This is a genomic window from Rossellomorea sp. H136 (assembly GCF_056838065.1).
Genome location: NZ_CM166371.1, coordinates 1,749,014 through 1,806,684 on the forward strand (window position 1 = coordinate 1,749,014; position 57,671 = coordinate 1,806,684).

Below are 57,671 nucleotides of genomic sequence, written 5' to 3' on the forward strand. Positions count from 1 at the left end.
CCAACATGTTAAACAAGGGGAAGAAATAAAAGGTATAAATAAATGAAGGAGAATGGACATAAAGATGCGTGCCAACACGTATTTTATGTTAATTCTCCTATTTATTTTTTGAATAGGGTGTAAGGTAGTCAGACAATTATCCCGGCATGATACATATTTCAGCAGAATTTGAACAGACCATGTATTCGATAAATCCTAGATAAAGTTTAATGTTCAACCCAATATGGGTAACTAATACCAAGGAGGTAATGAAAATGGGATACATTGCTCCAATTCCTCACCATCAGTATAAACAGTATCAGGAACGAGAATTAAAAGTCGAAAAACATCCGTTTACCTTTCTCCCCGTCCAACCTGTAAAGCCCATGAAAAATAAAACTCAAGCATATAATGAAGAAACAGAATCATCTTATCATGTTCTTCAATCAAATCAACGACAGACTTCATACCAGGCACTCACTAAACAATCCATTCCAACAACTTTATTAGCCCATTTAACAGGAAAAGGAAAGCACTTTAACGAATATGTATAAAGAAGTTTGAGGGACTTTTTATGCACTTTGAAAAATCCCAAAGGAGCGAACCTTATGGGATTTTTTAATTAACTGCTGGTATCTGGCCCGGGACATATTTGGAGGTAATAACTTGAAACTACAAAACCTTGCCGAGCATTGTTATGCATTTACAGGTAGCGTTACCGTCGGCTACTGCATTAAAGAAGGAAAGGGGCTTCTTATTGACAGCGGTTTGGATGATTCTTCCATGAAGAAAGTGATGAAAATCTTATCCAATGAAGGGCTGCCGTTACATTATTGTGTCATCACCCATGCCCACGCCGATCATTTTGGAGGAGCTCACTACTTGAAGAAAAGACAAGGGACTCCATTGTATGCTCCAAAACTTGAAAAAGCGATTATGGAGAATTCGATCCTTGAACCGATTTATCTATTCAATGGAGCTAATCCAATAAATGACCTGAGAAATAAGTTTCTTGAAGGACAATCAGTGGTCATTGATGATGAGTTGAAAATTGGTGAAAATAGCATTGGACCATTTACATTTGAAGTAATTGACTTACCGGGTCATTCTTATGGTCAGGTAGGTATGCTTGTTGATGATGTTTTATATGCAGCGGACAGTTATTTTGGTGGGGATGCATTGGAGAAACATGTCATTCCGTTTATCATTGATGCGGACCAAACGCTGGATTCATTGGAAAAACTCCTTCACATATCATGCAAAGGAGCGATTCCAGGTCACGGGCACTATGAAGAAAACTTTGTTAAAACAGTTCAGGAAAATATTGATCTTCATATAGAAAGAATGAATGCTCTCCTGACACTAGTTAATGAAAAAGCAAGTGGCTTTTCATTTGGAAAACTCATGAAAGAGTATTTGGATCTACATAAAATAGTTGTATCAAATGTGGGGCAATGGCTTTTGTTCAGAACATCGGTTACAGCTTATCTTACCAGTCTTGAACGAAAGAAACTCCTATCGTTCACCATTAGAAATAATGAACTCATCATTAAGCCTCATTAATAACCTTGTACTAAAAGGCTTTCTCCTTCTTCCCATTCAGCATACATAACGTCCTTGGAGGAGAGGAAGCCTTGTTTTTTTATTTCACTTAAAAGCCAATCCTCCCTTTGTTCGGCCAGCTTTAAATTATCGTATACGATTTCTCCATCCACAATTAAAGAAAGAGGGAGGGAAGCATTTTTTGCCGGTATATTAAGGTCTTGACGCTGTACGATTTCATAAAGCGGTTTTCTAATCACACTCAGCGTACCGTCAGACTCTAATAGGGCAAATTCACATTCCCTTACTGAGAATATATCTTTTGCACGAAGCAGATGCTGCAGTTGATTCAGATCTAAGTGATTTTTCTTCAGCTCATCGAAGTTGATCTTCCCTTTATTAATGATTAAGGCAGGCGTACCTTCCAATATATGACGAAATCGACGGGATTTCTGGGTGAAATACTCTGTAAAAAAGATCAAACTCCCCCAGATAAAAATGGCAGCAAGGATCGGAATCACAGTGATCTTCCCATCATACAGGGAGTTCCCTACAAGTTCACCAAGAATTAATGCTGAAATGAAATCAAAGGCAGATATTTGAGTGATTTGAGTTTTACCAAGTACTTTCGTAAGAATCAATAAGGCAAAATACCCTACGATTAATTCGATGGCAATCGATGTGATTCCCATAAGGATCCCCCTTCCCATACACTTTCCCATTATCGACGAGTTGATATTGTAATATACTTCTTAAAATGAATTGCCTGAAGCAAAAAAAAAGGAACAAGTAATTAAGCGGTTCTGCTTAATTACTTGTTCCTTTTAAATATCCTTTTTCATTGTTTTATGAGGGATTCCTGCGTCCAGAAATTCATCAGATGTAACTTTGTATCCTAAGCCTTCATAAAAAGGGATTGCATATGTCTGTGCATTTAATTTTAATTGAGATAAGGGCTGTTGCTTCGCATGCTCTTCAATCGCAAGCATGATTTCACGACCTGCTCCTTTACCCCTGACGGATTCTAAAACACATATTCTTTCAACTTTGCCAATTCCATCAAGAATACGGAAACGGCCTGCACCTACAGCGACTGTTTGGTCATAAAGGACAAAATGAGTGGACTCGTTTTCGAACTCATCAATCTCTTCTTCAAGTGGAACCTTTTGCTCTTCCACAAACACTGTCTTTCTAATATTGAATACCTCTTGGATCTGATTTTCTGTTTTTGCAACTTCGACCTTCAACTCTTACTCTTCCTTTCCTAAACGGAAGGTTTCATAAACTGTCCAAGAGCCGTTTTCTAATTGATACAACAAGTGGAATCGGTCAATGGTTTCTTCATGATCGATTCCAAGCATACGCAGTGATCCGAAAATATCCGAGTGTTCATCATTCGAAAGCTTTTGGGCGACAGTGATGTGAGGAACGAAAGCGAATTCCGGCTCGTCACCCATGAAGTTTTGACTATGCATGTCATCGTGTAACCCTTGCAGTTCAGGAGTGGAGTTCACCTTGAAATAGATTACATTGTTCACAGGCTGAAAAGAACTTACTTTGTACACTTTTAAATTGAAGGGATCGTATTTCTTTGAAATAACATTTAATTTATTAGCTATATCTTTGATTTGATCATCATCTGCACTAAAGACATTCTTTAATGTCAAATGTGGTGGAACCAATGCATAATGAGGATCATAACGTTTCCTATAAGAGTTTGCGATATCTTGCAGTTTTTTCGATGGGAAAATGACTATACCATAATTCATTTTCTTCAATCCTCCTCTATTTAACTATCTTTGTATTATGTATAGTATAGCAAATTTTTCAAAAATTTAATATAGGGCGAACGGATAGGATCTTCTTTTATCAAAGTGATGCCAGCAACTCCCTGCATTCATTTAAAGAGAGGCAAGGGTGGTCCCTTGCCTAGTCGTGGGTTTAGTTAAACATTATCTTCAAAGCACGTCTCAAATCCGGTTGCCAATGCTTCCACGTATGATCTCCGTCGAACTCATCGTAAAAGGAAGAGAATCCTTTTTGATCGAATGTCTCGTGAAGCTTACGGTTTGGCTTTAAAAAGTCTTTTACTTTGCCGTCCGTCGTTTTCACCTCTGTTTCCTGTTTCCCAATGATATGGTAAATGCTTAACAATGGAGGTTGTGAGAAGTTTTCTACGGCTTCCAACACTTTCTCGTTAACGAAAGGTGACTGCAGGAGAACTTTGCCAAATGTATTTGGGTATTTTAATGCAGTCATCAATGAGACTGTCGCTCCTAATGAATCACCAATCAGGGCACGTCCCATTCCCATATGATAAGTTGGGTAATGCTCGTCCAGATACGGGACCAATTCATGTGCTAAAAAGCGAATGTATGCATCGTTTTCTTCACCATGTGGATGGTATTTTCTTCTCCGGTCCTCAACATCTTTATATGGGACTCCCACGATAATCATGTTTTCTATTTCCCTATTTTCGAGAAGTTCATCTGCCAGGCGAGGTATTCTTCCCAGCTGGAAATAGTCCTTACCATCCTGGGTGATCAGCAGAGAATATTTATAGAGGGGAGAAAAAGTAGCTGGCAGGTATACGAGCATCTTAATCTCTTCATTCAGTTCTTTACTAAAGAGGTTTAATTCGGTTACAGTTCCTCTTGCGGTTGTCATGACGATAGCCTCCTATAATCAGTGTTAACGTTTACAGAAAGATTGTATCATATTCTCCTCGATAATTCCCTAAAGCGGATTGAATACGAAAATTCAAAAGAATGGTATAATTCATGTAAGTTTAGGAACTGTCCAGAAAGGGGTATCTCAATGAATAAACCTGTACATTCAAGAGATGTAACGAAAGCTGCATTACAGAGGCTGAAAGAGAGAGGCGTATCAATAGAAGATATCGCTGAAATCGTCTATGAAATGCAGTATCCATATAATCATGAGTTAAATATGGAGGATTGTATCGAGAGTGTGAAGAAAGTGTTGTTAAAAAGAGAGATTCAGCATGCGATTCTTGTAGGGGTAGAACTGGATCAACTTGCTGAGGAGAAGAAGCTTTCCGAACCACTTCAATCAATTGTTGAATCAGATGAAGGGTTGTTTGGAGTAGATGAGACCATTGCTTTAGGTGCAGCATTAGGATATGGAAGCATCGCTGTTACCACTTTTGGCCATCTTGACAAAAATAAAATTGGTATCATCCGTGACCTCGATACGAAGAATGGGAAGGGTGTCCATACCTTTTTAGATGATATCGTGGCAAGTATTGCGGCAAATGCTTCTTCGAGAATTGCACATAGCCTACGGGACCGTGAAGAAAATATTTCAGAAGAAGATAAGATGAAATTTGAGGATGAGGAATTGATAGGCTAAATCATTGCCTGATATATAACAGATGGACTGAAGAGGAATAGTTCCTCTTCAGTCTTTTTACTGTGGACAAACATGCACAGGGGAGGAAAATTGACCGGAGAATTGTAACCGCTTTATACATTATGTATACATTTGTAAAATAATTGGCCTTACAAGAACAAGCCGTACAACAGATTTCAGTCAGAGTGAAATGGATGTAAAATAGGTTTTTTATAAAAATTGTTAAAATTTTATGTATTTGATTTGACAAGATTGTTACAGGCTGTGTTACAATTATTTCGGTAAAGTAGAAATTTAATAGGGGGGAATTAGAATATGAAAAAACGCAGTTTTTATCTAAGCACTGCACTACTTCTAGTTCTATCTGTCATTCTTGCTGCATGTGGCGGAGGATCAGGCGGAGGATCATCTGAGGGTGAAGATAACAAAGAGGTTGACTTCATTGGGATTGCTACAGGTGGAACCGGGGGTACATATTACCCGTTAGGCGGAACATTCGCTAAGATCATTGAAGATGAAACAGGAATCAAATCCTCGGCTTCTACTTCAGGGGCATCGGCTGAAAATATGGCTGCCATTAAAGACAGTAAAACTGAAATCGCTTTTACACAAACCGATATCGCATCTTATGCATCGGAAGGAACTGAAATGTTCAGCGATAATAAAGTAGAAAATGCAAGAGGAATTGCCACTCTATATCCTGAAACGATTCAAATCGTTACAACAAAGGATTCAGGTATCAAGTCCGTTGAAGATCTGAAAGGTAAAGTTGTTTCTGTCGGTGAAGCCGGCTCTGGAACATTACTGAACGCGAAACAAATCCTTGAGGTTCACGGAATTGCGTTAGAAGATTTAGAAGCTCGCAATCTATCATTTGATGATTCAACTACTGGTATCCAGGATGGTACAATCGATGCGGCGTTCATTACTTCAGGTACTCCAACCGGAGCGGTTGAAGGTTTGGCCGCAACGGAAGATATTACAATCGTACCTGTTGAATCCGGTAAAATCAGTGAGCTGATCGAGAAATATCCATACTACTCTGAGGATGAAATTCCTTCAGGGACGTACAGTAAAGTCGATGAGGCAGTTACAACCGTTGCGGTTCGTGCAATGTTAGTAACAAATGCTGATATTTCCGAAGATGTAATCTATGATGTGACAAAAGCCATTTTTGAAAATACAAATGCAATCACTCATGCCAAAGGTGAGTTAATCAAGGCTGAAGATGGACTAAAGGGTATGGGGATTGAATTACATCCTGGTGCGAAGAAATACTTTGATGAAAAAGGCGTTTCAATGGAATAGATCCACACCAGCAGAGGGACGAAGGGATAGGCCGCGTAAAACGGTCTATTCTTTTGTTTTGGTATAGGCTAAAAAATGTTAAGTACAGCAGTAATAAATGGAATGGTGGGGACTTTGTTATGAAGAAAATTTCATTCATAGGAACAATTCTCATTATTCTTGTTCTTTTATTCATCATCTTTATTCCCTTTCAAACATACCTGGTAATCGAACCGAGAAGTACTGAAGGTGATCCTGTCCTTTTCAGACTTCCTGATGATCATACATTTTCGGTTCGTTACACTCATTCTATTCATCTCTCAGAAGTAGAAGAGTTTTATCGCCAATCTACTAACCACATTCAACAAACAAAGCTGCTTTATGAGGATACTGCAATTGGTATGCCTGCGAACGCAGAAGGAAATGAAACCTTCGAGAGGACAGAAGAAGGCAAATACTTAATTTCAAATATGAATAAGGTGTTTCCGTACATTGATATTCGTATTGGACAAGTGGCAGCCAATCATCGCCTAGTATTGGATGGGAAAGTCTATCCTTTGGCGGACTATTTCGATAAAGGGTCTGTCGTCAGAATGCAATTGAAGAAACAAACACTATATGATCAGTGGAAAGGAGTGACCGTTGTTGGAAAAAGATAAAGAATTCGAATCATTAACATCCGAACAACAACAAGAATTATTAGAAAAATATGATCCTGAATCATCAACGAGAAAGCTACACCATGGACTGTTTAAATGGGTGATTTTCTATGGTCTATTAGCATTTTCATTATTTCAATTAGTCGCATCGATCTTTCAATTTATCCCAAGACAATTATTATTATCCATTCATTTAGGGTTTGCTTTGTCACTTGTCTTTCTTCTGTTTCCTGCCAGGAAACAGAACCTGCGAAAAGATAAAGTGGCGTGGTATGACGTCGTTCTCTCTGTCATATCTGTAGGAATTGGTGCATACTGGCCGATTATGCAAGATGACATTGTCAGCAGAGTAGGCATAATGACATCACTTGATTTTTATGTTGGTTTTGCTGCGATGATCTTAGTATTGGAGGCAACCCGTCGTGCAGTCGGTTTACCCATCACGATTATCGCATCTACTTTCATTCTCTATATGTATTATGGACGGTTGATGCCTGGATTCCTTGCGCATAGGGGATATGATTGGGACGATATCGTTAAAACGATGTTCTTTACAAGTGAAGGGATTCTTGGTACGCCATTATATGTTTCAGCAACCTTCATCTTCCTATTCTTATTATTCGGGGCCTTCCTCGTTAAAACAGGCGTAGGGCAATATTTCAATGATTTAGCTGTGGCTATTGCCGGTAAACGCACTGGTGGTCCTGCTAAGGTTGCAATCTTCTCGAGTGCCCTGCAAGGAACGATCAGTGGGAGTTCCGTTGCGAACGTTGTAACATCTGGTTCCTTTACGATTCCAATGATGAAAAAGCTAGGCTATCGTAAAGAGTTTGCAGGTGGAGTAGAGGCAGCAGCTTCAACGGGTGGTCAGTTAATGCCGCCAATCATGGGAGCTGCAGCATTTTTAATGGTTGAATTCATCGGTGGAATTTCATACTGGGATATCGCAAAGGCTGCCACTATCCCTGCTCTTTTGTATTTTACAGGGATTTGGATTATGACTCATTTTGAAGCGAAGCGAATCGGTCTTCGTGGTCTTTCAGACGAAGAAATGCCTAATCGTAAAGAAGTTTTAAAGAAAATTTACTTATTAATGCCGATTCTTACGGTCATTATTTTATTAGTCAGCGGTATGAGTGTTATGCGTGCAGCACTTTGGTCAATTGTTGCTACGGTCGTCATTAGCGCGATTCGAAAAGAGACAAGGATTGGCTTTAAAGATGCAGTCGACGCACTCGTAGACGGTGCACGTACTGCGCTTTCCGTAGCTGTTGCAACTGCGGCTGCAGGGATGATTGTCGGCGTAGTGACAAAAACGGGATTAGGGCTGACACTTGCGAATGGTTTAGTTGATCTTGCTGCTGATCTAACAAATTCATCAGAAGGTAAATTAATCCTGACCCTAGTATTTACGATGATTGCATCGATTGTATTAGGTATGGGATCACCGACAACGGCCAACTACGTAATCACGTCCACAATCGCGGCACCTGCGATCATCCTGTTAGGTGCACCTGAGTTAGCGGCTCACTTATTTGTCTTTTACTTTGGTATCATTGCAGATATCACGCCACCAGTGGCTCTTGCAGCATTTGCCGCCGCCGGGGTGTCAGGAGGAGAGCCGATACGGACCGGGGTCAATTCTGCTAAATTAGCGATTGCCGCCTTTATTATTCCGTATATGTTCGTCCTGTCACCTGAGTTGCTGATGATTGATACAACGATCCCGAGATTATTATGGGTTGTCTTTACGGCGATCACAGGAATGATGGCCATAGGGGCAGGGATGATCGGGTATTGGTACAGAAGAGTGTATGTGATTGAACGTTTCCTTTGTGTAGCAGCCGGTTTAATGCTGATCTATCCAGAGGGAAGCACTGACATTATTGGTTTAGTATTATTTGCTGTCATGCTCTCGTTACAATTCTTCATTAAAAGAGAAGACAAAACACCAAAAAAAGCAACAGCATAAACAAATACGTGAGGCTGACCCATTATTAGGTCAGCCTCACGTATTTTAGTTTCCAACTAGGATATGGTACGTTTCTTATAAGGGAGAAGGGGATAAGCGGCCAAAATATCTTGTAGTCTGAATCTGCGGAACTCTTGTCGTAATAAGCAATAGGCCAGGATAATATCCCCATCGACTTTTTTTACGATGATTTTTCTTTTCGTACAAATGGACTCAGGAGTCATATATATGATTTCAATGGGACGTTGGTCCATGAATGATCGCTGTAATACCGTATTCATTTGTGAGCTCCTCTCCTGGAATGGTACTCACAGTATATGCGAACGAATGTTCTTTCATACATGAATTCCCAGAAGAAAAATGTATAGAACAAAAAATGATTGACATTTTTCTCATCATGACTATAATTTAATATATACCTTTCATTTCGACTTGTTAGCTCAGTGGGAGAGCACTTCCTTGACAGGGAAGGGGTCGTGGGTTCGAATCCCTCACAGGTCATACAAAAAGAAAGCCTGCATCTTATTTAAAAGATGCAGGCTTTCTTTTTTCATATGTAGACATATCTTTATGAAGGACTATCAGTGTCAAAAGGCAAACATAGGCTTGCCTTTAAATTAATGTAAAAAGGACTCTGTTGGAATTCACGTAAGAGTCCTTGCCAAAATCATATTAAGATATGATCACTTCTTTTAGTTAACTTCTAATTCTTCCTCAAAGTAAAACGTGCCAGGATGTTCTTTTACGATATATGAGTATCGCTTCATATTTTTAACGTATTGCCATTTCAATATTGTCACTGTTTCGCCAGTTTCCTTTATCGTAACCATTGCGCCATTACTAAACCGATTTTTTGTGGATTTCATTGGGCACTCCCTTTCATATTCTCTCATTATACCACAGTTTACCCTTCATTTTAGAGTCCCATTAGTGATAAATCTTGATAAACATAATGGTAGCGCTTTAACAGGTATGAAGGTAGTAATTTAGTCATATCAACAGATTATTTGATGGGGGTAATATTGTGTAAGAGGTCTGACTTTCGAAACTTCTCCTTGAAGAACTTGCTTATTTGTTTCATTACTGTTATTCTATAGAAGAATTATTTTTGTCCGGTATACGAGGGAAGAACAAGATTTGGTTTTCACCTGATATCGCAAGAATAGTAATACATTGTGTGTAACGCACTTTAGGAGGCAACAAACATGGAAAATGGTAAAGTAAAATGGTTTAACGCAGAAAAAGGTTTCGGATTCATCGAAGTTGAAGGTGGAGACGACGTATTCGTACACTTCTCAGCGATCCAAGGTGAAGGTTTCAAATCTCTTGACGAAGGTCAAGAAGTATCTTTCGACGTTGAACAAGGTGCTCGTGGACCACAAGCAGCTAACGTACGTAAAGCATAATCTAACTTTACAAATCCAAAAACAGACTCATTCGTGAGTCTGTTTTTTTATGGGGATATTTAAGTAACCGGGAAAATTGAGAATAGATGGGCGTCTTTCCAATATGTCCGAAATTAAACGGCCGTTATAAGCTTCATATTTCTATGATTTATTTCCTAAATCTTTCTTCGTCAATTCACTGCGAATATTGAGTTCTTTCGAGAATTCATTATCGCTTTTTTTGTTGTTTGGGTATTTGTTTTTTCGTTCACGATTGTCATTTTTATTAGTCATCGTTGTCTCCTCCTAAACCGTAAATGGTTGTTACATTCTTATTCTTAACAAGTGATACATCGATATCCTTGGTAAGTAAGGGAAAGGCGATTGGAGAATTTCAGAATACCCATACAAGATGGTGGAAATGGCGACGGATATTGAAATGGGCAGGGTCCTCGATGGTTTGATCGCCGTATATATGGATGGGAAAGATGTCGTGACGAAGGTTCCAGGTCCAAAATCGATTGAATGACTGGAAGTTTAAGGATAATAAAGTTGCTCATCCCTGTCCCAATCCTTTTGCCACCCGTGTTATAGTAAAGAAGTGGTAAAAGATCATAGGCAAATGGGAGAGAGAAGATGAAACAACTGTGTGAAAAAGTCATTGAATTCAGGAATGAACGAAATTGGGATGCCAATCATAATGAAAAGGATCTTGCCATTTCCATTTCATTAGAGGCAAATGAACTCCTGGAAAATTTCCAATGGAAAACAAGCCGGGAAGCAGTGGAAGCGACACGTCAAAATATAAAAGAAGAAATGGCTGATGTCCTGATTTATTTAGTCCAGCTGGCTGATAAAATGGATATCGATTTAGAAGAAGAAGTATATGAGAAGTTGGAAAAGAATGCTCTGAAGTATCCGAAGTAATGATTAGGGACGGACCTACCGAAAAGGTCCGTCCCTTTACTTGTTCATAATCGTCAGGAAACCCTGAACGCCTGATGTCCTTTACCATACAATAATGACTATATTTTCTTAATGGAAATCGCGTCACGCATTTTTTGCAGGGAAGATTTGGATAGATCTTTTCTTTTCATCATGGTGTTAACGTAGAGGGCATCGACAATACTAAGTTGACTAATTCTTGAAGCAAGTGCTTCAGATCGATATTCGGTTTCTTGAGATACCGTAAATAGAGGAATGTCGACCCCGTTGCTTAGAGGGGATTTGGCAAAGTGAGTAATGGCAATGGTCGTTACCCGATTTTTCTTCGCTACGTCCAATACTTCCAATAAATCTTTGTTCGATCCTGAATGAGAGATAAAGACGATCACATCAGCATCGGTCAATTGTGAAGCGGAGATCAGCTGCATATGGGGATCATTGTACGCTGTAGTGGTCATGCCTGTTCTGAGGAACTTATGATGAGCGTCCATGGCAACAAACCCCGATCCACCCGTACCATAAAATTCTATTCTTCTGGCACCTATCATCCCTCGAATAGCTTTCGTAAACATTTCCTCGTTCAGCATGCTTAGAGAATCCTCTAATGTTCTGATATTGGACCTGAACACTTTTTGGGCAATAACGCCTTCAGAGTCCTCTTCATTGATTGTTTCATGAATATCTTTGATAGGGGTCACCAGGTCGGATGCAAGAGAAATCTTCATGGCCTGGTAGCCTTTAAAGCCCAAGCGTTTACAGAATCGGAAGACTGTAGCATCTGCAACGTTCAGTTCTTCCGCTACACCACTGATGGTGGAGTGGATAATTTTTTCTGGATTAGCAATAATAAATTCTGCAATCATCTTTTCTTTTTCACTGAATTGAGAGTAATGAGAACGGATACGAGGTAAACAATGCTGTACTTTTTCCTCTTTCATGCAGGGGAAACCTCCTCTAAGCGAATTCTTCATGAAAATAATTTTAACCTACTTCATGAAATAAAAAAATATTATTTCATAAAAATCCACCACGGAAAATTATTTCGTATTATAATATATACGGTGAAAATATAATTACTCGAAGTGAAAGGAATGATAAATATATGAAAAAACAACAAATAGGGGTTGCTGGTGTCGGAGTGATGGGGAAGAGTCTGGCTTTGAATTTCGAAAGCAGAGGCTATTCCGTTTCCATCTATGATGTGTCTAGTGAGAAGGTAAGAGAAGTACTTGAAGAGCATCCAGAGAAGAACATGGTCGGTACTCATGATGTAAAAGAGTTCGTACAGTCATTAGAAACACCACGAAAAATATTGATTATGGTTCCAGCCGGTAATATTACAGATAAAGCGATTGAATCATTGCTTCCTCATTTAGATCAGGGGGATATTCTGATTGATGGAGGAAACACATACTTTGAAGATACGATTCGCCGCAATAAGGAACTTGGTGAAGAAGGAATCAACTTCATCGGTGCAGGTGTCTCAGGCGGAGAAGAAGGCGCTTTATACGGTCCTGCTATCATGCCGAGCGGTCAAAAGGAAGCATACGATTTAGTCGAGCCTTTCCTGACAGCAATTGCGGCCAAGGTAAAAGGCGATGCGTGCAGTACATATATCGGTCCAGATGGATCAGGCCATTATGTAAAAATGGTCCACAATGGAATTGAGTACAGTGATATGCAGCTTATCTGTGAAGCGTATTATCTTATGAAACATGTATTGGGTTTAAGCGCACCTGATCTGCATGAGATATTCAAAGAATGGAACGCGGGGGAGCTCGACAGCTACCTGATTGAAATCACGGCAGATATTTTCACAAAGGTGGATGAAGAAACAGGAAAACCCCTTGTTGACGTAATCCTGGATACAGCAGGCCAGAAAGGAACAGGGAAATGGACGAGTATTTCTGCACTGGAATTAGGTGTACCATTATCGATCATTACTGAATCTGTATTTGCCCGTTTCATCTCTGCCATGAAGAAAGAAAGAGTGAAGGCAAGTAAAATCTTAAGAGGACCAAGAAATATGGAGTTCTCCGGTAACAAAGAAGAGTTTATCGAAATGATTCGTAAAGCGTTGTATTTAAGTAAAATTTGTTCATATGCACAGGGTTTCGCCCAGCTTCAATCTGCTTCTGAAGAGTATAGTTGGAACCTGAAGCCCGGCGAGATTTCCATGATTTTCAGAGGTGGTTGCATCATTCGTGCAGGCTTCCTGGAAGAAATCAAGAAAGCGTATGATCGTGAACCGGGATTAACGAATTTGCTGCTCGATCCGTATTTCAAGGAAATCGTTGAAAACTATCAGGAGGAAGCGAGAGAAGTGGTGGCTACAGCCATTAAATTAGGTATCCCTGTACCGGGTCTTGCGAGTGCTTTAGCATATTATGACAGCTATCGCTCTGAGTCATTGCCAGCCAATCTCCTTCAAGCTCAACGTGATTATTTTGGAGCTCATACGTATCAGCGTGTGGATAAAGAAGGGACATTCCATACAGATTGGTTATCTAAATAAGAAGAAAGCCCTGTGGGAATCCCACAGGGCTTTTGGTTAACGTTTCATTCTTTGCTTGATGAGTCATTTTTCGTATGATGCTTATTTTTCTCGTCCCACTGCTCTTTTTTTAAGTCATCGAGGGGAATTGGGTCTACATTTTGCTCACTTTCATGCTGATCGAGAATGCCGTCATGATCTTTATTGATTTGTTCAGGATTGTCATTTGCCCTTTTCGTCATAATCTTTCATCCTCCCTTAATGAGTCGTTGTTGTACCATACCCTTCTTGAGCAGGTGAAAACATCGGGAGAATAGAACATAAGAAAGCCACCTAACCGTGTAGGTGGCTTCTTTGGTAGAGCTTTAGATTTTTACATCAACTTTAGCATTTTTCTTTAAATCTTCTACATGCTTAACAAGTTTTTCTTGTTTTTTCTGTTGTTCTAACTGAGTCTTGATTTGAGGTTTAACTTCTTCAAATTTTGGTGCATCCTTTGATTCACTCTGAGCTTGCTGACTTGCGTACTGATCGTAAAATTTCTTCATTTCATCTTCAGAGACTTCTTCTACTTTGATTTCTTTTTCAACGTAGTTTGTGTATTTGATGTTTTCAGCGATTTGAGTTTTTAATTCGTCCATCGTGAATCCTGCTTTTTTCATTGCGTCTTCAAACTTCTTTTCATCACCGTACTGCTTTTTAACTTCTTCCAGTTGTTTATTGATTTCATCTTCTGATGCCTTATATCCTTTTTCATTGGCTTGCTGCATAAGGAGTGTTTGTCCAACCAGGCTATCAATTGTTTGTTCCTTGATTTTCTTTGCTGCATCTTTACTTGTTGGGTCTTGCCCCATTTGTTGATATTGCATTTGTGATTGAGTCAATACGTTATTGAAATCTTCACCTTTAATTTTTTCGTCGTTTACAATGGCAACGATCTTATCTTTTTCAATCTTTTGCTCATCCATTTTCTTCTGCATTTCTTCCATTTGCTTTGCTTGCTCTTCCTGAGCCTGTCCATCGCTTTTTTCTTCTGTTTTCGCTTTATCGTCAGCTTGTTTTTGGCTCTCCTCGTTCGAACCGCAAGCGGCTAGTCCAATCGATAATAAAGCTAATAGTAAAGTCGTTAATAATTTTTTCATAATAGACTCCTTTCAGAAGTAAGGTGTGATTTCAAAAAAAATCACTTAATGCGCATTTTAAAGGAAAAGCCCGTAAAAAGAAAGTATTTAAGCCAAAAAGTATAGAATGTAATGAGGTTGAAATACAGTGCATTACTAATATGGTCCCTATTCACTATAGTGTATGCGGTTACATTCGACTATCAACTGCCGGACAGTAATGATAATGTAAGAAGACTTTCACCTGGTTTCTAAAAAAGAGGCTGTTTAAATCGAGAACTTTTCCTCCATTTAAACAGCCTATAAAAAATATTGGGGACCAAAGAATACTGTCAAACAACCTTCTATTTGAATTATATAGAGTGGCTACATTTTCTTCAACTAACATTTAGGAAGGTGTCGGCTGACTAGTATCCTTTAGTAGGCAGTATTCAATCTTCTTCTATTCTTTTCATGGAAAATAATAATTATAAGCATATTTTAAAGGAAGGGTTTTCCTTCCTTTCCTTCAACATGTTACATCTCTTGACTTTAAGAGGGTAATAGAGTGATACTATTAAAAGATTTCAACTTCTATACAAAATGAATAGTTTCACTTGTAAATTCATTTTTAATCGTTTATGATGGTACAGAACACAACATTTTGTGTTCTGTTTAATTATTTTAACTATATATTGATTATAACCTGTGAATAGGGTGTCTGAATGGACTTAAAAGGGAATCCGGTGTGAATCCGGAACTGTCCCCGCAACTGTAAGTGCTGACGAAATAAGGAACTGCCACTGTCATATACGATGGGAAGGCCTTAGAGTAGGGTGAAGCACAAGTCAGGAGACCTGCCTTGTTTATCACGTGTTATCTTCTTCGGGAATTGGGAGGATAAAGCGAGGATTGGAATAGGACCAATAGTCTGTTCACATATCTTTCGTACATAAAACCCATCCGTTTAGAAGGATGGGCTTTTTTTGTATCCTTCCCACACTGTATAAATTGGGAGGAATTATGATGTCAATCGTATCACAGGAACAGCCGATAACTATGGAAGTAAATGCAATTCTTACAAATCTCCACAATCGCTTTCCACAACTTCATTTTAAAGAGTTCGACGAAAAGACTTATAAGTATGCAGACGGTCAATCTGAATTGAGTAAAGATAAACTTTATCATTTCATGATCCTCACGGCAGTAGAACGGATCTCTGCCCATGAACCTGATTGGACGTATGTGGCTGCAGAATTATATTTAATGAAACTTTATCGTACCATCGCTTATTCAAGGAGAGTGGAAGAAAGCGAGTTGTACAGTTCCTTTTATGAATTAATTCAAGGCTTGACTGATAGGAAACTATATACACCCGCACTATTGGAAGCATATAGCAAAGAAGAAATTGACGCTTTGGGGAAGATCATGGATTCATCTAAAGACCATCTGTTTACGTACATAGGGATTGTCACATTAACAGAGCGGTATTTAACTAAGTCCCATGATGGTGAAATCCTTGAATTACCTCAGGAGAGATTGCTGATCATCGCCATGACACTATTTAAGAACGAACCCAGTGATAAGCGGCTGGCGCTTATTGAAGAAGCTTACTGGGCCTTGTCTAATTTGTATATGACGGTTGCAACTCCTACGTTTGCCAACGCCGGCAAAAGCCATGGTCAGTTATCTAGTTGTTTTATTGATACGGTAGCAGATGATTTAAGAAGTATTTATGACAGTAATACAGATGTTTCCACATTAAGTAAAAATGGTGGAGGTCTCGGTATTTATATGGGGAAGGTCCGTAGCAGAGGAAGTAATATCAAAGGCTTCAAGGGAGTAAGTTCTGGTGTTATTCCATGGATGAAGCAATTAAATAACACAGCCGTATCCGTTGATCAATTAGGACAACGTCAAGGAGCGATCGCTGTTTATTTAGATGTATGGCATAAGGATATATTTCCTTTTCTTGATACACGATTAAATAATGGAGACGAAAGGCAGCGTACTCATGATCTTTTCACTGGAGTAAGCTTACCGGATTTATTTATGGAACAAGTGGAAAATAGAGGGGATTGGTATTTATTTGATCCTCATGAAGTGAAAATGGTAATGGGGTATTCCCTGGAAGATTACTATGATGAGTATGAGGGAGAAGGTTCGTTCAGGGAAAAGTATTGGGAGTGTGTAGAATGTCCTGATCTTTCCAGGGAAAAGGTTCCAGCAATTGAAATTTTCAAGCGGATCATGATTTCCCAGCTCGAAACGGGAACGCCATATATGTTTTACCGTGATACAGTCAATCGGCTAAATGCCAATCAGCATAAGGGGATGATCTACTGCAGTAATTTATGTACGGAAATCGCCCAGAATATGAGTGCGACCGTCATGGAAGAAGAGGTTATCAAGGACGGGAAAATCATTACCTATAAATCTCCGGGGGATTATGTCGTCTGTAATCTGGCATCTGTTTCTTTAGCTAAGACAATCATGGATGATGAGTTGGAGAGAGTCGTGTCCATAGGAGTGAGATTACTTGATAATGTCATAGATATTAATAAACTTCCAGTCCTGCAAGCCCAACTGACAAACAGGCGCTATAGAGGGATTGGATTAGGAACCTTTGGCTGGCATCACCTCCTTGCATTAAAAGGCTTGAAATGGGAGAGCGATGAAGCAGTTGATTATTGTGATTCACTATACGAAGATGTTGCTTATTACACGATAAAAGCAAGTCATGAATTAGCGAAAGAAAAAGGTTCCTATCCATATTACAGCGGTTCCGACTGGTCGACTGGAGAGTATTTTTCGAAGAAAGGATATTCTGGACCGAGGTGGGATTCACTCAGGGATGATGTTTCTTCGAAAGGAATTCGAAACGGATATTTAATGGCCGTTGCGCCCAATTCGTCCACTTCGATCATAGCAGGCTCTACAGCAAGTATCGATCCTTTGTTCAGATTAGAGTACTCGGAAGAAAAGAAAGATTATAAGATTCCTGTTACAGCACCTGATTTATCACCTAAGACGACCTGGTATTACAAAACGGCTTATAACGTAGATCAGCACTGGAGTATTAAACAGAATGAGAAAAGACAACGTCATATAGATCAAGGAATATCGTTTAACTTGTATGTGCGGAATGATATCAAGGCGATAGAACTATTATCTCTTCATATAGATGCATGGAAGTCAGGATTGAAAACGACTTACTATGTGAGATCGACATCTGTTTCAAATTTTGAAGAATGTGAAAGCTGCCATAGCTAACTGGGAGGAAGATGATAACGTGAATGGATTAAAGCAGCGAATCTTAATAGATTCTGAGGCACCAAATAAATCTACTGGAATTGTAAATGGACAGAGTTCGAATATTTTAAACTGGGATGATGTCAGGTTCTCATGGGCCTATCCAAAGTATAAGAGAATGCTGGGGAATTTCTGGACTCCTTTTGAGATCAATATGGCAAAGGATATCAAGCAGTTCCCTACTCTTTCATCAAAGGAGCAGGAGTCCTTTTTGAAAATCATCGGTTTACTGGCTCTCCTTGATAGTGTGCAGACAGATTACGCCGGTAAAGTGGCAGACTATCTCACGGATTCCAGCCTGAATGCATTGATGATCATTTTGGCACAGCAAGAAGTTGTCCATAACCACTCGTACAGTTACGTTTTATCGAGTATCGTGTCCAAAAAGAAGCAGGATGAAGTGTTTGATTTCTGGAAGAATGATCCAATATTGAAGAAGCGGAACGAATTTATAACGAATGGCTATAAAGGATTTGTAGAATCCCCCACCATTGAGAATCTATTAAAGTCAATCATCTATGATGTCATTCTTGAAGGTTTGTTCTTTTACTCCGGTTTTGCCTTCTTCTACAATCTGGCCAGAAATCAAAAGATGGTGGCGACATCGACGATGATTAATTATATCAATCGGGATGAACAGCTTCATGTCGGCTTATTTGAAAAAATATATAAAGAAGTCCTTAACGAGAATCCGGCTTATCAAACGGAGGAGCTGCGTGACTTCGGACAAGAAGCTTTCAAACAGGCAGCTCTCCTGGAAATAGAGTGGGGAAGGGATATCATCGGATCTCACATTGAAGGGCTTTTAATGAGCGACCTTGAAGATTATATTAAATTTATGGCAAATAAAAGAGCCAAACAGCTGGGGTTTGAAGAACCATTCAAAGGATATAAGACCAATCCATTAAAATGGATCATCGCCTATCAAGAAGTGGATAGAGGGAAGACCGATTTCTTTGAACAAAAATCTAGGCAATATACGAAGACATCGGATGCTAATGGGTTTGATGAACTGTAAAAATAAGAAAAGCGAGTCATCACGACTCGCTTTTTGCCTTATTATTTCTCAATAAATCTTTATCCAATCTATTTTTCGGTACCATTTTCTTATAAACATAGTTGAGAGAGTTGGGCTGGTGACATTCCCAATAATATGAAAATACATGTTTATCTCTCCCAGTGGTGGGAATATACATACTAGATTGAATGAGAGGAGAGGTTTTACATGGCAAATCATTCTACAGAAGAAAAAATGGAGTCTAAGGTGGACAAAACATTAGATAATCTGTCCCAGGACAAAAAAGAGGATATATTATCTAACTTTGATCATTTTAAACAATACTTAGGTAATAAAGTTTCCTTGGCGGATAAGTTAGGGATGAATGAAGAGCAGCAGGCAAAGGCAGCCCAGAAGGTTGGGGATTATCTTGCGGCTCATGAGGAGCCGAAGAATAGAGAAGAAAAGTTATTATATGAATTATGGAAAGCAGGAAACAAGGAAGAGCAGCATATGCTTGCCCATATGTTAGTGAAGTTTGTTCAAGCTGAATCATAAAAAATTTGGGCATCTGAATGGATGCCCTTAACTTATGCTTTTTTTACATATGTATTTCCGGGTCTACCTTTACCGTCACATTCCCTTTGATGGCACGGGTGATCATGCAAGACTGCTCTGCTTTCATCAACAATTTCTTCGTAAGGGTTATGTCTTTTTCAGAAGTGGAGGGACCTAATGTCAGCACAGGGCGGTGAATGATTTCTTTGTATGTAATGATCCCTTTTTGAACTTCCACAATTCCTTCAGATGTCATCGATAAGACCGTTTTCTCAATATGACTTCGTTCAAGCATCGCTGCCAGAGTGATGATATAACAAGTTGCTGCTGCTCCAAGAAGCATTTCATCAGGGTTTGTCCCTATTCCAGGACCTTCCATTTCAGTTGGAATGGATATTTTCGTATGAAAATTTTCCGAGCTTAAAGTACCTGTATCATTTCGCAACCCCGGCCAATCAGTAGATATATGAAATGAGTGTCTAGCCATATAAATAAACCTCCTAATAAGCATGGTAAGGATATTGTAGCCACTATTTAATGTGATGGCAAAGAAAAAAGACCCTACAGAGTAGAGTCTTTCGAATTAGCTTGAATTATGCTTTAGTAACGTTAGCAGCTTGGTCGCCACGGTTTCCTTGAACGATTTCAAAAGAAACTTTTTGACCTTCTTCTAAAGTTTTGAATCCTTCGCCTTGAATAGCTGAGAAGTGTACGAACACGTCGTCTCCACCTTCGCGCTCGATGAATCCGAAACCTTTTTCTGCGTTAAACCATTTAACTGTACCTTCTAACATAATGTTACCTCCTCGTGTGTTCTCCACACAATTGTATTACTATTCTTGCTCACGTAACTTCAAGGCGAAAAGCTTTAAAAACTTTGTCTATCCTTCCATTCCGAACAAAAATAATTCTCTTACATAATATCAGGTAACCATTTAAAAGGCAACACTTATGAATGAAGGAATTAAAAATAGGCAGAAAAATGTGTGAATTTCACATGAATAATATGTGCCTTTCAAAAAGTACATAATGTAAAGGATTTAGAGGTTCGTTCGGACATTCCACAGCTCAGGGAAGAACCGATGGTCCAGAACCTTTTTTAGATAGCCTACGCCGCTTGATCCTCCAGTCCCCATTTTATGACCGATGATACGTTCCACGGTTTTCATATGTCTGAAACGCCATTGTTGAAGCCAATCCTCAATATCGATCAATTTTTCTGCTAATTCGTATAAATCCCAATACTGATCGGGATGCTTATAAACTTCTGTCCATGCATCCAATACAGTCTGATCTTCCGTGTAAGGATTCTTATAATCCCGAAGAAGTACATCTTCATGAATGGGTAAGCCTGCTTTTGATAGGGCAAGGATAGAAACATCATATAGGGAAGGGGCCTCGTATGCCTCTTTAAGCTGGGCTAATAACTCAGGATCCTTCTTATAAATCTCCAATACATGTTTCGTTTTGTATCCAAGGGCAAATTCGATCATTCTATATTGGTAGGATTGAAATCCTGATGCTTGCCCAAGGCTGTCCCTGAATTGAACATATTCTGATGGTGTAAGTGTGGATAGCACATCCCAGGCATGAATGATTTGTGATTGAATCTTTGAAACACGTGCCAACATTTTAAATGCAGGGGAAAGTTCACCTTTTTGAATGGAAGTGATACTAGCTTTGATTTCATGCAGAATCAATTTCATCCATAACTCACTTACTTGATGAATGATAATGAATAACATTTCATCATGGTGTCCGGATAATCGTTTCTGACTATCAAGTAATGTATCCAGACCAAGATATTCTCCATAGGTCATTTTATTAATAAAGTCGGTGTATACATCTTCATTCCCCATTGTTTCCTTGTCGTTTACCATATCGATTCTCCCTTTCCTTTCGTCTGTTTCAAACAGTGATGCAAGAAATTTTCTTTCTATATATTGATTTCTTGAATGAGGGGGAGAAATCCTTTATTAATTTCGGTATTTTCATGAATATTGATTGCTGTTTTTTGAATTACTTTGTTTATTAGTTCAATAGCGTCATCCATTCAGACAAAAGTACCTATTTTATCTAAAGAAATTATTTCTAATATAGAAAGTTATGTTAATATTAGAACAATTTAAAATGCAAGTGGGGTGAATGGTGTGAGGAATATTTACATTTCTACTCATTTATATATACGTAGGTTAAAGAAAGAAGATTGGAAGGATATTCATCTCTATGCGTCTCAAGAAAATGTGTCTCAGTATCAACTATGGGGTCCGAATTCAGAGATGGAAACATTAATATATGTGGAAGAAGCTCTGAAAGCTGAAAAGATAGTTCCACAAACAAGGTATGTTCATGCCATGGTTGATGAGAAAACCGGTCGTGTGATTGGTGCAGGAGAAATAATAATCAAAAGCTTCGTTCATCAAGCTGGAGAGATTGGGTATATTCTTCATCCTGATTACGGTATGACGTTAGAAGGAAGAATCCGTCATGACTTGAAAATGAAAAATGGGTGGAGAGACTCTCTGCTTTTTGGATTATTAAAGGATGAGTGGAGAAAAAGGGGTGGAGAATGAGGTTAGGATTGGGGACTAATCCGGATACTCTTTGTATTTCTTTACGCATATGAAATATTGACAGGGAAAATGAAGAAAGGATAAATGATAATGCAAAGCTGTTCAAAAATGATTGAATTGTGCATGAAAGGGGAAAATAAGAATATCATTTCCTATTTAGGAGTTTAAACCCATGAATATCTTACATCATTCTAAGAATGTGGCAGTTCGATTTTTTAAGGAACGTTTCTTCGATCATTCTGCACAGTTGGCGTATTATTTGTTATTATCCATCTTTCCTTTTTTAATTTTTGTCTTTTCGTTGATTAGCTATCTGCCTATTTCGGAAACCAATGTATTGCTTCTGATTAAGCCTTTTGCACCTGATAAATCGTACGCCATCATTCAAAATAATATAGATCGTATTTTGTATGACCAACGTGGAGATGTGTTGTCCATTTCCATCTTCTTTACCTTCTGGCTTTCTTCTATGGCTGTCCAATCCATGGTGAGATCATTGAATAAAGCGTATAAAATCGAGAGGAAGAAACCCTTTCTGGTTGCGTTATTATATGATCTATTATTGACAGTCGGTTTTATGTTCCTTATTTCATTTTCTCTTATCGTACCAGTGGTAGAGGAATATATCCGTCATGCAAGGTTCGCAGAAGGGAAGATTAACGGAGAATGGAGTCAAGCATGGGTTATAGGAAAATGGGGTTTAAGTTCGATCTTTATGTTCATACTATTCCTGTTTCTTTATATGGTTGTTCCAAGTAAAAGAATTTCGTTCCTTCATGTCATACCCGGTGCACTAGTCGCCACCTTTGGCTGGCAAGGGGTTTCCTGGTTATATGGTACCTATGTTAAATTGAATGACTATTCCCAGTTTTATGGTCAGCTGGGCAGTGTCATTACGTTAGTTGTATGGTTTTACATTTCCTCCACGATTTTATTGATCGGTGGATTATTGAACGGAAGTGTAGCTGAGAAGAAAGTAAAATAGGAAAGCCGCCTGGCTTGATTGCCCAGCGGCTTTTAATTTCTTTTACGTTTGATTTTCTTCTCTCATCATTAAGACAAGTTTTTTCGAAATGGCAATTAAGACGAAACCAAGGATAATGGCGGTGGCACCGATGACAGCGAAAATTTCCAAATATCCCAGTGTGGCTGTCAGGGAAGCCAATTGTCCGGCAAGAAGGCTCGCCACCCCTATGGCTGCCATCCAAACACCCATCAGCAAGGATGCGATTTTAACAGGTGCTACTTTACTGACCAGAGACAAACCGACAGGCGATAAAAAGAGTTCTCCAAGAGTGTGCAGAAGGTAAGTAAAGACGATAAACAGTAAGTTTGCCTTTATGGTGATATTCTGTTCATCAGAACCGGTTTGCATGACTGCCGGAATGAGGATCATAAATCCGAGTCCGAGGAGAATCATTCCTATTCCCATTTTTGTCGTCATGTTCAGATCCCCTCGATTTGATCTTGAAAGCTTTAACCAGACACTTGATAGAATAGGTGCCAGAATCACAATGAACAAGGGGTTAACAGATTGGAACCAGGCGACAGGTATAGTGTAGCCGAACACTTCTCGATCGATGAAATGTTTCGTGTATAGAGTGAACGAGCTTCCTGCCTGTTCAAAGCCCGCCCAGAAGAAAACGACAAAGCAAGCTAGGATTAGAATGGCTGTTGTCCGCTGCTTTTCTTTCTTTGTCAGAGGAACATTTTGGTTCTCGTTCGCTTCTTCCGCCAACGCTTTATTGGGCTTTAGTCCAACATTTCCGAGATACTTATTATTTAATGTGCTAAAGATGATTTGTCCAGTAACCATTCCGATGGAGGATGCAAGGAAAGCCCATTTAAATCCATAGTGCATCGTACCATCCGCAAGTGTTTTGAGAAATAAATCCTCTGCGAGAAACCCTGCAATAAGCGGTGCGAATAATGCTCCCAGGTTAATCCCCATATAAAAAATTGTAAAGGCTGCATCCTTTCGTTTATCATGTCGAGGATAGAGCTCACCAACCAGAGTTGAAATATTCGGCTTGAAGAAACCATTTCCGATCACTAGTAGGGCTAATCCTGCATACAGCCCAGTTTGGGAATGGGTAAGGAAGATTAAAAAATCTCCGCATGCCATTGTGATGCCCCCAATGGTAATCGCTCTTCTCAACCCTATATAGCGGTCTGTCATCCAGCCTCCGAATATTGGGGTGAAATATACACTTCCTGTATAAATTCCATAGATGGATAAAGCCTTGGCAGGGTCCACACCTAATCCTCCGCTTACAAATGCAGTTGTTAGATAGAGGACGAGAAGAGCCCTCATTCCATAGTAGCTATACCGTTCCCATAATTCTGTGAAGAATAATAGATATAACCCTTTCGGATGTTTCTTTCCTTGAGGTAAATTGTCCAGTGTTGATGAGTTCACTATATCACTCCTGTTTCTTAGATGATTTTTATGGGTAATGATTAGGGGGCTACAGTAAACTTCCTACGAATCCATTCATAGTATCCCCGTTCCCTTCATAGGCATGTACAAAAAGGGACGGTGGAAAATATGGGGTTTAATGGTTGTTTATATTGCGGTCACCCAGATTTGACGGAAAGTGAAATATTCTTGAGAGAAGAATATGATAATGGGCTTACGATTTTGCCTCATGGACAAAAGGTTAGAGGAAATATTGCCTTTTACTGCTGTGAGAACTGTGGCTATCTTCATCCGTTTCAAAAAGAGAAAAGAAAGAGCTTTGAAAGAGAAGCGATTAAAAAATCTAAGCGTATTAGATGGAATATTCGGTAAACAACATTTGTAGTAAGCTTCCAATTGACGGTATAATACGATAAGGGAGGGAGTCAATTGAATACATATCCAGATACGAAGAAAACACTTGAAATAATTAAGGAGCTTGTTGAAATTCCAAGTCCTTCAGGAAACACGAATAAGATAATGAATTTTGTTGAGGACTATCTTTCAGACCTTAATGTAGAAATGAAAAGAAACAGAAAAGGTGCACTGATCATTACGCTGCCTGGCGAAGATACAAGAAGGCATCGTATGCTGACGGCCCATGTGGACGCCCTTGGCGCCATGGTCAAGGAAATCAAGGGAGATGGACGTTTGCGTTTGTCCATGATAGGTGGATTCAGATGGAATGCAGTCGAAGGGGAGTATTGTCAGATTGAAACTTCTTCAGGCAGAACCTACAGTGGAACCATCCTCATGCATCAAACATCCGTCCATGTATACAAAAATGCGGGTGAGGCGAAAAGGGACGAAACAAATATAGAAGTCCGCATTGACGAAAAAGTCCAAAATGCAAAGGAAGTAAGGGAACTTGGCATAGAGGTTGGTGACTTTGTTTCCTTTGATCCGCGTGCTGAAATTACAGAAAGCGGGTTTATTAAGTCCCGCCACTTAGATGATAAGGCAAGTGTTGGTATGCTTCTACGCTTGATTCACCAAATCAAATCAGAGGGAATCACTCTTCCTTATACGACCCACTTCTTAATATCCAATAATGAAGAAATCGGATACGGGGGGAATTCTAATATTCCTGACGAAACCATTGAATACCTGGCGGTGGATATGGGAGCAATCGGTGATGGACAATCGACGGATGAATACACCGTTTCTATTTGTGCGAAGGACTCGAGTGGACCCTATCATTATGAATTGCGTAAACACTTAGTCTCATTAGCTGAAGAAAACGGAATCGAATATAAAGTCGATATTTATCCTTACTATGGGTCCGATGCATCAGCCGCAATCCGTGCAGGCTTTGATATCGTTCATGGACTGATCGGGGCAGGAATCGATGCTTCTCATGCATATGAGCGAACGCATGAATCCTCGATTCTCAATACGGAAAAATTACTTTGGCACTATGTTCAATCAAAGATGGTTGAGAAGTAAATGTGAAGTCTTTGGTCACCCTTACTATGGGTGTGATCAAAGACTTTTTTGTTTTAGTCATTGTGAATGGGGGTATGGTGACATTTGTGTGAGAAAAGTTTGTTTTGATTTTAGGAGGTATTTCTCTTATCAAAGCGAAGATGATAAGATAAAATAGATACAATATTAATACAAAAGAGGTAAGCAAATGATTACATATAAATTATTAGACAGCATTAAATTAAAAACCATTTACGGTGAACTGCCTTCAGAAATAAACGAAGTTCATGTCGATTCCAGAAAAGTGACAGAAGGCAGCATGTTTGTATGTACAAGAGGCTACACAGTGGATGGACATGATTATGCACAGATGGCCGTTGAAAAAGGAGCCACCCTGATCGTTTCAGAAAAACAATTAGACATTGATTTAAATAAAGCCGCATTAATCGTAGTCAAAGACTCATTTAAAGCCTTGGCTCAATTATCCAATAAGTATTATGATTATCCTTCCCGGAAGTTAACGGTTTTCGGCGTAACGGGAACCAACGGAAAGACTACTGTGAGTAACCTGATCCACTCCATCCTGAAAAAAGACGATCGGAGTTCTGCATTATCCGGTACAATCGGCTTTAATTTAAATGGAGAGTTACTTCCGAGTGAAAACACGACTTGTGACAACTTAACGAACCAGCAGATGCTACAAAGAGCGATAAATCGCGATATTCAGAATTTCACCCTTGAAGTATCTTCACACGGACTTGCATTGGGGAGGCTTTGGGGCATCGACTTTGATGTAGTGGCTTTCACCAACTTAAGTCATGATCATTTGGATTATCACGGAACGATGGAACACTATGGCTATGCCAAAGGATTATTGTTTTCTCAATTAGGTCAGGACCTTCAAAATCCAAAGTACGCTGTTCTTAATGCAGATGACGAATGGTATGAGCGCTATAGCTATATGACTCCTCATGAAGTGATTAGCTATGGACTTGAAGGGCAAGCAGACTTTAAAGCAGAAAATGTTGAATATTTTAATGATTTAACGAAGTTTACGCTTGTATCTCCCCAAGGAAGCTTTGAGGTAGAAATGAAGTTATTAGGGAAGTTCAATGTATACAATGTACTGACTGCCATGGCATGTTTGTATGCGAAAGGGATGGAAGTATCCAGACTAGTGGAAATTGTTCGCGATCTCCCACCTGTAAGCGGAAGAATGGAGAAGGTTGAAATGAAAGCACCTCTATCCGTTTACATCGATTATGCACATACGCCGGATGCAATTGAAAATGCCATTCAATCCGTCCTGCCGTTTAAAGAAAACAAAATCATTTTCCTCGTTGGTACAGGAGGGAACCGTGATAAGACAAAACGTCCGACCATGGCAGAAAAAGCATCATTAGCAGACTATGTCATCTTAACAACAGACGACCCGCGGTATGAAGAATACGATAGCATTCTAAAAGATCTTGAAAAAGGAATGCAGCATGAACAATATGCTTTGATTGGAGATCGAGCAGAAGCGGTTAAGCATGCAGTGGAAGTAAGTGAACCTGGGGATATTATCATCTTTGCCGGTAAAGGCCATGAGGATTATCAGATCATCGAAAATACGAAATATCCTCATAGTGACAAAAATATTGCGATCGAAGAGAGCAAGTTGAAGTACGGTGGAACTGAATAATCTTCTCCTGAGCAACAGACCAATATGACAGATGTTGGTCTGTTTTTTGATATGTGATAGACGAATTTCACAGTCTTTGGTAAATTTAAACTATATTAAATGATGCGAGAATGAAGTTTATGAGATTTTCGTTGTACTTGAATGATTACGAAACAGAGAAGTTGTTTTCTACTTTGAGGTGGCTGTTTTTAGTGATCGCTACACTCATATTTTACGTACCACCCTTTTCAGATAATATCACTACCAATAAAGCGGTCTTTCCCTATTTATTAGTATCCGGGTTCATCTATATGCTTGTGACTCAAATTGCACTTGTCCGTGCCCGGGATGATAAGAGAAGTCTCCAACTCATTTTAAAAGCGGGGATTATGTTCGATTTTCTGGCATTAATCTGGCTGATGTTTTTATCAGAAGGGATACATAGTCCGCTTTATCCGATTTCAATTTTGTTTGTCATGCATGCAACCATTTATTGGAGAAGCAAAGGGGCCCTCATTTCTCTTGCAGTATTTAGTCTTGCATACCTTTTGATGGGAATCGTGACAGTCAACTTAACGGAATTCCAACATTATTTCACTCTTTCTTTTAATATGTTTTTCCTTTGGATCATTGGCCTTTTCGGTGCTCTGATTATGCTGAGGGAACGAGCCCATTATGCGCAAAAGGAAGCCTATCATCATCTCGCCCATAGAGATTATTTATCTGGCTTATTCAATCAGCTATCATTTCAGGAAAAGTTTAGACGGAAATTGGATGCGAATGAATCTTTCACCGTACTCCTTGGTGACATCGATGATTTTAAGAAAGTGAATGATGAATTCGGGCATTTAACCGGGGATGATGTGATTCGAAAGGTTGGAGAAGTCTTTCGTACTCTCTCGGAGACCTATAATGGACAGGCATTTCGATATGGAGGAGAAGAATTTGTCATCTTATTGCCACATATGGATGACGATGTTATTCATCAGTTTTTAAAGGAATTATACAGCCTATTGGAGACCTTAGCACCTATATCGATTTCCATGAGTTTCGGTCAGGCTGAAACAACGGAAGCCGAAGACCCGGAAAAACTAATCGCACTTGCCGATCAAAGGCTTTATGTAGCTAAGAAAGCCGGGAAGGGAAGGACCTGTCTTGCTAATGGTGAGCTTTTCATTCCATCAGCAGTCTAGAATGAAAAGAAGCTGTCCTCCTTTAGGACAGCTTCTTTTATGATTATATATTATACGAACATACCAGCAATTGCGGCACTTAGTAACGAAGCGAGAGCACCGGCAATGACGGCTTTTAATCCTAAGCGAGCGATATCTCCTCTTCGGTCAGGGGCAAGGTTACCAAGTCCACCAAGTAAAATACCTAATGAAGAAAGGTTCGCAAATCCACAAAGAGCGAAGGAGATGATGGCTACCGCTTTATCCGATAAGTTCCCGATTTCAGGAGCAAATGCGGAATAAGCAACGAATTCGTTGATGACAAGCTTTTGTCCAATGAAGTTTCCGGCGATGACTGCCTCACTCCAAGGAACACCGATAGCGAAAGCAAGTGGAGCAAAGGCATAACCAAGTATAAGCTCAAGTGAAAGGGCGTCCATACCGAACCAGCCACCGACTAAGCCAAGCAATCCATTGATCATTGCTACAAGTGCAATGAATGCCAGTAGCATTGCACCGATATTTAAAGCTAATTGAAGCCCGACGCTGGCACCTTTAGCCGCTGCATCGATCACATTTGCCGAATCAGAATCCGCTTCCATATCAAGTTCTTTTGGTTCAGGCGTACTATCCGTCTCAGGTACAAATAACTTTGCCAATACTAGTCCTGCAGGAGCTGCCATGAAGCTTGCTGCCAGTAAATATTCCAAAGGAACCCCTAATAGGGAATACCCGACTAATACGGAACCGGCAACGGAAGCCAGTCCACCTGTCATGACTGCGAAAAGTTCCGATTCAGTCATTTTAGATAGATAAGGTCTTACTACTAACGGAGCCTCAGTTTGTCCGACGAAAATATTAGCTGCTGCAGAAAGTGACTCTGCCTTTCTTGTTCCTAACAGCTTAGCCAGTCCGCCACCTAAAATTTTGATGAAAAATTGCATGATTTTAAGGTAGTAAAGGACTGAAATTAAAGCGGAAAAGAAAATAACGACAGGAAGGACATTAAATGCAAAAATAAACGCTATATTGGATTCTTCCGTATAAAGACCACCGAAAAGGAAGGTGATCCCTTCATTTGAATAATTGATAATAGCGTTTACAACTTGAGTCAATCCTTTAAGAGAATTCTGACCCCAAGAAGTTTCCAACACGATAAAAGCGAAAAATAACTGTATAGCTAGTCCACCAAGGACGGTTCTGAAATTAATACGCTTTTTGTTCGTAGAAAATGCAAAAGCAATTCCCAGAACGACAATGATACCCATGATACCCCATAAATATTGCACTTCTTTCACCTCTTCGAAATTTAAGTTTGTAACTTGATGCTTTCGGTTTTTTATTTTACAATTCTTTCAGACGTCTGACAACCTACAATTACATGATTTTCGTAAAGTTGTACGGACAACATCGTCATTAGTATGCGCCAATAAAGCGTTTTCATGAAAGGGGATACACATTTTGAAGATCAGAAAAAAATTTTTGGAAGGCTTGGAACAAAAAGTATATATCTATGAAAACAAGAAAGATGAGTTCATATTGATTTCAGTCCCGGATATTCGATGGTCTTATTCTTTTACCTATGGTGAAGATAATATACAAACAAAATTACTGGAGTCATTACAAGGAAGGGTTTCAAAAGAAACAGCAGAAACATTAAGTTCCCGAATTGTTCAATGGACAAGTGAAATGTAAGTGTCCTTAAAGTCATTTTGGTCAATACTGTAAAGCGAGATAGTGAAAATGCAAATTCATACCTATAAGAAATGATGTGTGAAACATGCCTGATTTACTAAGGTGTTGATTCTTTGTTGCATTGTCACTTTAGAACGAATATGATGAGAAAGTGAGAATGCCGAGAAAGGATTTTATGAATGAAAATAGACTTTATACAGGAAGTTCAGTCAAGACGGACTTTCGCTATTATTTCCCACCCGGATGCCGGGAAAACAACATTAACTGAGCAACTTCTTCTCTTTGGAGGGGCGATTCGGGCAGCTGGTACTGTAAAAGGTAAGAAATCAGGAAAGTTCGCGACATCTGACTGGATGGAAATTGAGAAGCAGAGAGGGATTTCGGTCACTTCTTCTGTGATGGCTTTCGACTATGATGATTATCGGGTGAATATCCTGGATACACCTGGCCACCAGGACTTTTCTGAAGATACTTATAGAACGTTGATGGCTGTTGATAGTGCGGTCATGATCATCGATTCAGCCAAAGGGATTGAAGCACAAACCTTAAAGCTTTTCAAAGTTTGCCGAATGAGAGGCATACCGATCTTCACATTCATTAATAAGCTCGACCGTCAAGGCCGTGAGCCATTGGAGTTGTTGGAAGAGCTTGAAGAAGTACTTGGAATTCAATCTTATCCGATGAATTGGCCGATAGGAATGGGGAAAGAATTCTTAGGTATCTATGATCGCTTCCATAATCGAATAGAGCAATTCCGCGTGGAGGATGAAGATCGTTTTATTCCTTTAAACGAAGAAGGTGAAATCGAGGGAGAACATCCCTTGAAGGAAAGCAATTTATATGATCAGACCCTTGAAGATGTGTTGCTTCTGAACGAAGCGGGAAACCAGTTTTCACGTGAGCGAATAGCGAATGGAGAGCTTTCTCCCGTTTTCTTCGGAAGTGCATTAACGAATTTCGGTGTTCAGACGTTTCTTGAAACGTATTTACAATTCGCACCTTCTCCTCAGCCAAGGAATTCCGACGCTGGAGAAATCGAGCCGACGGCAGAGGAGTTTTCTGGTTTCGTGTTCAAGATTCAAGCTAATATGAATCCCGCTCACCGTGACCGGATTGCATTTGTCCGCATCTGTTCAGGACAATTCGAGAGAGGCATGACGGTTAATCTTTCCCGCACAGGTAAATCGATTAAGCTTGCTCAATCTACACAATTTCTTGCAGACGATCGAAGCACTGTAAACGAAGCAGTGAGTGGGGATATCATCGGGGTTTATGACACGGGTACGTATCAAATCGGTGATACGCTTGTTCAAGGAAAGCAAAGCTTCCAATATGAAAAGCTCCCTCAATTTACACCGGAACTTTTTGTTCGTGTTACAGCTAAGAACGTAATGAAACAAAAGCATTTTCAAAAAGGGATTCTTCAACTTGTTCAAGAAGGTGCCATCCAATACTATAAGACCCGCACCGAAGATATTATCCTAGGTGCAGTCGGGCAGCTTCAGTTTGAAGTATTCGAGCACAGAATGAAAAATGAATACAACGTTGATGTGAAAATGGAACCGATTGGATCAAAAATAGCTAGATGGATTGAAAATGAAGAAGATGTTAAGGAAACAATGTCAAGCTCTCGAAGCATGCTGGTGAAAGACCGTCATGACAACCTGGTCTTTTTGTTTGAAAATGATTTTGCTATGAGATGGTTCAATGATAAAAATCCGGACATTCGACTATATAGTTTGATGTAAAAGTTGTGAACACCCCTCAAGAATTAGACTTGGCGGGGTGTTTTTTTGTAATCGGATTGGAAGGGGGCAACTGGTGCCGATTGATTTTCCCCCATTATCAAGTGAATTTATCCCAAAATAAAAGTATATTAGTAGCATTATCCAGGAGGAAAATCTTAGTTATATGCATATAACTAAGATTTTCATAATAAAGGGAGGAGAGTTAAAAATGAACATCGCATGTGGAATGGAGAGGAAAGAAGAATTGCTATTCTGTAAAAAAATCGGTGTTGATTGTGCACAAGGTTACTTCATCTGAAAACCGGCTCATGAGGCAAAAGAACCATTTGCGAAATCCCTATTTGTATAGCTGAAATGACCTCTCTTCTTGCAAAAGAGGTCATTTTTTTTAATGAAAATCATTGACATATTTCGATACGATGATAAAATACTACTATAAATACTTTAGTGCTTAAAAGCGTTTAAGAGCGAAAGAGGCTGATCCCCCTTGCGATCTCTTAGCGAATGAATTAAATATATTTGTCTTGAGCAACGCAGTAGGAAATAGGAAGACAGCAATCAGAGACTAGGCGGCAGGTGAAAGCTTAGGTCCTTTATTTCTGAATTACATTGCTTATAAATCCTCTAATTAAATGAGGATTTATCCAGGGACAAACCTTTATGAAGTGGGAATAAACCAATTGTCAACTATTCATGAGTAGTAGTTAGTAATGAATAGTGGTAATGTATGACAATAGGTTCATTCCAATTAGGGTGGTAACGCGGAGAACTCTTCGTCCCTATTCGGGATGGAGAGTTCTTTTTGTTGTTCTTTCTATTCCAATTCATCAATTTCAACTTAGAGAAGGAAGTGTTACTATGTTAAACATCCAAAGCGTAAACAAACCAAATGTTATAGAAGCATCAGTGATATTGCTCGCTGTACTGGGGATTATCAGTGGCAGTATTATTGGGCTCGAATCAGTCCCTCATATTCCCATTATCCTATCGCTCTTCTTTTTGATGGTGTATGGGCTAAGTCGTAAAGTGAAATTCAAAGAGATTGAACAAGGGATGATTGTTGGGGCACAAGGTGGCTTAGGAGCTATTTTACTCTTTTTCTTCATTGGTCTTCTTGTGAGCAGTTGGCTACTCAGTGGAACCATTCCCACTTTGATGTTTTATGGATTTGAATTTGTATCACCCAATTATTTTTATGCGATTGCCTTTTTGCTTACTTCCTTGAGCGGAATCGTGATTGGAAGTTCATTGACGACGGCGGCAACCATAGGGGTGGCGCTTATCGGAATCGGTGAGGCGATGGGACTGTCCATGAGTATCACAGCAGGCGCGATTGTTTCAGGAGCTTTTTTTGGAGATAAGATGTCGCCATTATCAGATACAACGAACCTTGCTTCTTCTATTGTGAAGGTAGATTTATTTACTCATATTCGTAATATGGCCTGGACAACTGTCCCTGCATTCATTATTACACTCATCGTTTTTGGGTTTTTATCACCGGAAACAAGTGATGTGAATTTAACCCAGCTGAAATCGTTACAGGATGGCTTGGATCAAACAGGTCTGGTTCATTGGTACAGTCTCCTTCCTGTATTATTACTAATTGCACTCATCGTATATAAGACCCCTGCACTACTAACACTTGCGATCAATATAGTTGTCTCAATGGGCCTTTCGTTTTTACATGGATCTTTGAAGCTGAATGAACTGTTCCAGGTTTTATTTTCAGGGTACGAGTCAAAAACGGGTGTGGAATCCATTGACTCCCTTTTAACAAGAGGAGGGGTAAACAGCATGATGTTTACGATTTCCCTTGTCATCCTTTCTCTAAGCCTTGGTGGATTATTATTTAAGCTTGGTATTATACCTGTCTTACTTAATAAAATTTCAACGATCCTTCAATCAGGAAGAAGGACGATTCTTTCAACGGCTCTATCGGCCATCGGTATAAACCTGGTTGTAGGGGAGCAGTATCTGTCCATCCTATTAACGGGAGAAGCATTTCAATCCCAATATAAGAAGCTTGGGTTACATCCCAAGAACTTATCACGTACGTTAGAAGATGCTGGAACGGTCATTAACCCGTTAGTGCCATGGAGTGTATGTGGTATATTCTTAACTGATGTATTAGGTGTTGCCACGGTAGAGTATTTACCGTTTGCAATCTTTTGTCTCATTTCTCCCGTCATAACGATTCTTTATGGATTTACCGGCTGGACCATAGAAAAAGAACATACCGAAACGAATCCAATTGCATCAAACTAACATTTTATAAAGAAGAAATAAATAGGACTGTACTGGTCATTCATCGGATTTTTTCTAAAGATGAATTATCCAGAGTGCAGTCCTTTTCGTGTGATTTCAACATAATTTGGGAAATGATGATTGTAATAATATCCCCCAATTGCAATCACTGAAAAATGAAAAAGGGGAAGAACCATCATCATGATTGATTTCTTTAGTAGCAACACACCTTCTTGGAACATGAATACTTCTATGGTTAACAGGAAAAGGATGGTCAACAGTGCATATTGCTTATCCTTATATCTAAAGAAGATCACCAATGTATAAAGATAGGTGGTAAACCAAATGTACACCGCATTTCCCGCAATCAAGTCCCGTGTAGGATTAGAGAAATGATGCAATGGGATGATATATAGTTCCAAAAGGGATGAAAGAATCCAGGCACAGGATAGAGAGACGGTCGACAGAGCAAAAAACAAGGTAATGAATAGTACATAGTGATTAGGATCATTTTCAAACAGCTTCCACCACGCTTTAGACAGTATGATAGCAATGATTAAGAAAAATGATGTGTAATACGATTGCCACCAATGGTGTTCGTACAAACTTGAATAGGTGAACCATGTTTCAATGAGAAAGAATAAACCAACGATCAAGGCAATCCTGGTTGCTTTTAAATGATATACAACAATATACGTGATCGCAATTGGCACTGAAAACGCCTGGGAACTAATCGACCCTAACACGCTGTCATTGTAATTATTCGATAATATTTGGGGATGATACGTATAGCTGTTAAATAAAACAAAGATGATATATTCAAATACATAAGCTAAACCGGAAATGAAAAGCCAAAATAATAAAATCCGAGCAGACATATGACGGTTCTTAACGACAATTATTACCAACAGGATAATGCTGATAAGACTAAGGGATACAAATGGAACCCAATTCGCCATACTAATGCTCCTAACGTTTCATTATAAAAATAGTGTTTACAGATTAGGTGTATTTATTTATCAAGGTGAATAATTTGTGAAACTTTTCTCTTGTATAAGCTTTAATATTGAAGGATTTTCCTGAAGAGACTATAGTTAACATTAACTGCTTCCGAACCGTAGTGAACAATATAGATATAGAAAGGGGAGCACCCGTTTGAAAATTAGTGATTTTTCCATACGCCGTCCCGTATTCACCATAGTCACAATGCTACTCATTCTTATTCTTGGAGGAGTGTCCCTCCTCCGAATCCCATTAAAGCTCATTCCTGATCTCAATCCTCCGGTCGGGGTCGTCGTGACCAATTATCCGGGCGCCAGTCCTGAAGAAGTGGTGGAAAAGTTGACTAAGCCACTGGAAGAAAGCTTGTCAACTTTACCAGGAATGAAAAACATCCAATCTACTTCCAGGGAAGGCTCAAACTTCATTCTCCTTGAATTTTCATGGGCAACTTCCATTGATGAGATAGAAAATGATGTCCTTCAAAGAATGGATCAAACTCCACTTCCAGATGGGGCGGATAATCCCAGGTTTCTTAAGTTCGATCCAGCCCAATTTCCAATCATTCAATTCTCGTTACGTGAAGAGGGTAAGGAAAGTAAATTAAAAACGCTATCTGAGAATTTGAAATTGGAATTAACCCGGGTTGAAGGAGTGGCCAATGTAAACGTTTCTGGTTCACTCAAGGATGAAGTGGTCATTGAATTAAATCAACAAGCACTTAAAGATAATCGTCTAAGTCAATCTGACGTTATTAACACGATTAGAGCAAGTAATGTAACATCACCTGGGGATACTATAGAAACTGATGGACAAACCTTAACCACCCGTGTTATGAGTGCATTACAGTCCGTTGATGAACTGAAAAAATTGGTGCTTCAAGTGAATCCTCAAAATGGTAAGAGGATTACCCTTGGGGAAGTGGCGGCTGTTGAGAAGAAGCAGCAGGACACAAATACGATCACTCGTGCCAATCAAGAATCTGCCATCCTTTTTAGTGTGTTACAACAATCCGACGCAAACACAGCTTCTGTTTCAAAAGCATTTCAAGATGAACTGGATCGTCTACTTCAACAAGACCAATACAAATCAATCAAGGCAGACATTCTCTTTGATCAGGGGGACTACATTACCCAAGCGATAGGAAATATTGCAAATTCCCTAATCATTGGCGGGGCATTTGCCATGCTTGTTCTATTTCTATTCTTGAAGAATGTAAAGAGTCCGTTAATCATTGGTGTGGCGATTCCATACTCTGTCATCGTTACATTTGTCTTAATGTTCTTTGCTGATTTTGCTTTGAATATCATGACTCTCGGAGCACTTGCCCTGGGAATTGGAATGCTTGTGGATAATGCCATTGTTGTAATTGAAAATATTTATCGGCACCTTTCTCTTGGGAAAACACCCAGAGAGGCTGCGAGTATCGGAGCTAAAGAAGTGGGTGGAGCCATTACGGCATCTACTTTAACAACAGTTGCCGTGTTTTTACCAGTTGTCTTTATTTCAGGTTTACTTGGTGAATTATTTACCGAATTTGCCCTGACCATTTCTTTTAGCTTATTAGCATCGCTCGTAGTAGCCTTAACGGTCATCCCGATGCTAGCAAGCAGATTATTGAAGAAGCCTAAAGGAAATCTCGAAGCGAAGCGAAGGCGCTCCAAGAGCAGAAAAACATTTGCCAGGTCTGTCAAGTGGGCCCTTCGTCATCGATTCACCGTCCTGTTTATTACGGCTCTCACTCTGGTCGCAGGTGGTTTTGGCTTAACGACGGTAGGAACACAGTTTTTACCACCTACGGATGAAGGTTTTTTTAATATGAGAGTCGAATTAGATAATGGAGCATCCGTGGAAGAGACGAATAAAGTTGTAAACGCAATTGAAGATAGGCTGGAAAAGGAAAAAGATGTTGATGTTTTTGTAAGCCTGGTCGGTACAACCCAGGAAGAGTCCTTTAGAGGAAGTTCAAAAGGGAATATTGCCGAAGTGTATGTGAAAATGAAGCCTCTAGAAGATCGTGGGAGGTCCATATTCACTTTTGTAGATGAAGTAAAACCTGAGATAGAAAAAGCTGCGAAAAACATAAATGATTCATCGGAAATTTCATTTAACCTTCAGTCAACATCAGGTTCTAGTCCTCAAACCCTGACGTTCAATTTAAGGGATACAGATCCAAATCGATTGGATCAATCTGTTGATGCATTATTTAATTCTTTGAAGGGTATGAAAAACGTATCAGAAGTGACGACCGATCAAATGGAAACGGTCAAAGAAGTCCAAATGACAGTGAACCGTGACAAAGCTCTCGAACAAGGGCTGGCACCAGCTCAGATAGGCACCCTTGTACAGGATGTAACACGAGGTGTATTGGCGACACAAATGGTTACAGAAACGTCTGATGTCATAAATGTACTCGTCCAATATGACCGTAATATTACTGAGAATCTGGACTCTCTGAAGAAACTACTGATCCCTAACGGACAAGGAAAATATATTCAATTAAATTCTGTAGTGGATTTTTCGATAGAAGATGGTCCTGTCAGTATACAAAGAATCGATCAACAGCATGCAGTTCAATTCACTTTGAAGTATTCATCGTCCACCAATCTCGGGACAATCTCGAAAGCTGTGGATGAGAAGATAGAATCTTTGGAACTTCCGAATGAGACTTTGGTTTCATTCAGTGGTGACAGGGAGTTACTGGAAGACTCCATTGACGATATGGCACTTGCACTTGGACTCGCAATTGTTCTTGTCTATATGGTCATGGCTGCACAGTTTGAATCATTTAAGTATCCATTTGTCATTATGTTTACTGTGCCGCTCATGGTCATCGGGGTCGCAATAGCTCTGGCGGTAACTCAAACACCTATAAGTATTTCAGCGATTATTGGTGTCATTGTCCTGTCAGGCATTGTTGTAAACAATGCGATTGTGATTGTCGATTACATCAACCAGCGAAAAGAATCAGGAACCAATAGCTTTGATAGTATTGTTGAAGCGGTTCAAGATCGGGCACGGCCGATCTTAATGACCGCATTGACGACTATACTTGGCTTGTTACCTCTTGCTCTCGGACTCGGGGAAGGTACTGAGATCAATCAGCCTATGGGTATAGCCGTAATTGGTGGGTTAATAAGCAGTACACTGTTAACGATTTATGTCATTCCGATAGTATATAGCTTCTTTGATAAAGAAACGAGAAGAATGAAGAGAAATCGTGAAGCATACGGTAATAAAGAATAGTCAAAATCAAACGAGCTAACCTTACAGCTAAGTAGTCACCTCCTTAAAAGAGCAGGTATCTTAGACTGCAGGTTAGCTTTTTTATTTCCCATTTTGAAAGAAGTCATTGGCGGGGGGAAGCGATATGAAGAAAGGGATATATTTAATCACGGGGTTTCCAGGGTTTTTGAGTCGTAATATTGTGGAAGAATTAATTAGTCAAGAGAAGGCATCAACGATCTACATGCTCCATTTAGACACTATCACTATAGAAGCAGAGGAATTAGCCGGGAAGCTTGCAGGAAACAAAGGAACCGACCTCATTTTAGTGAAGGGGGACATTACACAACCTGACCTTGGAATGTCAGAAGAAAAAATAGGTGAAATACGAGAAACAGTGGAGTATGTCTGGCACTTGGCTGCCATCTATGATCTTGCCGTGCCTGAAAATCTTGCATTTAAAGTAAACGTTGAGGGAACACGACACGTTAATTCTTTCTGTAAAACTCTTCACCGATTAAAGAGATATGTTTATTTCTCTACTGCGTTTGTGGCCGGCACACGTAAAGGAGAAGTTTATGAGAACGAGCTTGAGTATCCAGACAGCTTTAATAATTTTTACGAACAGACAAAGTATGAAGCAGAGGTATACGTTGCGGAACTGAAGGAATTCCTGCCGATTACGATCATCCGTCCCGGTATCGTTAAAGGAAGTTCAAAGACGGGTGAGACAGTTAAGTTTGATGGTCCGTATTTTATTATGAATATGTTTAAACGATTATCGTTTTTACCTTGGATACCCTTTCTCGGAGAAGGAAATGCCCTTATCAATATCGTTCCCGTAGAATATGTCGTCCGAGCTTCTATATACCTCGGCCACGAAGGAATCGGAACAGGAAAAACCTATCATCTTACCGATCCACAACCAGTGACGGTAAAGGAAGTGTATGAACAGATTCTATGGCATATGTACAAAAAGCAGCCGCGGGGAAGAGTTCCCTTATCTATTTCCAATTGGGCACTGGGCTTTCGGTTTGTACGCAGATATTTGAAGGTTGAACGTGAAGCGCTTGATTATTTTACACTTGAAGGAAGGTTCGATTGTCAATATGCTCAAGAAGACTTAAGAGGATCTCACATTCAATGCCCAACCCTCTCAAGCCAAATTGAAAAAATGGTTGAATTTTATCTTGAACATTCATCTAACGAAAATTTACATGTGAAGATTAATTAAGGATGTTTTCATGAAGATTGTTAGATAGTGTCTTAATCCTCGTAATAATTGGGAGAGAAATGGTAAAAATAATGGGAGAAGCATCAATAGGAGGATTCTCGAGATGTCATTTTCCCTTACGCAAGAGCCGACCCGGTACATACATCCTATAGTTTATATACTTCATCTCCAATTGCTGGGTTGCCCATGAAAACTTCTATTACAAAATTAGAAGGAATTCTATGGAGCATAGCACTCCCTGGTTTTCCGCAATTACTGGTTGGACTTTGGTTTAAGGGAACGTTATTTGTGCTTCTCGAGATTATCATCAATGTTCAAAGTAACTTCAATCAAGGGATTATGTATAGTTTTTTAGGGGAAACACATAAAGCAGCGTCTGTAATTGATTATCAATGGTTGATGTTTTATCCATGTCTTTATATGTTTGCCATGTGGGATGCTTATAAACTTGCTCAAACCAAGGAAGAGCCTTATATATTTTTACCTTTTGTCATGTCTGCTTATATGGTGACAGTTGGCTTGATGTACTCTCCGAAGGTATATTTATTTGGTGAATTTATAGGACCTATCTTTTTGCCGATGTTGTTTGTGATTCCCGGAGTGGTACTTGGGCTGATCATTCGGTCAATCCTCATCCGGATCCATTAAGTTTTATCTCTTTACGAAACGTCATTCATGAGGTAAGATATGGCTATACAACTTAAACGTTTTCTACCTGTCAAAGGGGAGTAGCTATAGGTGACATACCTAAACAAAGTCGTCAGTTCATGGATTATTCCATCGGCTTTGTTGGCATAATGATTATGCTCAGCAAGACCTTTGCCTTATTTAGGCAAGGGTCTTTTTATTTTATAAAAATCCTTGCCTATTGGAAAACTAACTGTGTAAATAGGAGGGACTTACATTAATGGATGCTTCAATGTTATTGGAATATGGTTGGGTACTGCTCATCCTTGTCGGTCTTGAAGGAATTCTGGCTGCTGATAATGCAGTTGTTATGGCGGTCATGGTTAAACATCTGCCGGTAGAACAAAGAAAGAAAGCACTCTTTTATGGTCTGTTAGGAGCATTTGTATTTAGATTTGCTGCACTATTTCTCATTTCGTTCTTAGTGAATGTATGGCAGGTTCAAGCCATCGGGGCAATCTATTTATTCTATGTGTCGATTCATCATTTCGTTAAAAAGAGGAAAGACATGGGAATTGTTGAGTCAGAGTCAAACAAGGGCTCAGGTTTCTGGACGACGGTATTAAAGGTGGAACTTGCAGACATCGCCTTTGCAGTTGACTCCATGTTAGCTGCCGTAGCTTTAGCGGTTACTTTGCAGCCAACCGGATGGTTTGATGTCGGTGGAATTGACGGCGGTCAGTTTATCGTCATGTTCCTTGGTGGAATAATCGGCCTGGTGATCATGCGATTTGCTGCAACATGGTTTGTGAAACTATTGGAGAAATATCCTACATTGGAATCAGCGGCATTTTTAATTGTTGGTTGGGTTGGGGTGAAGCTGGCTGTCTTTACGCTGGCTCATCCTGATGTGGCGATCCTGGATCACCACTTCCCTGAATCAAAGCCATGGAAGCTCGTCTTCTGGACCGTATTAATCCTTTTATCGGTAGGAGGATACTTATTATCCAGAAAGAAAGCAAAACAGGAAGAAGCTAAAGCAGAAACAAAAGCAGAAGCCAAAGCAGAATAAAAAAAATCGAAAGCTAACGTGAGAAAAATTCACGTTAGTTTTTTTACTATAAGAACCTCCCCCTTACCATTCATTACCTCCTTGAGAACTTTTTTAATTTAAATTTGTATAAACCCCCTCAAAAAAAATCCGCATAACGTAACTCCTTTAATAAGGCGATCGATCGACCAATAAAATTTAACTTCCGAGGTGTACATATGACAAAACATTCTAAATTAATGAAATCATCTTTAGCTGTATTAGTAGCAGGATCTATTAGCTTTTCAGGTTCATTGGCTTATGCGAATAACGATGAAAAAACGTTCGACACGGTTACAATTGAGCAAAAGGACAGTACAGGAGTTACAGTGAATGATGAAGCTATGATTGATTCTGCTAAAACAGAAATTGAAAAATTAGAAAAGACAGAAACTCCATCATTACTTCCTGGTGATTTCTTTTATTTTGCTAAGCTTGCTCTAGAGAAAGTGAAGCTTGCCTTTACGATGGATGATGCGGAAGAAGCCAAATTAGTAGCTGAGTATGCAGCAGAAAGACTTGCTGAAGTAGAAGCTTTATTTGAAGAAGGTAAAGAAGAGGAAGCCATCGAAGCAATCAATCATGCCATCGAAATGATTCAACGCTCTGGAGAAGAATTACCACACGGTGAGAATGAAGAAGCTTCTAACGATGATTCAATGAAAGAGTTAGAGGGCGAAACAGAAGAAGAATCGAATACTGAAGAGGAAAACAGTGAAACTGAACAAACCAAAGATGGTAATGAAGAAGGAACTGCAAAAGAAGCAGATTCCGAAGAAAAATCCGATGAAATGACTGAAATGGAAGAATTAATGTCACAAAATATCATTGCTCTTAAAGCTAATCTGGAGAAAGTGAAGAACCCTAAAGCGAAAGCCGCCCTTCAAAAGAACATTGAAAAAAGTTATATGAAATTAGCCGAAAAGCTCGCAAAGCTAGAAGGAAAATCGTCGAAAAAAGCAAATGCTCAAGAAGAAACAGAATCCGATGAATCCATGAAGGATGACTCTGTAACTCCGGTTGAAGAATCAGCAGCAAACGATACAACGATTGATGAAAACACAGATGAAAATAAAACTGTGGCAAGTCCAACAGTGAAAAAAGAAACAGAAAAAACTACACCAGTAAAAGTTCAGCACGTTGAAAAAGAAGTGAGAAAAGAATTAAAGCAACAACAAAAGCAAGTGAAAAAAGAAGGTAAAGAAGTACGTAAACAAATGAAAAACGAGGAAAAACAAGCTCGACATGATGTTAAAGAAGAAAAGAAACAACATCATCCAGCTGCAAAACAAAAGGAACACCAGGGACAGAACAGGGAAAGCGGAAAAGAAAACGGCAAGGGCCACAATAAAGATTAAGTATAGAGCAATAGCTTCAGGATAAGTTGGAATTCTAATGACAGTCAGTCACGAAGGGGATACTGGACCTAAAGTAATTTTCCATTTACTTGGTTGAGTGCATCTGGAAAGATTACTTAAGCAGTACCCCTTCCTCTCTATTATCCTTTTAAAATCAACATCATATGAGTATAATAGTGTGCAGGATGGAGTGAGACTGATGCTAAATGTATTACTATTTTTACTAGCCAGACAAAAGAAAAAACAAACGCTTGAAGACATGGCGATACTAATACAAAATGGTGATGAACAAGTACTGAACATAGTCTTGGAAGACTATAAGCCATTTATAAAAAAAACGGTATCTTCAGTCTGCAAAAGATATATCTATGAAAGTGATGATGAATTTAGCATCGGTCTTATTGCCTTTCATGACGCTATCTTAAAATATAATCATCAGCGAGGGTCATCTATCATCAGTTTTTCTGAAGTAATCATCAAACGGAAAGTAATAGATTATATCAGAAAGAACGGAAGGTTTCAGGATGTGAGCATCGACATGAGTCTGCTTGAGGATGATGATGAGACCGCAAATTTAACAATCGAGCAAATCGTCTCTGTTGAAGAATATGGAAAACAGCAAGAAGGAAAGAAGAGGCGGGAAGAGATCATCTCTTTCCAAGAACATCTTTCTCACTTCAAATTATCCTTCCATGAGCTGGTAGAACAATCACCTAAGCATGAAGATGCCAGACTGAATGCCATTGACATTGCTAATACGGTAGTGAATTCCAAAGAATTATTGGACTACCTCCTTGAAAAGAAACGATTACCCATAAAAAAATTAGAGAAACAGGTTAACGTTAGTAGAAAAACAATTGAGAGAAATAGAAAATATATTATTGCCATTACTCTTATTCTTATTGGAAATTATGTGTATTTACGGGATTACTTAAAAGGGCGGTTAGAGATATGAAAAAAGGGATCATTATGGAAATCAAACGTGATATCCTCGTTATGATGACGTCAGAAGGGGAATTTCTGACGGGAAGTAGGCAGCCCAATCAAAATTATACAATAGGCGAAGAAATTCCTTTCTTTCCTTTGCATCATGAACCTGCTATGGGCAAACGATCCTTTAAATGGAATTGGAAGGTATCGACTGCATTATTAACAGCCATAATCATCGTCCTCACCCTGTTTTCAAGTGGTTTCTTACAGAGTAACCAGGCATATGCCTATGTGTCTGTCGATATAAACCCAAGTATGGAATTGACATTGAATGAAAAACAACAGGTGATAAAGATTACTCCTTACAATCAAGATGCCAAAGTGCTTCTAGAAGAGTTAGATGGCTGGGGAAACATGCATGTAAGTGAAGTGACAGAGGAAATCTTCCTTCTATGTGAAGAAATGGGATATATAAATGAGAATCAAAATGTTCTCATCACCTCTTCATTTATTGAGGATTCAAATGATCAGCTTGAAGAAGATTTGGTTACTGAAATAAATAAGTTTGTTCAAGAATACACCACAGACCACAACATGAACATCACAGTGAAAGAAACATCGCAGGAAATGAGAGAAGAAGCTTCTGATAAAGGAATGACTGCAGGCTCTTTATTACGGGAAACTGAAAAAACAGAAACACCTAAACCCGTCGAGGATACAAAAAGAGAGATAACAGACGAAGACGTCCTCAAAGAGGGAATAAAGAAAGAGAAGAGTTCTAAGGTTGAGAATCAAAAGGTTGATTTACGTTCAGTGGAGAAGAAGCAGAAACCAGAGGGTATTGAGAAACTTCAAAAAAATGATAAAACCCATTCAAATCAAGGAAAGAACCCAGGAAAGGCTTTACAGACTGAACGAAAAAACAATTCTTCTGATTATCAGCATTGGAAATCCAATGATCATTCTAATCGTGATAAAGACAAATATAGAGGAAATGCAAAATCGAATAGTCCCAAAAATAATAAAGAAGAAAATGAACGAGGTCAAGACAGAAAAGAAGAAAAGAAACGAAATCATAACGATTGGAAAGAAGATAAGAGACGAGATTATCAAGACAGGAAAGAAGACGAGAAAAGGGATCACCAAGAACGAAAAGATAATAAAAAATATAAAGATGATTAAAAAACGCGGCCCATTTGCAAAAATGGGTCGTTCTCATTTATAAGGGGTAGCTGGTGAATCCAGCTACCCCAAGCCAATATTATTTAGTTTGTTGTCCGGAAAGTTGAGATTGAGCTTGTTTAACCAGTCGTTTTGTAATTTCTCCTCCAACGGATCCGTTAGAGCGAGCTACAGTATCTGATCCGAGTGTCACACCAAATTCTTGAGCGATTTCATATTTCACTTGATCAAGGTATTGTTCAACACCAGGTACGAGTAATTTATTACTGCTTCTAGCCATGGTTGTTTCCTCCTTAGTAGTAGACTTGAAACAATTATGTTTCTGTAGTAGTATTATTTGTCTTATTTCTTCGAACATGAATGGTAATATTTCGCCGGAATTGTATAGTTTGTATGTGAGGAGATGAATCACTGATACATGGTGGTTTAAGCTTCATTCCTTAAAGAAAGAATAAACATATAGGAAATTATCCATTTTTCCTTTCATTCTTCGTACATATTCATTAAGATAGAAAAGGAAATAACCTTGAAAGGGAAATACACAAATGTGGTATAAACTTAGATTAAACTTGAATAAATTGACTCCAGCTCAAGTAATAGTGACCTTCTATCTTATCGCTGTAACAGTGGCAACGATTCTATTGAGCTTACCATTTGCTCATAAACCCGGGGCAGAGTGGAGTTTTATTGATGCTATTTTCACTTCCGTCAGTGCCGTGAGTGTAACCGGCTTAACGGTTGTAAGTACTGCGGATACGTTTAACACAGTAGGGATTTTCTTATTGATATTTGTTTTACAGTTCGGTGGAATTGGAATCATGACTCTTGGAACTTTTTTCTGGCTCTTGGTAGGAAAGAAAATTGGTTTGAAAGAGCGACGATTGATTATGTTGGATCAAAATCAATCCAATTTGTCCGGCTTGGTTCTTTTGTTAAAACAAATACTCCTCCTCATCATTATTATTGAACTAGTAGGTGCATTCATTTTAGGGGTTTATTTTTTGAGTTATTATCCAAGTTGGCAGGAAGCTTTCATACATGGGCTCTTCGCCTCTGTAAGTGCAACAACTAACGCTGGCTTTGATATCACTGGTCAGTCACTTATCCCATTTAAAAATGACTATTTTGTTCAATTTATTACCATTATATTAATTACGTTGGGTGCAATCGGATTTCCCGTATTGATTGAAACAAAAGACTATCTATTGAATAAACAGCGAAGTAAACATCATTTTTCGTTGTTTACCAAAATTACAACCATTACTTTTGGGCTGTTGTTGGTATTTGGTACTTTGATTATTTGGTTATTCGAATATGATCAATTTTTTGCAGGAATGACATGGCATGAATCATTCTTTTATTCATTGTTTCAGTCTGCATCCACTAGGAGTGGTGGACTAGCAACCATGAATGTCGCAGAGTTCTCCACTCCGACACTGATGGTGATGAGTGCGCTTATGTTCATCGGAGCATCCCCAAGTTCAGTTGGCGGTGGAATCAGGACGACCACGTTTGCATTAAACATCCTGTTCTTATTTCACTTTGCCAGAGGCAATCAAACGATTAAGGTTTTTAGAAGAGAGGTACATGAACAGGACATCATTAAATCTCTTGTTGTTACGATGGTGGCTGTTCTTATGTGTTTTGTGTCGGTCGTTATCTTAACGATTACAGAAGATCACAGTCTGATAGAAATAATCTTTGAAGTGGCATCGGCCTTTGGAACAACAGGTTTATCATTAGGGATTACTTCGGATTTATCTTCTGTAGGGAAGTGCATCATTATCGCGCTAATGTTCATCGGTCGTGTAGGAATACTCGCTTTCCTGTTTATGATAGGTGGAAAAGAAAAAACAACCAAATATCATTATCCAAAGGAAAGGGTCATTATTGGATAAAAAAGCGATGCATGCCGCATCGTTTTTTTATTTGAGCACAGAATAGGGTACATCAAAGTAAATCCAAAGGAAGAGAATGATGGGGATGGATATAATCCATCCTACAATCGGGCTTTTATGATGAACAATGAGAACGGTGAACATCATAATATTAAATAGGATATCCCATCCCAAATGCCACCCGTTGTGATAGGTCATCATCCCAAGTACATAGGATAATCCTTCCGTCACACCATAAATACCGGTCCACAATAGTATCCATGCTAGTTTTCCCCGGAATGTTGAGGGGAGCCTGCCGATAAAGATAGAAATAGTTGAGGTGTATTGAACAACCATTTTAGATAGTGAAATGATCGTATGATTCAGGTTGATGTGATTTCCGAATGGTGTAATTGTTTGGAACTTCCACATTGAATAGTCATATAAAAGGAATTGGGATAGTAAATCACCAATAATAAAAAAAAGTAGAGTTGGATAATAGCTATAGAAATCTTTCCAATTTCCGAATTTCCACCCGAGAAGAATGTAACAAAGTAAGAAGGCAAGTATCATTTCATATCCTCATTTAGCATTTTTGCTTAGTTTTTGGTTTAATGCTTCATTTATTCAGATTTTTTCTACTAGTAATGGAATACCTTTCTCAGCCCATATCATATTTCTTTTGGAATGGAAAGAGTATCGGCTGGGGAAAGTAAGGTTACAAAGGAGATGAGTTAATGATGAAACGTAAAGCTCAGTATAATGCTGCTGAAAAGAACAATCAAACACCATTAAAGAATAAGCAAGAAGCAGAATTCTCCGCTGAATTCTCACAAGGAGAAGATCCTGCGAAGGGAAAGAATAGAAACTCTTCTCAAGGTATGAAGGGTAGAAGCTGATGAAGGATAAAAAACAATCTTCCCGTGAAGAGTTTGGTCAGGAATTTGGAGATGTTAATGCCGCTAAGATTCTGGAAGTGATTCAAAAACAGCCAAAAGAAAAAGAAGACAAGAAAAAATGTTAAGCGAACTGCTTAACATTTTTTCTTGTTTATAGTGAAATAGATTGTTGGCCAAACTCAAATACGGTAGATTGACCTGAGGCTGGTTCAAAATAAGCTAATACATACTGATCTTGTCCATCCTTCGACTGAATCGTTTCAAGGAGTGTATGCTTATACAATTCTTTTTCATTTAAGTTTAGCCGAGTGAAAGCGTCACCTACGATGGATGGTTGTGCCAGCAAGGTTTGATAAATAGCAGACCTTTCTTCTTTCGTCAGTTCATGTGTCCACCAAGGCTTTCTTGGTTTGTACTTCTGATTCTCTAAATAATCCAGTTTCATTAAACCTTCAATAATCGAAATGTTATAACTTGTCTCTGTATATAAAAACTCATGCAGTCTTTTAAACAAATCCTCCAGTTGATGTCCGATTCTTGACCAACCACGGTTTTCCCAGTACGAGCCGAATAGTTGGAAGAAATCAAATGGGGTTTCAAAGCATTCGGTCACCAGATATTCGATCGTCCGATCCATACGATGATCGTTCCAATACTTTTCTAATACATCTTCAACCTGTTTGATCCTAACGATATCATCAAAGGATAATACATTGTTGCCAAGGATCTCATAAGGTGAATGATCCATGTACGTATATTGATGGTCGTTGGCACGAATCCTTAAGCCCGTACCACGAAGCATTTTCAGGAATCCTAATTGAAGTTCCTCTGGACGCAGTTCAAATACATCATTGAAGGTTTTCCGGAATGAATTGTAATCCTCTTCAGGCAGGCCGGCAATCAAATCCAGATGCTGATCGATCTTTCCTCCATCCTTAACCATCGTAACGGTTCTTGTAAGTTTAGAGTAATTTTGTTTTCTCATCACAAGATCATTCGTTTCGTCATTTGTTGATTGAATTCCAATTTCAAAGCGAAATAACCCTGCTGGGGCATTTTCGTTCAGGAATTCAATGACTTCCGGTCTCATGATGTCTGCTGTGATTTCAAATTGGAAGACGGTTCCAGGCAAGTGTTCGTCGATTAGAAATTGAAACATTTCCATGGCATAGCTTCGGCTGATATTGAACGTACGATCCACAAATTTAATTGTTTTTGCGCCATTTTTCATTAAGAATCGAATGTCATCTTTTACCTTTTCTCTGTCAAAGTAACGTACACCTACTTCGATCGAAGAGAGACAGAATTGACAACGGAAGGGACAACCTCTGCTTGTCTCGATATACGTAACCCTCTTACCTAAATGAGGCAGGTCTTCTTGAAAGCGAAACGGTGAGGGTACTTCTCTTAAATCAATTTTATTCTGCTGCGGCTTTATGACCGGTTTTCCATCTACTAAGTAAGCCACCCCATGGACCTTTGAAAAGTCCCTATCGCCATCCAATTCATCCAATAACTGCTTAAAGGATTCTTCCCCTTCACCGATAACGATAAAGTCAACGTCTTGAAGGCGCTCCAACCAGTAGGGAACATCATAGGTTACTTCTGGTCCTCCTAGGACGATGGTTACTTCAGGCAGGATTTTGCGAAGGATCTTGATCACTTTGATCGTCTCTTCGATATTCCAAATGTAACAGCTGAATCCTATAATATCAGGTTTTTTCGAGAATAAGTCACTAGCGATGTTAAGAGTGGGATCCTTAATCGTGTATTCAGCCAAATCTATCTCATGTTCAGGCTCTGCAAAGGCCTTGAGACAACGAATGGCAAGATTGGTGTGAATATATTTTGCATTTAACGTACTTAAAACGACCTTCTTCATAAATAAGCTCCTTTTATACTAAGCTCACTTGATGGACCATGTGAACCATTGTAAACCATATTTTCCAACATATACGAGTTGTTCGTACATCTAATCCAGACCGTACTGATTATCATTTTATCTAAGGAAGAGAGAAAGCTCAATGTTTGTCTAGAATGAATTTAAATTTATTGTAAGTATTAGAAGGAATTTAAGGAAAAGTTACGAATAGTATAATAAAATGAATAGTTTTTTGAAAATTGTGTAGAAGATGATTAATATATACCTTAAGAGAATAGATACTGATGAAAAGGGACTGACCCGTGTCTGCTATTGGGTCAGCCCTTTCTAGTGAGGTTTATCTTGTTTTCATTTCTCTTTTTGAAAGAAGTTTCTGGAGCTTGGTTGATTTAAACTCCACAATCGGTTGCGTTATGCTTGTGAAAAACTTTGTCGAGAAAATCATTGTCAGAACCAATGACACACCGAGTAAGATTAATAAACTCGTAGTGGGATCTATTGTATCCTTCAGCTGGCTTTCCCGGAATAAGCGTATAAGAAAGCCGTGCAGCAAGTATACATATAGCGTGTTTTTGCCCCATTTAGTGAAGAATTGTCTTTTCGTAGGGACAAAGGTAAAGAAGCTAAAGATCATCACAACGTTCAGCATGTAAACAAATGCCCTGACAGCTAAACTAACGGCGTTGTTCCCTTCGAAGTCTCCATAAGGCTTAGAGCCAAGTAACCATTTATCGGAGAATTCAGGGATGAAATACATTCCTAAAAATACGAGAATAAATAATGTTCCTGCCACTATACGTGCTTTACTCGTTTTAAAATATTCGAAGTGCTCCTTCTCCAAATAATAGCCCATCAAGAAAATCGGAAAGAAAACAAATGTTCTGGATAGGCTAAGATAGTTCGAAATCACATCAGCAAAACCTACAAGCAGCCCAATGGAAAAAGCGATTGTCAATCCGATGCCGGGCTTTAACTTAAACCACTTGATGAAAACATACAATAATGCGTTCCAACAAAATAAGCTGATGAGGAACCATAATGACCAGTGCGGATTAAGAGGATCGACTTCAAATGTTGATTTTTGATAAAGAAAATAGTAATACACCGTGTAGATTAATTGAAACACAATGTAAGGAAGAATTAATTTTTTCGCCAGTTTTTGAATATATCCCTTTTTATAAAATCCTTTTGCGAAAAACCCTGCCACAAGAATAAAGGCTGGCATGTGGAAGGTGTAAATCGTTTTGTACAGAGAAAGGATAAATGGATCGCTTTCTATATAGGACCGGATCAAATGTCCAAATACAACCAGGAAGATCAAAATGAATTTGGCATTGTCGAAGTAATAGTCACGCTGTTTCATATCTTCACCATCTCTTAGAATAGATTTATCCTAATTCATTCTTACCCTAGGATACAATGAGTAAAACATGAATTTCACTGTTAATTATCACCAATAGTATGGGAAGCTATGCGGACTCTATAATGACCTGAGCCAATAGTCGTCTTTTAAAATAGTAGGGGGATGAGGAAATGACTAATAGTAGTAATTTGCAGAAAGAGTTGAATAAGGAAGAATGTCATCCCGTCGATAGGGAAATTTGCTTAGCATCACCCATGCCGATGTTCGTGATCAATAAAGAGTTGAAAATTGTCTTTGCCAATGGAGAAGCATGTGAAACACTGCAGACCACGAAAGATAGGATTGTAGGTACACTGTTCAGTAACTTTTTTTCTTCAGTTCCAGCCCCGATTGTGGCTCATTATAAGGAAGTAATGGAAACCGGAAAGAACCTTGAAGATGAAACCTTAATGAATATTAGTGATAAGAAAATCATCCATATTGAACTATTGCTTAAAAAATCGATCATTTCTCCTAATGCCTATTTGTATTTCAAAGATGTAACGGCACTAAAGGAAAAAGAGCGGAAAGATCATATGAATGTCCATTTGTTATCGAATATTTTTCAAAATGCATCAGAAGGAATTGTTCTCTTTGATATAGAAGGAAATATTAACGACGTGAATCAGGCGTTCAGTTCACAAGTCGGATTGGAAAAGGATGAAATCACAAACAGGAACATAAGCTCATTTATCCCTAAAAGTGCGCATTATAAGGTTAAAAAGATAAAAAAACTGATTTCTCAAAACAAAAAAGCCCGTGGGGAAATTCCAATAAAAAAATCACACAGCATTTCAATTGTGGAATTCACCACAAGTCCGTATGTGCATCACAAGCTTCATATGGCCATTCTTAGGGATGTAACCGAGAAGAGGCAGATGGAGATTCAATTAAAACGAAACGAAGAGTTGTTTAAAGGTTTATTTGAAGAAGCGATTGATGCGATCGTATTATGGGATCAGGATGGCAGAGTACTTAAAGCGAACTCTTCTGCTCTGAAGATCTTTGAATGCTCCCTTTCAGAGCTTCTTTCGAAGAGGATCCGTGACTTTGTTTATCCTCTGGAAAGCCAAAAGTTTGATTTAGTCATGGAACAGTTAAACAGAAGCGGTGCAGTAAGGGATGAAGTACTGTTTCTGATGCCTAACAATCAGTTAAAGCATTTGGAATTCACTTCTAAACTTCATTCCGTAGATGGGTATAACATGACGATCTTCAGAAATGTCAGTGAGCGTTATCAAATGGAAAAGGAACTACGGGAAAGCGAGGAGAGGTTCAGGAAGATTTTCGAAGGTTCACTGGACGGCCTGATCCTTACCAATCACAATTATGTTGTCGTAGACGCAAATCCTGAAGTGAGTAAGATCATTGACATCGAGAAAGACCACCTAATCGGTAAAGATGTACGTGAAATTTTGAATATAGAACCCGGTGAAGAGCCCTATGATGAATACTTACAACAATTGAAAGAAGACGGGCAGGCGACATTTTTAAAAACATTGACTTCTCATAGGGATAAGGTTCAATACATTGAGCTTTCATCCAAGTACAATTTACTCTCTAATTTAAATCTAACGATCATTCGTGACATTACAGAACAAATTGAAATGCAGGAGCAGTTGAGAAAGTCTGATACATTGAGTGTGGTTGGGGAGCTTGCTGCAGGGATTGCCCATGAAATCAGAAATCCAATGACCGCCCTTAAAGGCTTTATTCAATTGTTGGAAAATAGTGTGGGTCAAGATCATGAGATGTACTTCAATGTGATTACTTCTGAGTTTCAGCGAATTGAATCCATCATTACTGAGTTCCTGGTATTAGCAAAGCCACAGGCGATTCAATATCAAGAAACGAATTTAATCAGGATCATGAAAGATACTGTTGAACTATTAAGTGCTCAGGCAGTCATGCATAATGTGCAATATGAGGAGAGTTACCAAGCGGACCTCCCAACCATCATCGCAGAGCCCAATCAGTTAAAGCAGGTATTCATTAATGTCATCAAGAATGCTATTGAAGTCATGACGGACGGTGGATTCATTTCCATCCGGATCCAAGAGACGGATGATGAAATGATTCACATTCGCATAAAAGACCAGGGGGGCGGGATATCAAAGGATAAGATTAAAAAGCTTGGTGAACCTTTTTACACAACGAAGGAACGGGGAACTGGACTTGGCCTGATGGTAAGCTTTAAAATTATTAAAGAGCATAAAGGAAGCGTTCAGGTTGAGAGTATCGTCGGGGAAGGAACGATCTTCCACATTTATCTCCCTAAATCGTAAAGGAGTCCTGTATAATGTCATATGATTCTATTGTAATGGAGAGCCCGATTGGAAAGTTAGAACTTCAAGCGGATCAGAGCCATCTAATTTTGGTGCAATTTTTAGAAAGTGATTCACGAGAAGACTTTTACACTGAGAATCCAATATTAATAAGAGCACAAGAACAGATCACGGAATTCTTTAAGGGGGAGAGAAGAGAATTCGATCTTCCTCTAAAGATAGAGGGAACGGCTTTTCAGAAGGATGTATGGAACACCCTGCAACAGATTCCATTTGGTGAAACCCGGTCTTATCAGGATGTAGCCCTAGCGATTCAAAGACCTAAAGCTGTCAGGGCAGTAGGGCAAGCAAATAAAGCAAACCGTTTCCCCATCATCATCCCATGTCACCGTGTCATCGGAAAGAATAATACACTTACAGGCTATGCCGGTAAGCAGGTTGATAAGAAAGAAACCTTATTGTTGTTAGAAAAATAGAATAAAAACGAGGCTGGGACTTAGCCTAAGTCAAACCCGAACAAACCTGCTTCTTAGTGTGCAGATTTGTTCGGGTTTATTATTTATTTTCGAAATTTGATTTTAGCTGTTTCCAGCGGTTGATTGGAGTGCAAGACGAAGACTCATGCGGGAAGAGTAGCTTATGTGAGACCCCGCAGGCTTGCCGAGGAGGCTCCCGGGCTACCCGCGGAGAGCGTAGTCTTGCACGGAAATCATTAGCGGTATGAAGAACCTACACTTCTATTGTTCGTCTTTTTATCGTGGTTTTTTAGTTTTGTCCCAGCCTCGTTGTATTAATTAGTGATTGATTCCTTTATCTATTTAGATTATTATCTAATTAGATAGTAATCTAATCAGAGAGGTGAAGACAGGTTTTGCAATTAAGTAAACAGGTGGCTTTTCATAAAACGATGGGGGATCCGACCCGGATCAAGATTGTCTATTTGCTGGCGTCAGGAAGCTTGCACGTAGGAGCCATTGCGGGAAAACTGGGACTCACCGCACCGACAATATCCCATCACCTAACGAAACTCAAAGAGTGCAACCTTGTATATTCACGAAGAGAGAAGAACACGGTTTACTACTATTTGAATAAAAAAGTCCTGAGTCATCATGGAAATGTCCTTCATCAGTTTGCTCAGGGAGAGGAAGGGGAAAGTGTGATGTCAGAGAAGCTATTGAAAGAAAAACAAAAGGTTATGAATAATTTCTTGGACAAGAATGGACGGATCAAAACGATTCCTTCTCAACAAAAGAAGAAATTATTTATTTTGGAACATATGGTGGAAGGATTAAAGGTGGGAGAAAAATATAAGGAAAAAGATTTGAATGAATATATTCAGCAATTTCATGAAGATTTTGCAACCTTAAGAAGAGAATGTATCATTCATCAGTTTATGTACCGGGAAAATAGCATTTATGAAGTGAATCCGAGGGAAATGTGGGCGTCGACAAAGTTATTCGGGGAATAAGATGAATGCCAAAAGAAGAGCAATAGTAAGCTCTTCTTTTGGCTATTGTTTTACACCTATGGTATGTTGAATACTTTCCTCGAAGTGAGGGTACAGGATACCTTTTTCTGTAATGATGCCGGTAATCAGTTCATGAGAAGTAACATCGAATGCTGGATTATAAACAGGAATGTTTTCTGGCGCAATCAGCTTCCCGCCGACCGTCGTAATCTCTTCCCGGTTTCGCTCTTCAATGGGAATATCGTTTCCATTGAAGCTGGATAAATCGAATGTGGAAGAAGGAGCAGCGACATAAAAGGGTATATTGAAATGTTTACACAAGATGGCAAGCATGGATGTTCCGATTTTATTTGCGGTATCCCCGTTGGCAGAAATCCGGTCAGCCCCGACAATCACGGCTTCTACACCTTTTTCTTTCATGGTATGGGCAGCCATGCTATCTGTGATGAGGGTGACATCTACTCCTGATTGCTGTAACTCCCAAGATGTCAGACGGGCTCCTTGCAGAACGGGCCGTGTCTCACATGCATAAACCTGAAACACTTTTCCCTTTTCTCTTCCTAAATGAAAAGGGGCCAATGCTGTACCGTATTTACTCGTTGCAATAGACCCGGCATTACAGATGGTCATCACGACTTTTTTATCCTTCAATACACTCAAACCATTTTCTCCTATAAGACGGCAGACTGCCTCATCTTCTGCATGAAGCTGGATGGCAGCATGGAGTAAATTGGTTTTAGCTTCATTAACTGAAGAAACATTCTCTAATACCTTTTCTAAACGGTTCAAAGCCCAAACCAGGTTGACTGCTGTAGGGCGTGAATCTGCGAGATATTTTTTGTCACGTTGAAACAGGTCGATAAATTCCTCTAGCGTTTTTACTTCATACTGACATGCAGACCGGGCTAAACCGTAAGCAGCCGTGATGCCAATGGCAGGTGCACCTCTCACTTTTAGTGTGATAATCGCATCATAATACTCTTCAATCGTCGTCAGTTTAATGTACTCCACTATGTTAGGCAGTTTTTGTTGGTTAAGAATCAATAAATAATCTTCATGCCACTCTAGTGAAGTTGGTATGGTCAATGTTTGTGTCATGATAATCTCCTTTTGGTTATTCAGAATGGGACTTTAATATGGACAGAAGCTCTTCGATCGAAAAGATCTGTTTTCGTTTTATTATCAGTTCCTTACCGAGTGTCAAGCAGGTCCGCTTTGCCTGTAATCTTCGTACTTTATCCGGTATGCCATCCAGATTTTCTACATGAGCGAGGCCGATCGTTCTTCTGATGCATTCGCATCCTGCAAAACCGATGCTGTCTTGAAAGCTCTTCTCCAATACATATTCAAGGTAGCCATTCACTTTCGTGTAGGCGTCTCCGCTTTCCTTCCAATGCTTGGAGAACGCAGTGGAGAAGACGTTCCAGGTATTCTCAATGTGATAGAGAATCGTTTCCTTCTCTTCAGGTTTTGAAATGGCCTGGAAAATAAGGTTGGCAATGAACTGTCCAATATCAAAGCCAATCGGTCCATAAAAGGCAAACTCGGGATCAATTACTTTTGTTTGATTCTTATCTACAAAGATGCTTCCCGTATGAAGATCTCCATGAAGAAGTGCTTCTCCTTCAGTAAGAAAGCTCTTTTTCAATTTGGCCACTTCAAGCTTCAAGGTGAAATCATCCCATAAATGTTGGACATCCTGGGAAAGCTCTTCTTCAAAATCATTGGTTTCACTGTTGAAAAAAGGGTCCGTGAATACTAGGTCCTCAGTGATTTTACACAACTCAGGATTTGAAAATTCTTTCACGTACTCCTTTTTCTTAAAAGGATGAAGGGCATAATCAGAGGTGAAATATAAGGTATTAGCTAAAAATGTTCCAATGTCATGGGAGAGCCTGGGATACTTTTCCCCTTTGATAAGGCCGACCCGGGCAATGGTCAGTGCACTCAGGTCTTCCATGACTGTAATCGCAAGTGTCGGATCAGAGTAGTACACTTCAGGAACGAGATCCCCTACAAATGATTGCTGAAGCTTAAGGGCACTCGCTTCTATTCTTGCCCGTTCGATTGTCAAGGGCCAGCTTTCGCCTACAACCTTCGCATATGGAAGGGCTTGTTTGATGATGATTCCTTTACCTGTTCCCCGTTCTAATACTCGAAAGACCAGATTTAAATTTCCGTCTCCAATTTCTTCACACGTTAAGAGAGTGCCGTCCTCAAAAATTCTTAAGCCAATCGCCAGTGCAATTGCCGCCTGTTCAGTTAGTGGTTGATATGCATTGAGTTTCGTAATTGCCATCATCGTTCCTCCTTATATTACAGACTTATGAAAGACTGTGTTGTGGAGGCTTTTCCGTGGCATAAGAAAAGCCTCTTTCATGTTCGAAAGAGGCTTGAAGAAGGTATCTTCGTCGCCTCTTATCTCTCAGAAAGACTATCTTTCTGTTGGAATTAGCACCGTGCCTTACTGGATCATTCAATCCGGCGCATGCTGCGCCCCGTTATACAACGGTATTATGGTCGGTTGCTGGGCTTCATAGGGCCAAATCCCTCAGCCAGCTCTTGATAAGAGTTGCGTTAACTATTTAATTAAACTTTCAGAATGTTTCATTTGATTTGAATAGTACCATCGA

At 39.3% G+C, this 57,671-nt stretch carries 56 protein-coding genes, 1 tRNA gene and 3 riboswitches (1 of these 60 cut by a window edge); of the genes, 36 read left to right on the forward strand and 21 right to left on the reverse strand.

Annotation, left to right across the window (positions count from 1 at the left end):
- The 3 genes from spoVIF to ACYH0O_RS08855 all read left to right on the forward strand — a co-directional run.
- On the forward strand, positions 1-29 hold the 3' end of the coding sequence (gene spoVIF / locus ACYH0O_RS08845) for a sporulation-specific transcription regulator SpoVIF (protein WP_113970022.1). 232 nt of this gene lie to the left of the window's left edge; 29 of the gene's 261 nt are visible here — the last part of the coding sequence; its start codon lies off the left edge, out of view; the stop codon is at positions 27-29.
- Positions 30-254: 225 nt separating this feature from the next.
- The gene (locus ACYH0O_RS08850) at positions 255-533 is read left to right on the forward strand and encodes a hypothetical protein (RefSeq protein ID WP_482631980.1); all 279 of its coding nucleotides are present in this window, start codon (positions 255-257) and stop codon (positions 531-533) included.
- Positions 534-645: 112 nt separating this feature from the next.
- Entirely contained in the window at positions 646-1,542 is an 897-nt protein-coding gene (locus ACYH0O_RS08855; protein WP_482631981.1) for an MBL fold metallo-hydrolase, read from the forward strand.
- Here ACYH0O_RS08855 and ACYH0O_RS08860 read toward each other — a convergent pair.
- The 4 genes from ACYH0O_RS08860 to ACYH0O_RS08875 all read right to left on the reverse strand — a co-directional run bounded on the left by ACYH0O_RS08860 (position 1,539) and on the right by ACYH0O_RS08875 (position 4,188).
- The gene (locus ACYH0O_RS08860; RefSeq protein ID WP_482631982.1) at positions 1,539-2,213 is read right to left on the reverse strand and encodes a DUF421 domain-containing protein; all 675 of its coding nucleotides are present in this window, start codon (positions 2,211-2,213) and stop codon (positions 1,539-1,541) included. The genes ACYH0O_RS08855 and ACYH0O_RS08860 overlap by 4 nt on opposite strands.
- Positions 2,214-2,345: 132 nt before the next feature.
- Entirely contained in the window at positions 2,346-2,768 is a 423-nt protein-coding gene (locus ACYH0O_RS08865) for a GNAT family N-acetyltransferase (RefSeq protein ID WP_482631983.1), read from the reverse strand.
- Positions 2,769-2,771: 3 nt separating this feature from the next.
- Positions 2,772-3,290, reverse strand: coding sequence for a YjcG family protein (locus tag ACYH0O_RS08870; protein ID WP_148968494.1), 519 nt, complete (start codon positions 3,288-3,290; stop codon positions 2,772-2,774).
- A 172-nt stretch (positions 3,291-3,462) separates the two neighbouring features.
- The gene (locus ACYH0O_RS08875) at positions 3,463-4,188 is read right to left on the reverse strand and encodes an alpha/beta hydrolase (protein ID WP_482631984.1); all 726 of its coding nucleotides are present in this window, start codon (positions 4,186-4,188) and stop codon (positions 3,463-3,465) included.
- Between the two features lie 150 nt (positions 4,189-4,338).
- On the opposite strand from ACYH0O_RS08875, the gene ACYH0O_RS08880 reads away from it, so the two are divergent.
- The 4 genes from ACYH0O_RS08880 (at position 4,339) to ACYH0O_RS08895 (ending at position 8,811) form a co-directional block, all read left to right on the forward strand.
- Entirely contained in the window at positions 4,339-4,893 is a 555-nt protein-coding gene (locus ACYH0O_RS08880; RefSeq protein ID WP_482631985.1) for a phosphatidylglycerophosphatase A family protein, read from the forward strand.
- A gap of 315 nt (positions 4,894-5,208) precedes the next feature.
- Positions 5,209-6,201 (forward strand): TAXI family TRAP transporter solute-binding subunit, encoded by a 993-nt coding sequence (locus ACYH0O_RS08885; RefSeq protein WP_482631986.1) that lies wholly within the window; start codon positions 5,209-5,211, stop codon positions 6,199-6,201.
- Positions 6,202-6,320: 119 nt separating this feature from the next.
- Entirely contained in the window at positions 6,321-6,839 is a 519-nt protein-coding gene (locus ACYH0O_RS08890; RefSeq protein WP_482631987.1) for a DUF1850 domain-containing protein, read from the forward strand.
- A complete protein-coding gene (locus tag ACYH0O_RS08895) occupies positions 6,826-8,811 on the forward strand; it encodes a TRAP transporter permease (protein ID WP_482631988.1) in 1,986 nt (661 codons plus the stop codon). The genes ACYH0O_RS08890 and ACYH0O_RS08895 overlap by 14 nt, the downstream gene beginning before the upstream one ends.
- 56 nt (positions 8,812-8,867) lie before the next feature.
- On the opposite strand, the gene ACYH0O_RS08900 is transcribed toward ACYH0O_RS08895, so the two are convergent.
- Positions 8,868-9,092: a WYL domain-containing protein gene (locus ACYH0O_RS08900; RefSeq protein ID WP_149155232.1), complete on the reverse strand. Its 225-nt coding sequence runs from the start codon at positions 9,090-9,092 to the stop codon at positions 8,868-8,870.
- Between the two features lie 148 nt (positions 9,093-9,240).
- On the opposite strand from ACYH0O_RS08900, the gene ACYH0O_RS08905 reads away from it, so the two are divergent.
- Both ACYH0O_RS08905 and ACYH0O_RS08910 read left to right on the forward strand, forming a co-directional pair.
- Positions 9,241-9,312, forward strand: a tRNA-Val gene (locus tag ACYH0O_RS08905).
- A gap of 704 nt (positions 9,313-10,016) precedes the next feature.
- Complete coding sequence (locus tag ACYH0O_RS08910; protein ID WP_034763533.1) at positions 10,017-10,217, forward strand: cold-shock protein; 201 nt, start codon at positions 10,017-10,019, stop codon at positions 10,215-10,217.
- Between the two features lie 141 nt (positions 10,218-10,358).
- On the opposite strand, the gene ACYH0O_RS08915 is transcribed toward ACYH0O_RS08910, so the two are convergent.
- Positions 10,359-10,490, reverse strand: a complete 132-nt coding sequence (locus ACYH0O_RS08915; RefSeq protein ID WP_482631989.1) for a hypothetical protein — start codon at positions 10,488-10,490, stop codon at positions 10,359-10,361.
- A gap of 342 nt (positions 10,491-10,832) precedes the next feature.
- Here ACYH0O_RS08915 and ACYH0O_RS08920 point away from each other — a divergent pair, with 342 nt between their 5' ends.
- Entirely contained in the window at positions 10,833-11,123 is a 291-nt protein-coding gene (locus ACYH0O_RS08920; protein ID WP_482631990.1) for a nucleotide pyrophosphohydrolase, read from the forward strand.
- A 98-nt stretch (positions 11,124-11,221) separates the two neighbouring features.
- On the opposite strand, the gene ACYH0O_RS08925 is transcribed toward ACYH0O_RS08920, so the two are convergent.
- Positions 11,222-12,079 (reverse strand): MurR/RpiR family transcriptional regulator, encoded by an 858-nt coding sequence (locus tag ACYH0O_RS08925; RefSeq protein ID WP_482631991.1) that lies wholly within the window; start codon positions 12,077-12,079, stop codon positions 11,222-11,224.
- A gap of 164 nt (positions 12,080-12,243) precedes the next feature.
- On the opposite strand from ACYH0O_RS08925, the gene gndA reads away from it, so the two are divergent.
- Complete coding sequence (gene gndA, locus ACYH0O_RS08930) at positions 12,244-13,656, forward strand: NADP-dependent phosphogluconate dehydrogenase (protein ID WP_482631992.1); 1,413 nt, start codon at positions 12,244-12,246, stop codon at positions 13,654-13,656.
- Positions 13,657-13,700: 44 nt separating this feature from the next.
- Here gndA and ACYH0O_RS08935 read toward each other — a convergent pair whose 3' ends face one another.
- Positions 13,701-13,877, reverse strand: coding sequence for a hypothetical protein (locus ACYH0O_RS08935; protein ID WP_482631993.1), 177 nt, complete (start codon positions 13,875-13,877; stop codon positions 13,701-13,703).
- Positions 13,878-14,000: 123 nt separating this feature from the next.
- On the reverse strand, positions 14,001-14,777 hold the full coding sequence (locus tag ACYH0O_RS08940) for a SurA N-terminal domain-containing protein (protein ID WP_482631994.1): 777 nt from the start codon (positions 14,775-14,777) through the stop codon (positions 14,001-14,003).
- Between the two features lie 656 nt (positions 14,778-15,433).
- Positions 15,434-15,614: riboswitch (cobalamin riboswitch) on the forward strand.
- A gap of 144 nt (positions 15,615-15,758) precedes the next feature.
- On the opposite strand from ACYH0O_RS08940, the gene ACYH0O_RS08945 reads away from it, so the two are divergent.
- From ACYH0O_RS08945 to ACYH0O_RS08955, 3 genes are all read left to right on the forward strand, one after another.
- Complete coding sequence (locus ACYH0O_RS08945; RefSeq protein WP_482631995.1) at positions 15,759-18,008, forward strand: ribonucleoside-diphosphate reductase subunit alpha; 2,250 nt, start codon at positions 15,759-15,761, stop codon at positions 18,006-18,008.
- A gap of 19 nt (positions 18,009-18,027) precedes the next feature.
- Complete coding sequence (locus ACYH0O_RS08950; RefSeq protein ID WP_149155397.1) at positions 18,028-19,065, forward strand: ribonucleotide-diphosphate reductase subunit beta; 1,038 nt, start codon at positions 18,028-18,030, stop codon at positions 19,063-19,065.
- Between the two features lie 234 nt (positions 19,066-19,299).
- Positions 19,300-19,602, forward strand: a complete 303-nt coding sequence (locus ACYH0O_RS08955) for a DUF3243 family protein (protein WP_482632530.1) — start codon at positions 19,300-19,302, stop codon at positions 19,600-19,602.
- Positions 19,603-19,645: 43 nt separating this feature from the next.
- Here the strand turns inward: ACYH0O_RS08955 and ACYH0O_RS08960 are convergent, their stop codons facing one another.
- The 3 genes from ACYH0O_RS08960 to kynA all read right to left on the reverse strand — a co-directional run bounded on the left by ACYH0O_RS08960 (position 19,646) and on the right by kynA (position 21,482).
- Positions 19,646-20,089: an SACOL1771 family peroxiredoxin gene (locus ACYH0O_RS08960; RefSeq protein ID WP_482631996.1), complete on the reverse strand. Its 444-nt coding sequence runs from the start codon at positions 20,087-20,089 to the stop codon at positions 19,646-19,648.
- 106 nt (positions 20,090-20,195) lie between these two features.
- The gene (locus tag ACYH0O_RS08965; protein WP_034763568.1) at positions 20,196-20,396 is read right to left on the reverse strand and encodes a cold-shock protein; all 201 of its coding nucleotides are present in this window, start codon (positions 20,394-20,396) and stop codon (positions 20,196-20,198) included.
- 246 nt (positions 20,397-20,642) lie between these two features.
- Complete coding sequence (gene kynA, locus ACYH0O_RS08970) at positions 20,643-21,482, reverse strand: tryptophan 2,3-dioxygenase (RefSeq protein ID WP_482631997.1); 840 nt, start codon at positions 21,480-21,482, stop codon at positions 20,643-20,645.
- A gap of 270 nt (positions 21,483-21,752) precedes the next feature.
- Here kynA and ACYH0O_RS08975 point away from each other — a divergent pair, with 270 nt between their 5' ends.
- Both ACYH0O_RS08975 and ACYH0O_RS08980 read left to right on the forward strand, forming a co-directional pair.
- Positions 21,753-22,175 (forward strand): GNAT family N-acetyltransferase, encoded by a 423-nt coding sequence (locus tag ACYH0O_RS08975; RefSeq protein ID WP_482631998.1) that lies wholly within the window; start codon positions 21,753-21,755, stop codon positions 22,173-22,175.
- Between the two features lie 172 nt (positions 22,176-22,347).
- Positions 22,348-23,160 (forward strand): YihY/virulence factor BrkB family protein, encoded by an 813-nt coding sequence (locus ACYH0O_RS08980; RefSeq protein ID WP_482631999.1) that lies wholly within the window; start codon positions 22,348-22,350, stop codon positions 23,158-23,160.
- A gap of 42 nt (positions 23,161-23,202) precedes the next feature.
- On the opposite strand, the gene ACYH0O_RS08985 is transcribed toward ACYH0O_RS08980, so the two are convergent.
- A complete protein-coding gene (locus ACYH0O_RS08985; protein ID WP_149155287.1) occupies positions 23,203-24,597 on the reverse strand; it encodes a peptide MFS transporter in 1,395 nt (464 codons plus the stop codon).
- Positions 24,598-24,714: 117 nt separating this feature from the next.
- Between ACYH0O_RS08985 and ACYH0O_RS08990 the strand changes: the two genes are divergently transcribed.
- From ACYH0O_RS08990 to ACYH0O_RS09005, 4 genes are all read left to right on the forward strand, one after another.
- Positions 24,715-24,966 (forward strand): hypothetical protein, encoded by a 252-nt coding sequence (locus ACYH0O_RS08990; RefSeq protein ID WP_482632000.1) that lies wholly within the window; start codon positions 24,715-24,717, stop codon positions 24,964-24,966.
- A 57-nt stretch (positions 24,967-25,023) separates the two neighbouring features.
- On the forward strand, positions 25,024-26,079 hold the full coding sequence (locus ACYH0O_RS08995; RefSeq protein WP_482632001.1) for a M42 family metallopeptidase: 1,056 nt from the start codon (positions 25,024-25,026) through the stop codon (positions 26,077-26,079).
- Between the two features lie 187 nt (positions 26,080-26,266).
- Positions 26,267-27,742: a UDP-N-acetylmuramoyl-L-alanyl-D-glutamate--2,6-diaminopimelate ligase gene (locus ACYH0O_RS09000; protein WP_482632002.1), complete on the forward strand. Its 1,476-nt coding sequence runs from the start codon at positions 26,267-26,269 to the stop codon at positions 27,740-27,742.
- Positions 27,743-27,933: 191 nt separating this feature from the next.
- On the forward strand, positions 27,934-28,914 hold the full coding sequence (locus tag ACYH0O_RS09005) for a GGDEF domain-containing protein (protein ID WP_482632003.1): 981 nt from the start codon (positions 27,934-27,936) through the stop codon (positions 28,912-28,914).
- A gap of 50 nt (positions 28,915-28,964) precedes the next feature.
- Here ACYH0O_RS09005 and ACYH0O_RS09010 read toward each other — a convergent pair whose 3' ends face one another.
- Entirely contained in the window at positions 28,965-30,182 is a 1,218-nt protein-coding gene (locus tag ACYH0O_RS09010) for a NupC/NupG family nucleoside CNT transporter (protein WP_482632004.1), read from the reverse strand.
- 172 nt (positions 30,183-30,354) lie between these two features.
- Between ACYH0O_RS09010 and ACYH0O_RS09015 the strand changes: the two genes are divergently transcribed.
- The 3 genes from ACYH0O_RS09015 (at position 30,355) to nhaC (ending at position 34,601) form a co-directional block, all read left to right on the forward strand.
- On the forward strand, positions 30,355-30,588 hold the full coding sequence (locus ACYH0O_RS09015; protein WP_482632005.1) for a YueH family protein: 234 nt from the start codon (positions 30,355-30,357) through the stop codon (positions 30,586-30,588).
- A 179-nt stretch (positions 30,589-30,767) separates the two neighbouring features.
- Positions 30,768-32,336, forward strand: a complete 1,569-nt coding sequence (locus tag ACYH0O_RS09020; RefSeq protein WP_482632006.1) for a peptide chain release factor 3 — start codon at positions 30,768-30,770, stop codon at positions 32,334-32,336.
- 858 nt (positions 32,337-33,194) lie between these two features.
- Complete coding sequence (gene nhaC, locus ACYH0O_RS09025; RefSeq protein ID WP_482632007.1) at positions 33,195-34,601, forward strand: Na+/H+ antiporter NhaC; 1,407 nt, start codon at positions 33,195-33,197, stop codon at positions 34,599-34,601.
- Positions 34,602-34,666: 65 nt separating this feature from the next.
- Here the strand turns inward: nhaC and ACYH0O_RS09030 are convergent, their stop codons facing one another.
- A complete protein-coding gene (locus ACYH0O_RS09030) occupies positions 34,667-35,539 on the reverse strand; it encodes a hypothetical protein (RefSeq protein WP_482632008.1) in 873 nt (290 codons plus the stop codon).
- A gap of 196 nt (positions 35,540-35,735) precedes the next feature.
- Here ACYH0O_RS09030 and ACYH0O_RS09035 point away from each other — a divergent pair, with 196 nt between their 5' ends.
- From ACYH0O_RS09035 to ACYH0O_RS09065, 7 genes are all read left to right on the forward strand, one after another.
- Positions 35,736-38,825 carry an efflux RND transporter permease subunit gene (locus ACYH0O_RS09035; RefSeq protein ID WP_482632009.1) on the forward strand — a complete coding sequence of 1,030 codons (3,090 nt, stop codon included), beginning with the start codon at positions 35,736-35,738 and terminating at the stop codon, positions 38,823-38,825.
- Positions 38,826-38,949: 124 nt separating this feature from the next.
- Positions 38,950-40,038, forward strand: coding sequence for an SDR family oxidoreductase (locus tag ACYH0O_RS09040; protein WP_482632010.1), 1,089 nt, complete (start codon positions 38,950-38,952; stop codon positions 40,036-40,038).
- A 186-nt stretch (positions 40,039-40,224) separates the two neighbouring features.
- Positions 40,225-40,686: a hypothetical protein gene (locus ACYH0O_RS09045; protein WP_426891512.1), complete on the forward strand. Its 462-nt coding sequence runs from the start codon at positions 40,225-40,227 to the stop codon at positions 40,684-40,686.
- A 63-nt stretch (positions 40,687-40,749) separates the two neighbouring features.
- A riboswitch (yybP-ykoY riboswitch) is annotated at positions 40,750-40,847 on the forward strand.
- A gap of 98 nt (positions 40,848-40,945) precedes the next feature.
- A complete protein-coding gene (locus ACYH0O_RS09050) occupies positions 40,946-41,737 on the forward strand; it encodes a TerC family protein (protein ID WP_149155300.1) in 792 nt (263 codons plus the stop codon).
- Positions 41,738-41,934: 197 nt separating this feature from the next.
- Complete coding sequence (locus ACYH0O_RS09055) at positions 41,935-43,113, forward strand: hypothetical protein (protein WP_482632011.1); 1,179 nt, start codon at positions 41,935-41,937, stop codon at positions 43,111-43,113.
- 199 nt (positions 43,114-43,312) lie between these two features.
- Entirely contained in the window at positions 43,313-44,068 is a 756-nt protein-coding gene (sigI, locus tag ACYH0O_RS09060) for an RNA polymerase sigma factor SigI (protein ID WP_482632012.1), read from the forward strand.
- Positions 44,065-45,225, forward strand: a complete 1,161-nt coding sequence (locus tag ACYH0O_RS09065; RefSeq protein ID WP_482632013.1) for an anti-sigma factor domain-containing protein — start codon at positions 44,065-44,067, stop codon at positions 45,223-45,225. The genes sigI and ACYH0O_RS09065 overlap by 4 nt, the downstream gene beginning before the upstream one ends.
- Positions 45,226-45,304: 79 nt before the next feature.
- Here the strand turns inward: ACYH0O_RS09065 and ACYH0O_RS09070 are convergent, their stop codons facing one another.
- The gene (locus tag ACYH0O_RS09070; RefSeq protein ID WP_044337619.1) at positions 45,305-45,505 is read right to left on the reverse strand and encodes an alpha/beta-type small acid-soluble spore protein; all 201 of its coding nucleotides are present in this window, start codon (positions 45,503-45,505) and stop codon (positions 45,305-45,307) included.
- Positions 45,506-45,770: 265 nt separating this feature from the next.
- Between ACYH0O_RS09070 and ACYH0O_RS09075 the strand changes: the two genes are divergently transcribed.
- A complete protein-coding gene (locus ACYH0O_RS09075; protein ID WP_149155304.1) occupies positions 45,771-47,123 on the forward strand; it encodes a TrkH family potassium uptake protein in 1,353 nt (450 codons plus the stop codon).
- A gap of 27 nt (positions 47,124-47,150) precedes the next feature.
- Here the strand turns inward: ACYH0O_RS09075 and ACYH0O_RS09080 are convergent, their stop codons facing one another.
- Positions 47,151-47,675: a CBO0543 family protein gene (locus tag ACYH0O_RS09080; protein WP_482632014.1), complete on the reverse strand. Its 525-nt coding sequence runs from the start codon at positions 47,673-47,675 to the stop codon at positions 47,151-47,153.
- A 164-nt stretch (positions 47,676-47,839) separates the two neighbouring features.
- Here ACYH0O_RS09080 and ACYH0O_RS09085 point away from each other — a divergent pair, with 164 nt between their 5' ends.
- Together ACYH0O_RS09085 and ACYH0O_RS09090 are read left to right on the forward strand one after the other, a co-directional pair.
- Positions 47,840-48,001: a hypothetical protein gene (locus ACYH0O_RS09085; RefSeq protein WP_188048447.1), complete on the forward strand. Its 162-nt coding sequence runs from the start codon at positions 47,840-47,842 to the stop codon at positions 47,999-48,001.
- Positions 48,001-48,126 (forward strand): hypothetical protein, encoded by a 126-nt coding sequence (locus ACYH0O_RS09090; RefSeq protein ID WP_482632015.1) that lies wholly within the window; start codon positions 48,001-48,003, stop codon positions 48,124-48,126. The genes ACYH0O_RS09085 and ACYH0O_RS09090 overlap by 1 nt, the downstream gene beginning before the upstream one ends.
- A gap of 26 nt (positions 48,127-48,152) precedes the next feature.
- Here ACYH0O_RS09090 and ACYH0O_RS09095 read toward each other — a convergent pair whose 3' ends face one another.
- Both ACYH0O_RS09095 and ACYH0O_RS09100 read right to left on the reverse strand, forming a co-directional pair.
- A complete protein-coding gene (locus ACYH0O_RS09095) occupies positions 48,153-49,883 on the reverse strand; it encodes a B12-binding domain-containing radical SAM protein (protein ID WP_482632016.1) in 1,731 nt (576 codons plus the stop codon).
- Positions 49,884-50,220: 337 nt separating this feature from the next.
- Positions 50,221-51,246, reverse strand: a complete 1,026-nt coding sequence (locus tag ACYH0O_RS09100; protein ID WP_426891505.1) for an acyltransferase family protein — start codon at positions 51,244-51,246, stop codon at positions 50,221-50,223.
- Positions 51,247-51,416: 170 nt separating this feature from the next.
- On the opposite strand from ACYH0O_RS09100, the gene ACYH0O_RS09105 reads away from it, so the two are divergent.
- The 3 genes from ACYH0O_RS09105 to ACYH0O_RS09115 all read left to right on the forward strand — a co-directional run bounded on the left by ACYH0O_RS09105 (position 51,417) and on the right by ACYH0O_RS09115 (position 55,038).
- Positions 51,417-53,570 (forward strand): PAS domain S-box protein, encoded by a 2,154-nt coding sequence (locus ACYH0O_RS09105; protein WP_149155308.1) that lies wholly within the window; start codon positions 51,417-51,419, stop codon positions 53,568-53,570.
- Between the two features lie 14 nt (positions 53,571-53,584).
- Complete coding sequence (locus tag ACYH0O_RS09110) at positions 53,585-54,046, forward strand: methylated-DNA--[protein]-cysteine S-methyltransferase (protein ID WP_149155309.1); 462 nt, start codon at positions 53,585-53,587, stop codon at positions 54,044-54,046.
- A 395-nt stretch (positions 54,047-54,441) separates the two neighbouring features.
- The gene (locus tag ACYH0O_RS09115) at positions 54,442-55,038 is read left to right on the forward strand and encodes a DUF2087 domain-containing protein (protein WP_482632017.1); all 597 of its coding nucleotides are present in this window, start codon (positions 54,442-54,444) and stop codon (positions 55,036-55,038) included.
- A gap of 42 nt (positions 55,039-55,080) precedes the next feature.
- Here the strand turns inward: ACYH0O_RS09115 and mtnA are convergent, their stop codons facing one another.
- On the reverse strand, positions 55,081-56,136 hold the full coding sequence (mtnA, locus tag ACYH0O_RS09120; protein WP_482632018.1) for an S-methyl-5-thioribose-1-phosphate isomerase: 1,056 nt from the start codon (positions 56,134-56,136) through the stop codon (positions 55,081-55,083).
- Positions 56,137-56,152: 16 nt separating this feature from the next.
- A complete protein-coding gene (gene mtnK, locus ACYH0O_RS09125; RefSeq protein ID WP_482632531.1) occupies positions 56,153-57,337 on the reverse strand; it encodes an S-methyl-5-thioribose kinase in 1,185 nt (394 codons plus the stop codon).
- A gap of 116 nt (positions 57,338-57,453) precedes the next feature.
- Positions 57,454-57,610, reverse strand: a riboswitch (SAM riboswitch).
- Between the last annotated feature and the right edge of the window lie 61 nt (positions 57,611-57,671).

What these genes read in the sequence shown, in the direction of transcription:
- ACYH0O_RS08935 (WP_482631993.1), bottom strand. Translation starts at nt 13,877, where the DNA reads ATGACGAAAAGGGCAAATGACAATCCTGAACAAATCAATAAAGATCAT.
- ACYH0O_RS08885 (WP_482631986.1), top strand. Translation starts at nt 5,209, where the DNA reads ATGAAAAAACGCAGTTTTTATCTAAGCACTGCACTACTTCTAGTTCTA.
- ACYH0O_RS09110 (WP_149155309.1), top strand. Translation starts at nt 53,585, where the DNA reads ATGTCATATGATTCTATTGTAATGGAGAGCCCGATTGGAAAGTTAGAA.
- ACYH0O_RS08965 (WP_034763568.1), bottom strand. Translation starts at nt 20,396, where the DNA reads ATGTTAGAAGGTACAGTTAAATGGTTTAACGCAGAAAAAGGTTTCGGA.
- sigI (WP_482632012.1), top strand. Translation starts at nt 43,313, where the DNA reads ATGCTAAATGTATTACTATTTTTACTAGCCAGACAAAAGAAAAAACAA.
- nhaC (WP_482632007.1), top strand. Translation starts at nt 33,195, where the DNA reads ATGTTAAACATCCAAAGCGTAAACAAACCAAATGTTATAGAAGCATCA.
- ACYH0O_RS08960 (WP_482631996.1), bottom strand. Translation starts at nt 20,089, where the DNA reads ATGGCTAGACACTCATTTCATATATCTACTGATTGGCCGGGGTTGCGA.
- ACYH0O_RS08900 (WP_149155232.1), bottom strand. Translation starts at nt 9,092, where the DNA reads ATGAATACGGTATTACAGCGATCATTCATGGACCAACGTCCCATTGAA.
- ACYH0O_RS08860 (WP_482631982.1), bottom strand. Translation starts at nt 2,213, where the DNA reads ATGGGAATCACATCGATTGCCATCGAATTAATCGTAGGGTATTTTGCC.
- ACYH0O_RS09075 (WP_149155304.1), top strand. Translation starts at nt 45,771, where the DNA reads ATGTGGTATAAACTTAGATTAAACTTGAATAAATTGACTCCAGCTCAA.
- mtnK (WP_482632531.1), bottom strand. Translation starts at nt 57,337, where the DNA reads ATGGCAATTACGAAACTCAATGCATATCAACCACTAACTGAACAGGCG.
- ACYH0O_RS08910 (WP_034763533.1), top strand. Translation starts at nt 10,017, where the DNA reads ATGGAAAATGGTAAAGTAAAATGGTTTAACGCAGAAAAAGGTTTCGGA.
- ACYH0O_RS08890 (WP_482631987.1), top strand. Translation starts at nt 6,321, where the DNA reads ATGAAGAAAATTTCATTCATAGGAACAATTCTCATTATTCTTGTTCTT.
- ACYH0O_RS09065 (WP_482632013.1), top strand. Translation starts at nt 44,065, where the DNA reads ATGAAAAAAGGGATCATTATGGAAATCAAACGTGATATCCTCGTTATG.
- ACYH0O_RS09085 (WP_188048447.1), top strand. Translation starts at nt 47,840, where the DNA reads ATGATGAAACGTAAAGCTCAGTATAATGCTGCTGAAAAGAACAATCAA.
- ACYH0O_RS09070 (WP_044337619.1), bottom strand. Translation starts at nt 45,505, where the DNA reads ATGGCTAGAAGCAGTAATAAATTACTCGTACCTGGTGTTGAACAATAC.
- ACYH0O_RS08880 (WP_482631985.1), top strand. Translation starts at nt 4,339, where the DNA reads ATGAATAAACCTGTACATTCAAGAGATGTAACGAAAGCTGCATTACAG.
- kynA (WP_482631997.1), bottom strand. Translation starts at nt 21,482, where the DNA reads ATGGTAAACGACAAGGAAACAATGGGGAATGAAGATGTATACACCGAC.
- ACYH0O_RS08875 (WP_482631984.1), bottom strand. Translation starts at nt 4,188, where the DNA reads ATGACAACCGCAAGAGGAACTGTAACCGAATTAAACCTCTTTAGTAAA.
- mtnA (WP_482632018.1), bottom strand. Translation starts at nt 56,136, where the DNA reads ATGACACAAACATTGACCATACCAACTTCACTAGAGTGGCATGAAGAT.
- ACYH0O_RS08870 (WP_148968494.1), bottom strand. Translation starts at nt 3,290, where the DNA reads ATGAATTATGGTATAGTCATTTTCCCATCGAAAAAACTGCAAGATATC.
- ACYH0O_RS08915 (WP_482631989.1), bottom strand. Translation starts at nt 10,490, where the DNA reads ATGACTAATAAAAATGACAATCGTGAACGAAAAAACAAATACCCAAAC.
- ACYH0O_RS09040 (WP_482632010.1), top strand. Translation starts at nt 38,950, where the DNA reads ATGAAGAAAGGGATATATTTAATCACGGGGTTTCCAGGGTTTTTGAGT.
- ACYH0O_RS08850 (WP_482631980.1), top strand. Translation starts at nt 255, where the DNA reads ATGGGATACATTGCTCCAATTCCTCACCATCAGTATAAACAGTATCAG.
- ACYH0O_RS09095 (WP_482632016.1), bottom strand. Translation starts at nt 49,883, where the DNA reads ATGAAGAAGGTCGTTTTAAGTACGTTAAATGCAAAATATATTCACACC.
- ACYH0O_RS09050 (WP_149155300.1), top strand. Translation starts at nt 40,946, where the DNA reads ATGGATGCTTCAATGTTATTGGAATATGGTTGGGTACTGCTCATCCTT.
- ACYH0O_RS09100 (WP_426891505.1), bottom strand. Translation starts at nt 51,246, where the DNA reads ATGAAACAGCGTGACTATTACTTCGACAATGCCAAATTCATTTTGATC.
- ACYH0O_RS09105 (WP_149155308.1), top strand. Translation starts at nt 51,417, where the DNA reads ATGACTAATAGTAGTAATTTGCAGAAAGAGTTGAATAAGGAAGAATGT.
- ACYH0O_RS09045 (WP_426891512.1), top strand. Translation starts at nt 40,225, where the DNA reads ATGAAAACTTCTATTACAAAATTAGAAGGAATTCTATGGAGCATAGCA.
- ACYH0O_RS08920 (WP_482631990.1), top strand. Translation starts at nt 10,833, where the DNA reads ATGAAACAACTGTGTGAAAAAGTCATTGAATTCAGGAATGAACGAAAT.
- ACYH0O_RS09080 (WP_482632014.1), bottom strand. Translation starts at nt 47,675, where the DNA reads ATGATACTTGCCTTCTTACTTTGTTACATTCTTCTCGGGTGGAAATTC.
- ACYH0O_RS09030 (WP_482632008.1), bottom strand. Translation starts at nt 35,539, where the DNA reads ATGGCGAATTGGGTTCCATTTGTATCCCTTAGTCTTATCAGCATTATC.
- ACYH0O_RS08980 (WP_482631999.1), top strand. Translation starts at nt 22,348, where the DNA reads ATGAATATCTTACATCATTCTAAGAATGTGGCAGTTCGATTTTTTAAG.
- ACYH0O_RS09055 (WP_482632011.1), top strand. Translation starts at nt 41,935, where the DNA reads ATGACAAAACATTCTAAATTAATGAAATCATCTTTAGCTGTATTAGTA.
- gndA (WP_482631992.1), top strand. Translation starts at nt 12,244, where the DNA reads ATGAAAAAACAACAAATAGGGGTTGCTGGTGTCGGAGTGATGGGGAAG.
- ACYH0O_RS09090 (WP_482632015.1), top strand. Translation starts at nt 48,001, where the DNA reads ATGAAGGATAAAAAACAATCTTCCCGTGAAGAGTTTGGTCAGGAATTT.
- ACYH0O_RS09000 (WP_482632002.1), top strand. Translation starts at nt 26,267, where the DNA reads ATGATTACATATAAATTATTAGACAGCATTAAATTAAAAACCATTTAC.
- ACYH0O_RS08945 (WP_482631995.1), top strand. Translation starts at nt 15,759, where the DNA reads ATGATGTCAATCGTATCACAGGAACAGCCGATAACTATGGAAGTAAAT.
- ACYH0O_RS08955 (WP_482632530.1), top strand. Translation starts at nt 19,300, where the DNA reads ATGGAGTCTAAGGTGGACAAAACATTAGATAATCTGTCCCAGGACAAA.
- ACYH0O_RS08940 (WP_482631994.1), bottom strand. Translation starts at nt 14,777, where the DNA reads ATGAAAAAATTATTAACGACTTTACTATTAGCTTTATTATCGATTGGA.
- ACYH0O_RS08925 (WP_482631991.1), bottom strand. Translation starts at nt 12,079, where the DNA reads ATGAAAGAGGAAAAAGTACAGCATTGTTTACCTCGTATCCGTTCTCAT.
- ACYH0O_RS09020 (WP_482632006.1), top strand. Translation starts at nt 30,768, where the DNA reads ATGAAAATAGACTTTATACAGGAAGTTCAGTCAAGACGGACTTTCGCT.